The 57,671-nt window shown below is 68.7% G+C and carries 56 protein-coding genes (2 of these 56 running past the window's edge); 35 read left to right on the forward strand and 21 right to left on the reverse strand.

All coding sequences use genetic code 11. The features are described 5' to 3' along the window. Positions 1-564, reverse strand: the 5' portion of a protein-coding gene (locus tag O6P37_RS15225; RefSeq protein ID WP_269894877.1) for a TetR/AcrR family transcriptional regulator. It extends 93 nt beyond the left edge of the window; 564 of the gene's 657 nt are visible here — the first part of the coding sequence; it begins with the start codon at positions 562-564; the stop codon falls past the left edge of the window. 24 nt (positions 565-588) lie between these two features. On the opposite strand from O6P37_RS15225, the gene O6P37_RS15230 reads away from it, so the two are divergent. The 8 genes from O6P37_RS15230 (at position 589) to O6P37_RS15265 (ending at position 9,766) form a co-directional block, all read left to right on the forward strand. Then, entirely contained in the window at positions 589-1,212 is a 624-nt protein-coding gene (locus tag O6P37_RS15230; protein ID WP_269894878.1) for an FMN-dependent NADH-azoreductase, read from the forward strand. Further along, positions 1,209-1,529, forward strand: coding sequence for a DMT family transporter (locus tag O6P37_RS15235; protein ID WP_269894879.1), 321 nt, complete (start codon positions 1,209-1,211; stop codon positions 1,527-1,529). Before O6P37_RS15230 ends, O6P37_RS15235 begins: the two co-directional genes overlap by 4 nt. A gap of 74 nt (positions 1,530-1,603) precedes the next feature. Further along, a complete protein-coding gene (locus O6P37_RS15240) occupies positions 1,604-2,536 on the forward strand; it encodes a serine hydrolase (RefSeq protein WP_269894880.1) in 933 nt (310 codons plus the stop codon). Positions 2,537-2,662: 126 nt separating this feature from the next. Further along, the gene (locus O6P37_RS15245) at positions 2,663-2,944 is read left to right on the forward strand and encodes a hypothetical protein (RefSeq protein WP_269894881.1); all 282 of its coding nucleotides are present in this window, start codon (positions 2,663-2,665) and stop codon (positions 2,942-2,944) included. 163 nt (positions 2,945-3,107) lie between these two features. Continuing rightward, complete coding sequence (locus O6P37_RS15250; protein ID WP_269894882.1) at positions 3,108-5,141, forward strand: toprim domain-containing protein; 2,034 nt, start codon at positions 3,108-3,110, stop codon at positions 5,139-5,141. A 9-nt stretch (positions 5,142-5,150) separates the two neighbouring features. Continuing rightward, positions 5,151-7,280 carry a DNA gyrase subunit A gene (locus O6P37_RS15255; protein ID WP_269894883.1) on the forward strand — a complete coding sequence of 710 codons (2,130 nt, stop codon included), beginning with the start codon at positions 5,151-5,153 and terminating at the stop codon, positions 7,278-7,280. Between the two features lie 67 nt (positions 7,281-7,347). Continuing rightward, positions 7,348-8,859 carry a serine hydrolase domain-containing protein gene (locus O6P37_RS15260; protein WP_269894884.1) on the forward strand — a complete coding sequence of 504 codons (1,512 nt, stop codon included), beginning with the start codon at positions 7,348-7,350 and terminating at the stop codon, positions 8,857-8,859. A 145-nt stretch (positions 8,860-9,004) separates the two neighbouring features. Further along, positions 9,005-9,766: a DUF1906 domain-containing protein gene (locus tag O6P37_RS15265; protein WP_269894989.1), complete on the forward strand. Its 762-nt coding sequence runs from the start codon at positions 9,005-9,007 to the stop codon at positions 9,764-9,766. Between the two features lie 3 nt (positions 9,767-9,769). On the opposite strand, the gene O6P37_RS15270 is transcribed toward O6P37_RS15265, so the two are convergent. The 4 genes from O6P37_RS15270 to O6P37_RS15285 form a co-directional block, all read right to left on the reverse strand. Then, positions 9,770-10,861: a coiled-coil domain-containing protein gene (locus tag O6P37_RS15270; protein WP_269894990.1), complete on the reverse strand. Its 1,092-nt coding sequence runs from the start codon at positions 10,859-10,861 to the stop codon at positions 9,770-9,772. Between the two features lie 140 nt (positions 10,862-11,001). Further along, the gene (locus O6P37_RS15275; protein WP_269894885.1) at positions 11,002-11,664 is read right to left on the reverse strand and encodes a DAK2 domain-containing protein; all 663 of its coding nucleotides are present in this window, start codon (positions 11,662-11,664) and stop codon (positions 11,002-11,004) included. Then, a complete protein-coding gene (locus O6P37_RS15280) occupies positions 11,661-12,707 on the reverse strand; it encodes a dihydroxyacetone kinase subunit DhaK (protein ID WP_269894886.1) in 1,047 nt (348 codons plus the stop codon). Before O6P37_RS15280 ends, O6P37_RS15275 begins: the two co-directional genes overlap by 4 nt. A gap of 70 nt (positions 12,708-12,777) precedes the next feature. Further along, a complete protein-coding gene (locus O6P37_RS15285; RefSeq protein WP_269894887.1) occupies positions 12,778-12,927 on the reverse strand; it encodes a hypothetical protein in 150 nt (49 codons plus the stop codon). A 146-nt stretch (positions 12,928-13,073) separates the two neighbouring features. On the opposite strand from O6P37_RS15285, the gene O6P37_RS15290 reads away from it, so the two are divergent. Further along, positions 13,074-13,544, forward strand: a complete 471-nt coding sequence (locus tag O6P37_RS15290; protein WP_269894888.1) for a DUF4174 domain-containing protein — start codon at positions 13,074-13,076, stop codon at positions 13,542-13,544. Between the two features lie 64 nt (positions 13,545-13,608). Here the strand turns inward: O6P37_RS15290 and O6P37_RS15295 are convergent, their stop codons facing one another. Further along, entirely contained in the window at positions 13,609-14,226 is a 618-nt protein-coding gene (locus O6P37_RS15295; protein WP_269894889.1) for a molybdopterin-dependent oxidoreductase, read from the reverse strand. Positions 14,227-14,352: 126 nt separating this feature from the next. Between O6P37_RS15295 and O6P37_RS15300 the strand changes: the two genes are divergently transcribed. From O6P37_RS15300 to O6P37_RS15320, 5 genes are all read left to right on the forward strand, one after another. Further along, positions 14,353-14,907: a TetR/AcrR family transcriptional regulator gene (locus O6P37_RS15300; protein ID WP_269894890.1), complete on the forward strand. Its 555-nt coding sequence runs from the start codon at positions 14,353-14,355 to the stop codon at positions 14,905-14,907. Positions 14,908-15,301: 394 nt separating this feature from the next. After that, positions 15,302-16,240, forward strand: coding sequence for an alpha/beta fold hydrolase (locus O6P37_RS15305; RefSeq protein WP_269894891.1), 939 nt, complete (start codon positions 15,302-15,304; stop codon positions 16,238-16,240). Between the two features lie 13 nt (positions 16,241-16,253). Beyond that, a complete protein-coding gene (locus O6P37_RS15310; protein ID WP_269894892.1) occupies positions 16,254-16,721 on the forward strand; it encodes a DUF4174 domain-containing protein in 468 nt (155 codons plus the stop codon). 53 nt (positions 16,722-16,774) lie between these two features. After that, entirely contained in the window at positions 16,775-17,377 is a 603-nt protein-coding gene (locus tag O6P37_RS15315) for a CIA30 family protein (RefSeq protein ID WP_269894893.1), read from the forward strand. A gap of 158 nt (positions 17,378-17,535) precedes the next feature. Then, on the forward strand, positions 17,536-17,925 hold the full coding sequence (locus O6P37_RS15320) for a hypothetical protein (RefSeq protein ID WP_269894894.1): 390 nt from the start codon (positions 17,536-17,538) through the stop codon (positions 17,923-17,925). Positions 17,926-18,064: 139 nt separating this feature from the next. Here the strand turns inward: O6P37_RS15320 and O6P37_RS15325 are convergent, their stop codons facing one another. The 5 genes from O6P37_RS15325 to rpsF all read right to left on the reverse strand — a co-directional run bounded on the left by O6P37_RS15325 (position 18,065) and on the right by rpsF (position 23,366). After that, positions 18,065-21,151, reverse strand: coding sequence for a replicative DNA helicase (locus tag O6P37_RS15325; RefSeq protein WP_269894895.1), 3,087 nt, complete (start codon positions 21,149-21,151; stop codon positions 18,065-18,067). A gap of 482 nt (positions 21,152-21,633) precedes the next feature. Continuing rightward, positions 21,634-22,089 (reverse strand): 50S ribosomal protein L9, encoded by a 456-nt coding sequence (rplI, locus tag O6P37_RS15330; protein ID WP_269894896.1) that lies wholly within the window; start codon positions 22,087-22,089, stop codon positions 21,634-21,636. Positions 22,090-22,120: 31 nt separating this feature from the next. Next, positions 22,121-22,384 carry a 30S ribosomal protein S18 gene (gene rpsR / locus O6P37_RS15335; RefSeq protein ID WP_264012656.1) on the reverse strand — a complete coding sequence of 88 codons (264 nt, stop codon included), beginning with the start codon at positions 22,382-22,384 and terminating at the stop codon, positions 22,121-22,123. A 53-nt stretch (positions 22,385-22,437) separates the two neighbouring features. After that, positions 22,438-22,953 carry a single-stranded DNA-binding protein gene (locus tag O6P37_RS15340; RefSeq protein ID WP_269894897.1) on the reverse strand — a complete coding sequence of 172 codons (516 nt, stop codon included), beginning with the start codon at positions 22,951-22,953 and terminating at the stop codon, positions 22,438-22,440. A 122-nt stretch (positions 22,954-23,075) separates the two neighbouring features. After that, positions 23,076-23,366 (reverse strand): 30S ribosomal protein S6, encoded by a 291-nt coding sequence (gene rpsF / locus O6P37_RS15345; protein ID WP_264012658.1) that lies wholly within the window; start codon positions 23,364-23,366, stop codon positions 23,076-23,078. A 175-nt stretch (positions 23,367-23,541) separates the two neighbouring features. On the opposite strand from rpsF, the gene O6P37_RS15350 reads away from it, so the two are divergent. Next, complete coding sequence (locus O6P37_RS15350; RefSeq protein ID WP_269894898.1) at positions 23,542-24,213, forward strand: hypothetical protein; 672 nt, start codon at positions 23,542-23,544, stop codon at positions 24,211-24,213. An 82-nt stretch (positions 24,214-24,295) separates the two neighbouring features. Here the strand turns inward: O6P37_RS15350 and O6P37_RS15355 are convergent, their stop codons facing one another. From O6P37_RS15355 to O6P37_RS15365, 3 genes are read right to left on the reverse strand one after another with little or no spacing between them, the layout of a single operon-like run. Then, complete coding sequence (locus tag O6P37_RS15355; RefSeq protein ID WP_269894991.1) at positions 24,296-25,921, reverse strand: glycosyltransferase family 87 protein; 1,626 nt, start codon at positions 25,919-25,921, stop codon at positions 24,296-24,298. A 52-nt stretch (positions 25,922-25,973) separates the two neighbouring features. Next, positions 25,974-28,544: a transglycosylase domain-containing protein gene (locus O6P37_RS15360; protein WP_408633178.1), complete on the reverse strand. Its 2,571-nt coding sequence runs from the start codon at positions 28,542-28,544 to the stop codon at positions 25,974-25,976. Next, the gene (locus O6P37_RS15365; RefSeq protein WP_264013468.1) at positions 28,537-28,962 is read right to left on the reverse strand and encodes a DUF5318 domain-containing protein; all 426 of its coding nucleotides are present in this window, start codon (positions 28,960-28,962) and stop codon (positions 28,537-28,539) included. Before O6P37_RS15365 ends, O6P37_RS15360 begins: the two co-directional genes overlap by 8 nt. A gap of 102 nt (positions 28,963-29,064) precedes the next feature. Here O6P37_RS15365 and O6P37_RS15370 point away from each other — a divergent pair, with 102 nt between their 5' ends. The 12 genes from O6P37_RS15370 (at position 29,065) to O6P37_RS15425 (ending at position 41,058) form a co-directional block, all read left to right on the forward strand. Next, the gene (locus tag O6P37_RS15370; protein ID WP_269894900.1) at positions 29,065-29,937 is read left to right on the forward strand and encodes a DUF1707 SHOCT-like domain-containing protein; all 873 of its coding nucleotides are present in this window, start codon (positions 29,065-29,067) and stop codon (positions 29,935-29,937) included. Between the two features lie 135 nt (positions 29,938-30,072). After that, the gene (locus tag O6P37_RS15375) at positions 30,073-30,618 is read left to right on the forward strand and encodes a PadR family transcriptional regulator (RefSeq protein ID WP_264013465.1); all 546 of its coding nucleotides are present in this window, start codon (positions 30,073-30,075) and stop codon (positions 30,616-30,618) included. A 55-nt stretch (positions 30,619-30,673) separates the two neighbouring features. Then, the gene (locus tag O6P37_RS15380; protein WP_269894901.1) at positions 30,674-31,750 is read left to right on the forward strand and encodes an inositol-3-phosphate synthase; all 1,077 of its coding nucleotides are present in this window, start codon (positions 30,674-30,676) and stop codon (positions 31,748-31,750) included. A gap of 77 nt (positions 31,751-31,827) precedes the next feature. After that, on the forward strand, positions 31,828-32,715 hold the full coding sequence (locus O6P37_RS15385; RefSeq protein ID WP_269894902.1) for an alpha/beta fold hydrolase: 888 nt from the start codon (positions 31,828-31,830) through the stop codon (positions 32,713-32,715). Between the two features lie 78 nt (positions 32,716-32,793). Further along, positions 32,794-33,105, forward strand: a complete 312-nt coding sequence (locus tag O6P37_RS15390) for a hypothetical protein (protein ID WP_269894903.1) — start codon at positions 32,794-32,796, stop codon at positions 33,103-33,105. Positions 33,106-33,223: 118 nt separating this feature from the next. Beyond that, on the forward strand, positions 33,224-35,293 hold the full coding sequence (locus O6P37_RS15395) for a PhoX family protein (protein WP_269894904.1): 2,070 nt from the start codon (positions 33,224-33,226) through the stop codon (positions 35,291-35,293). A 24-nt stretch (positions 35,294-35,317) separates the two neighbouring features. Continuing rightward, positions 35,318-36,394, forward strand: coding sequence for a hypothetical protein (locus O6P37_RS15400; RefSeq protein ID WP_269894905.1), 1,077 nt, complete (start codon positions 35,318-35,320; stop codon positions 36,392-36,394). 42 nt (positions 36,395-36,436) lie between these two features. Further along, the gene (locus O6P37_RS15405; RefSeq protein ID WP_269894906.1) at positions 36,437-37,240 is read left to right on the forward strand and encodes an LLM class F420-dependent oxidoreductase; all 804 of its coding nucleotides are present in this window, start codon (positions 36,437-36,439) and stop codon (positions 37,238-37,240) included. Between the two features lie 58 nt (positions 37,241-37,298). Beyond that, positions 37,299-37,964, forward strand: coding sequence for a GntR family transcriptional regulator (locus O6P37_RS15410; protein ID WP_269894907.1), 666 nt, complete (start codon positions 37,299-37,301; stop codon positions 37,962-37,964). Between the two features lie 45 nt (positions 37,965-38,009). Continuing rightward, a complete protein-coding gene (locus O6P37_RS15415; RefSeq protein ID WP_269894908.1) occupies positions 38,010-39,794 on the forward strand; it encodes an ABC transporter substrate-binding protein/permease in 1,785 nt (594 codons plus the stop codon). After that, positions 39,794-40,531 carry an amino acid ABC transporter ATP-binding protein gene (locus tag O6P37_RS15420; protein ID WP_269894909.1) on the forward strand — a complete coding sequence of 246 codons (738 nt, stop codon included), beginning with the start codon at positions 39,794-39,796 and terminating at the stop codon, positions 40,529-40,531. Before O6P37_RS15415 ends, O6P37_RS15420 begins: the two co-directional genes overlap by 1 nt. A 59-nt stretch (positions 40,532-40,590) precedes the next feature. Continuing rightward, entirely contained in the window at positions 40,591-41,058 is a 468-nt protein-coding gene (locus tag O6P37_RS15425) for a MarR family winged helix-turn-helix transcriptional regulator (RefSeq protein ID WP_269894910.1), read from the forward strand. Positions 41,059-41,067: 9 nt separating this feature from the next. Here the strand turns inward: O6P37_RS15425 and ggh are convergent, their stop codons facing one another. Next, positions 41,068-42,408, reverse strand: a complete 1,341-nt coding sequence (gene ggh / locus O6P37_RS15430) for a glucosylglycerate hydrolase (protein ID WP_269894911.1) — start codon at positions 42,406-42,408, stop codon at positions 41,068-41,070. A 54-nt stretch (positions 42,409-42,462) separates the two neighbouring features. On the opposite strand from ggh, the gene O6P37_RS15435 reads away from it, so the two are divergent. Continuing rightward, positions 42,463-43,128, forward strand: coding sequence for an SDR family oxidoreductase (locus O6P37_RS15435; RefSeq protein ID WP_269894912.1), 666 nt, complete (start codon positions 42,463-42,465; stop codon positions 43,126-43,128). 54 nt (positions 43,129-43,182) lie between these two features. Here O6P37_RS15435 and leuS read toward each other — a convergent pair whose 3' ends face one another. After that, positions 43,183-46,041 (reverse strand): leucine--tRNA ligase, encoded by a 2,859-nt coding sequence (gene leuS, locus O6P37_RS15440; RefSeq protein WP_269894992.1) that lies wholly within the window; start codon positions 46,039-46,041, stop codon positions 43,183-43,185. Positions 46,042-46,237: 196 nt separating this feature from the next. Between leuS and O6P37_RS15445 the strand changes: the two genes are divergently transcribed. The 3 genes from O6P37_RS15445 to O6P37_RS15455 all read left to right on the forward strand — a co-directional run bounded on the left by O6P37_RS15445 (position 46,238) and on the right by O6P37_RS15455 (position 49,068). Continuing rightward, a complete protein-coding gene (locus O6P37_RS15445; RefSeq protein ID WP_269894913.1) occupies positions 46,238-47,221 on the forward strand; it encodes an LpqN/LpqT family lipoprotein in 984 nt (327 codons plus the stop codon). A gap of 85 nt (positions 47,222-47,306) precedes the next feature. Continuing rightward, complete coding sequence (locus O6P37_RS15450; protein WP_269894914.1) at positions 47,307-47,660, forward strand: hypothetical protein; 354 nt, start codon at positions 47,307-47,309, stop codon at positions 47,658-47,660. Between the two features lie 46 nt (positions 47,661-47,706). Beyond that, a complete protein-coding gene (locus O6P37_RS15455; RefSeq protein WP_269894915.1) occupies positions 47,707-49,068 on the forward strand; it encodes an NAD(P)/FAD-dependent oxidoreductase in 1,362 nt (453 codons plus the stop codon). Positions 49,069-49,074: 6 nt separating this feature from the next. Here O6P37_RS15455 and O6P37_RS15460 read toward each other — a convergent pair whose 3' ends face one another. After that, a complete protein-coding gene (locus O6P37_RS15460) occupies positions 49,075-49,680 on the reverse strand; it encodes a YqgE/AlgH family protein (protein WP_264012898.1) in 606 nt (201 codons plus the stop codon). A gap of 118 nt (positions 49,681-49,798) precedes the next feature. Between O6P37_RS15460 and O6P37_RS15465 the strand changes: the two genes are divergently transcribed. Together O6P37_RS15465 and O6P37_RS15470 are read left to right on the forward strand one after the other, a co-directional pair. Next, positions 49,799-51,079, forward strand: coding sequence for an MFS transporter (locus O6P37_RS15465; protein WP_269894916.1), 1,281 nt, complete (start codon positions 49,799-49,801; stop codon positions 51,077-51,079). Between the two features lie 10 nt (positions 51,080-51,089). Next, entirely contained in the window at positions 51,090-51,866 is a 777-nt protein-coding gene (locus tag O6P37_RS15470; RefSeq protein ID WP_269894917.1) for a TIGR03084 family metal-binding protein, read from the forward strand. Here O6P37_RS15470 and O6P37_RS15475 read toward each other — a convergent pair. The 4 genes from O6P37_RS15475 to O6P37_RS15490 form a co-directional block, all read right to left on the reverse strand. Then, entirely contained in the window at positions 51,863-53,752 is a 1,890-nt protein-coding gene (locus tag O6P37_RS15475) for a S9 family peptidase (protein ID WP_269894918.1), read from the reverse strand. The two genes, O6P37_RS15470 and O6P37_RS15475, sit on opposite strands and share 4 nt — an antisense overlap. A gap of 93 nt (positions 53,753-53,845) precedes the next feature. Beyond that, positions 53,846-54,454, reverse strand: a complete 609-nt coding sequence (locus O6P37_RS15480) for a TetR/AcrR family transcriptional regulator (RefSeq protein ID WP_456299329.1) — start codon at positions 54,452-54,454, stop codon at positions 53,846-53,848. 78 nt (positions 54,455-54,532) lie between these two features. Continuing rightward, the gene (locus tag O6P37_RS15485; RefSeq protein WP_269894920.1) at positions 54,533-55,030 is read right to left on the reverse strand and encodes a pullulanase; all 498 of its coding nucleotides are present in this window, start codon (positions 55,028-55,030) and stop codon (positions 54,533-54,535) included. 34 nt (positions 55,031-55,064) lie between these two features. Next, positions 55,065-56,516 (reverse strand): CCA tRNA nucleotidyltransferase, encoded by a 1,452-nt coding sequence (locus O6P37_RS15490; protein ID WP_269894921.1) that lies wholly within the window; start codon positions 56,514-56,516, stop codon positions 55,065-55,067. A gap of 86 nt (positions 56,517-56,602) precedes the next feature. Here O6P37_RS15490 and O6P37_RS15495 point away from each other — a divergent pair, with 86 nt between their 5' ends. Beyond that, positions 56,603-57,397, forward strand: coding sequence for an NUDIX hydrolase (locus O6P37_RS15495; RefSeq protein WP_269894922.1), 795 nt, complete (start codon positions 56,603-56,605; stop codon positions 57,395-57,397). Then, positions 57,379-57,671 carry the 5' portion of a DUF6049 family protein gene (locus O6P37_RS15500; protein WP_269894923.1) on the forward strand. 2,164 nt of this gene lie beyond the right edge of the window, so only the first 293 of its 2,457 coding nucleotides appear in the window; it begins with the start codon at positions 57,379-57,381; its stop codon lies off the right edge, out of view. The genes O6P37_RS15495 and O6P37_RS15500 overlap by 19 nt, the downstream gene beginning before the upstream one ends.

Raw genomic sequence — 57,671 nt, forward strand, 5'->3', positions numbered from 1 at the left:
CTGCGGGTCCACCGCTGCCAGCAGCATGTCGGCGTGCCAGCCGGCGTTCGCTGCGTCGAGATCGGTCCGAGCTGCCCGCAGAAGCGTGACGATGTGCAGCCGCCACCCCTGATAGGCGCCCAGCTTCAGCCGCCCCGGCGGGATCGCGTCGGTCACCAGGAGCGCGCCGAGGTTGCGCTCGGTCAGCGACACCAGCGCGTCGAGGAACGCGGTGATCCGGTCGCCGGCAGGGGCGCCGGGGCCGAGAGGCGGAGGCCCGGACAGTATCGCTTCCTGCAAGGTCCGCTCATCACCGCCGACCAACGCGGCCAGTAGCCCGGCCTTGTCACCGAACCTTCGGTACAGCGTTCCGACGCCCACGCCGGCTCGCTGGGCGATCACCCGCATGTCGACGTCGCCGGCGTCGGGCCCGCGCAGCAGTGCACGCGCGGCGTCGAGCACGTTCGCTTCGTTGCGTGCCGCGAGATCACGCTGGGGCTGCCACCCGGTCGACCCTGTTTCCGGCATGTCGTCAGCATATTGCGGAATACCGTTCCGGACCTTCGCGTTGCACTCGCGGAACACAGTTCCGCACATTGAAGGAGTCCGATGAATCGAGTGCTGCTGATCAACGCCTCACCCCGCGGCGAAGACTCTCGTTCATTACGTCTGGCCAACCGGTTCCTCGAGGCCTATCGCAAGAGATGTGCCGACGTCGAGGTGGACCGCCTGAACACGTTCTCCGACCTCGCCCCGTTCGGCCAGCGCCAAGTCGACGCGAAGATGGCGGTGATCGCACGACAGCCGGTTCCGGCGGAAGCGGCCGGCGACTGGGCGGAGGTGCTCGACGTGGCGGCGCGCGTGCAACTCGCCGACACACTGGTCTTCGCGGTGCCGATGTGGAACGGCGCCATCCCATGGTCACTCAAGCTCTTCATCGACACCATCACACAACCCGGCGTCGCCTTCACCTTCGATCCGGCGACCGGCTACCGCGGCCTGCTCGGCGGCAGGCGCGCGGTGACGATGTACACCAGCCGGGTGTACGCACCAGGCCTGACCCCGGCCTTCGGTGTGGATCACCAGTCGACGTACCTACGGTGGTGGCTCGAATACTGCGGCATCACCGACATCCACGAACTGCGAATGCAGACGCTCACACCAGACCAGGACTCGGCGAACCGCGCGGTCCAACTGCTCGCCGAAGCACTCGCACCGCGGCGACCCCGATGACTGCGTGGGGCTGGCTGCTGACCGCGGCGCTGGCGGAAGTGGCGTGGTCGCAGAGCATCAAACCGACCGAAGGTTTCACCAGACCATTTCCCACACTGCTCTGCCTGGCACTCGCCGTCGCGGCCGTCTACCCGCTCACCCTCGCCATGCGCGACATACCGGTGGGCACCGCCTACGCCGTGTTCACCGGCCTCGGAGCCACCGGCGCCGTCACACTCGGCATCCTGATCTACGGCGACCCCATCACAGCGCTGCGACTCACCGGCATCACCCTCGTCGTCAGCGGCGTCGTCATACTGCAGGCCGCGTCGAACTGAGCCGATTCGATTAGCCTGATTAACAGGTGGCGCAGGGGATACCCCCTGGGTCAGGATCGGCTCGGAGGAGATTGATGCGTCAGCGACTGCCTGGATGGGCGATGACGAGATTGGCGATCGTCGGTGTGGCGGCGCTGCTCGTCACCGGCTGTGAGGCCCAGGTGTGGGGTTCGCCGCCGGCTGCGGAAAACACTCCGCAGGCGCCGGTGGCCGCTCCGCAGGCCCCTGTCCCGGCGATGCCCGAGGCGCCACCTGCGCAACCGACGGCCTCCTTCGACGGCCTCGACGCCCGCGTCCGCCAGGCCACGGCCGACGCGGCCGCATCCGGGGCCGACATCGAGACCGTCGTCATGGACCGCAACACCGGTCAGATCGTCTCGAACGGAGACAACAAGCCCTTCCCGATCGCATCGGTGGTCAAGCTGTTCATCGCCGACGACCTGCTGCTGCAGGAGTCCGAGGGCAAGACGCAGCTCTCCGATGCCGACCGCACGTCGCTCGACACGATGCTGCGCGCCTCCGACGACAGCGCCGCCCAGAACTTCTGGGATCGCAGCGGCGGGAACGCCGTCATCGCCCGCATCAAGGCGCGGTACGGATTGTCGGGCACGACGGCGCCCTACAACGGCCACTGGGACGTGACCACCAGCACCGCAAGCGATCTGGTCCGCTACTACGACATGCTGCTGGACGGCACGGGCGGGCTGCCGCCCGAACAGGCGAATGTCATCATCAGCAACCTCGCGCAATCCACACCGACAGGGAACGACGGATATCCGCAACGGTTCGGCATCCCCGAAGGGCTCTACGCCGAGCCGGTCGCGGTCAAGCAGGGCTGGTTCTGCTGCTGGAACGGCGCCAACCAGTTGCACGTGTCCACCGGCGCGATCGGATCCGAACGCCGCTACGTGATGGCCATCGGCTCCCTGGATCCCACCAGCGAGGCCGCGGCGCGCGAGAACATCACTGCGGCCGTCAAGACAATGTTCCCGGGCGGCAAGATCTGACCGTCGAAAACGGTTGACTCGCCGCGGAACCCGACGGCACCACTCGCGGATTGTCGCCGGAATTTGGCGAGTCACACCCGCGATGCACCGGGTTAGGCTGAGAATTCCGGAGGGCGGGACGGGGCGATGCTCAGTAATGCGTGGACTGACTACTGGTGGGTGCTGTTGCCACTGCTGTATCTCGCAGTGCTCATCGTGCTGATTCGCCGCGGTCTGTGGGCGACGGTGGGACAGATGGTCATGTTGGCCTCTCTCTGCGCGCTGATCCTCTACCTACCGTTCAGCCACCCGCCGATGAGCTATGTCCTGGCCGTGCTCACCGTGCTCGACCTCTTGTTGTTCGTGCAAGTCAACCTTCAACCCCTGTCGAGGGGCCGCGGACGTCACAGCCGAGCTGCTGAGGGCTGAGGACGCTTCCGAAGCGTTGATCACGCCCCGCAGTGGCGGCGGAGCTCTTCGTCCGCGGTGTGGTGCCGCAGTCGGCTCTCACACCGCCGCGGCTGCACGGAGTTGTCCGACCGGCCGTTTACGATTCCTGCGGCACACCCGTGGCCGATGAAAGGAACGAGCAGTGAGTTACACCGCCGCCGACATCACCGAGCTCGACGATGTCCAGCACACGCGCCTGCGGCCCGCGGTGAACCTCGGCCTGGACGTGCTCAACACTGCGCTGCGCGAGTTGGTGGACAACGCGATCGAAGAGGTCGCCGACCCCAGCCACGGTGGGGCACGCGTCACCATCACCCTGCATGCCGACGGTTCCGTCAGCGTCGCTGACGACGGCCGCGGTCTGCCCGTCGACTCCGACCCGGTGAACGGGAAGAACGGGATCGTCAAGACACTCGGTACCGCACGGGCGGGTGGCAAGTTCTCCGCGCACACCGACGCTACGAGCACCGGCGCCGGCCTGAACGGAATCGGCGCCGCAGCAGCGGTGTTCATCTCCGCGCGTACCGACGTGACGGTCCACCGCGCGGGCAAGACCTACCTGCAGAGCTTCGGCGGCGGCTATCCCGGCGTGTTCGAGGGCAAGGAGTTCGACCCGGACGCCCCGTTCACCCGTGCCGACACCCAGAAGCTGCGCGGCTCCGGCAACCGCAAGCCCGACGCGCACGGCACCACGGTGCGCATCCTGTTCGACCCTGCCGTGGTGCCGGACTCGAGCGTGGACATCAACGAGGTGCTGCTCCGCGCGCACGCCGCCGCCCGGATGTCGCCGGGAGTGCACCTGACCGTCACCGACGAAGGCTGGCCCGGCGAGGAGGTTCGGCCCGAGCTGACCGAGCCGTTCACCGGCCCGTGGGGCACCGCCACTCTGCTGGACCTCATGTGCACCGCCGCAGGCACGCCCGTACCCGGCGTGCGCGCGGTGGTGGAGGGCCGCGGCGAATACACCACCGGGCGCGGCCCGACCCCCTTCCGCTGGTCTATGACGGCCGGACCCGCCGAGCCCGCCACCGTCGCCGCGTTCTGCAACACCGTGCGAACGCCCGGCGGTGGCTCGCACCTGAACGCTGCGGTGAAGGGGCTGTCCGAAGCACTCGCCGACCGCGCGTCGCGCATGCGCGATCTGGGCCTGGCCAAAGGCGAGGACGGCCCGGAGGCCCAGGACTTCGCCGCGGTGACCGCATTGGCCGTGGACACCCGCGCGCCCGATGTGTCATGGGACTCGCAGGCCAAGACCGCGGTGTCCTCGCGGTCGCTGAACGTCGCGATGGTTCCGGATGTGGCACGCAGCGTGACCATCTGGGCGGCCAACCCCAGCAACGGCGACGCGGTGTCGTTGTGGACCAAAATGGCGCTCGAGGCGGCCCGCGCTCGGCGCAGCGCCGAAGGCGCCAAAGCCCGGTCCCGAGCGGCGTCGAAGGCCAAGGGCCTCGGAACCAACCTGTCGCTGCCGCCCAAGCTCTTACCCAGTCGGGAGACCGGACGTGGGTCAGGAGCCGAATTGTTCCTGTGCGAGGGCGACTCGGCACTGGGCACCATCAAGGCGGCGCGCGACGCCACCTTCCAGGCGGCCTTTCCGCTGAAGGGCAAGCCGCCCAACGTCTACGGCTTCACCCTGAGCAAGGCCAGGGTCAAGGACGAGTTCGACTCCATCGAGCGGATCCTGGGCTGCGGGGTTCGTGACAACTGCGATCCGGAATCGTGCCGCTACGACCGCATCTTGTTCGCCTCGGACGCCGATCCCGACGGCGGCAACATCAACTCGAGCCTCATCTCGATGTTCCTGGATTTCTACCGCCCACTCGTCAAGGCCGGGATGATCTACGTGACATTGCCGCCGCTGTTCGTCGTCAAGGACGGCCAGCAGCGGATCTACTGCCAGGACGAATCCGAACGTGACGCCGCCGTCGCACGGATGAAGGCCACATCCAAACGCAAGGTGGAGGTCCAGCGGAACAAGGGTCTGGGCGAGATGGACGCCGACGACTTCTGGAACACCGTGCTTGATCCGCAGCGGCGCACCGTGATCCGGGTGCACCTCGATGACGGCGACCCGAAGCTGCACCACACTCTGTTCGGCGGACCGCCAGAAGGCCGGCGCACGTGGATGGCCGATGTGGCCTCGCGCATCGACACCGCTGCTCTGGACCTCGAGTAGGAGTACAACGTGACCGCCATCATCGAGCAGAATCCCGACCTGGTGCTCGACCAGAGTGCCGACGACTACTGGAACCACTACCAGCTCACCTTCGCCCTCTACAGCGTCAGTGACCGCGCGATCCCGTCCGCCTTCGACGGTCTCAAGCCGGGGCAGCGCCGTCTGCTGTATCAGATGTACGACTCCAGACTGCTGCCCGGAAACAAGCCGCAGAAGTCCTCCAAGGTGTGCTCGGCCGTCACCGGCAATCTGCACCCACACGGCGGTGCCTCCATGTACGGGGCCGCGGCGCTGATGGCCGCCGAGTTCCAGCGCGTGAAAGTCATCGACGGGCAGGGTGCCTTTCCGCGCATCCAGGGCGACATCCCCGCGGCGGACCGCTACACCGAGATGCGGTTGTCGGCGCCGGGCGCGGCACTGACCGCCGAACTCGCAGACCACGCGGTGCCGATGGTCTCCACGTTCGACGGCGAATGGATCGAGCCGACGGTGTTGCCGGCGCAGTGGCCGGTGCTGCTGTGCAACGGTGCCGTCGGCATCGCCGAGGGTTGGGCCACCAAGGTGCCCGCACACAATCCGCGGGAGATCATGGCGGCCTGCCGAGCGCTGCTGAAAACCCCGAACATGACCGACGACAGGTTGGTCAAACTGATTCCCGGCCCGGACTGGGGCTGCGGCGCGAGCGTGGTCGGCGCCACCGGGCTGCGGGAGTACATCACCACCGGCCGGGGCGCATTCACGGTGCGCGGCAAGGTGTCCGTGGACGGCAAGAACGTCATCGTCACCGAGCTGCCACCCGGTGTCGCGAGCGCGACTGTGCAGGAACGGATCCGGGCTCTGGTCGACTCGGGCGAACTGCCCGGGGTCGCGGACATGTCGGATCTGACCGACCGCCGCAACGGGCTGCGCATCCTCGTCACGGCCAAACGCGGTCACAGTGCCGAAACGATCCGTGAGCAGCTGCTCGCCCTGACACCGCTGGAGTCGACGTTCGCTGCCAGTCTGGTCGCACTCGACGAGAACCGGGTGCCGCGTTGGTGGTCGGTGCGTGAGCTGATTGCGGCATTCCTCTCGTTGCGTGATTCGGTGGTGTTGCACCGCAGCCAGTACCGGCTGGAGAAGGTCACCGCGCGCCGCCACCTGGTCGCGGGCCTGATGAAGATCCATCTCGACATAGATACCGCCGTCGCGATCATTCGTAGCTCCGACACCGTCGACGAGGCCCGGCAGGGACTGCAGGAGCGGTTCGCGATCGACACCGAACAGGCCGATTACGTTCTGGCGCTGCAGCTGCGCCGGCTGACGAAGCTCGACGTCATCGAGTTGCAGGCCGAAGCGGAGAAGCTGGACGCCGAATTCGTCGAACTCACCGAACTGGTGTCGAATCCCGATGCGCGGCGGGTGGTGATCGACCAAGAGCTGGTGGAAACGGCGAAACTGTTCAAGGGGGCTGAATTCGACCGCCGCACCGTGCTCGACGTCGACGCCACACCGACGGTGTCCGGATCCGACGAGGACGGCTCCCGTGAGCGGAAGGTCAACACGGCCTGGCGGCTCGATGACCGCGGCGTGTTCTCCGACCGGCACGGAGAGCTGCTCACCTCGGGTCTGGGCTGGGCGGTGTGGACCGACGGTCGGGTGAAGTTCACCAACGGGAACGGTCTGCCGTTCAAGATCCGCGACATCCCGGTGGCACCGGACATCACCGGGCTGGTGCAGTCAGGGGTCCTCGCACCCGGGTCGCATCTGGCCTTGGTGACGCGACGCGGAAAGGTGCTGCGGATCGATCCCACCGCGGTGAATCCTCAGGGCGCGGCCGGCAACGGCGTGGCCGGAGTGAAGTTGGCCGCGGATGGCGACGAGGTGATCGCCGCGCTGCCGCTCACATGCGAGAACGGCGAGGCGATCCTGTCGATCTCTGAGAAGGGCTGGAAGGTCACCGAAGTCGCCGACATCCCGGTGAAGGGCCGTGGTGGCGCCGGCGTCGGATTCCACCCGTTCGTCGGCGGCGAGACCGCGCTGCTGGCGGCCGCGGTCTCGCCGACCGGGTATGTGCGCGGGAAGCGGGCGGTGCGAGCCGAGAAGCGTGCCAAGGCTTCCGTCAAGGGTTCCGGCAGCGACGTGACGCCTGCGGGGTAAAGCTCGCCGCCAGGCAATCGCGGTCGATCCCGTGCTGTCGGCACTGCGCCCGGCTACCGTCGACCGGGTGACGGTGTCACGCTCGCGCCTTGCCCGGCTCTTCGCGGTTGGAACCGTGGTGTGCACTTTCGCTGCGGCCCCGGCATGCGGACATACTGCGTCTCCACCGCTCGACACCGGCACACCGAGGACGACCGCTCCGACTACCCCGTCGCCGGCACCCGCCGTCGCTGAAGTGACTCCGACCGGAGACTTCTCTTCCGTCTCCCGGCTCATCGAAGACGCCGTCGCGGCGCGGCGGCTACCCGGCGCCGTCGTCCAGGTCGGGCACGAAGGCAAGATCGTCTTCCGCCAGGCCTTCGGCTCGCGCAAGCTTGCCGGCGAACCGGGGCTGGACGGGTCACCCGCCCCGGCAGAGCCGATGACCGAGGACACCATCTTCGACCTGGCCTCGTTGACGAAGAGCCTCGCGACCTCGACCGCCGTCATGCAGCTCCACGAAGATGCCCGGGTTCGGATCGACGAACCGGTGCAGGCGTACCTTCCCGACTTCAACCCGGCCGACGATCCGCGCCGCGCGCAGGTCACTCTGCGCATGTTGCTCACCCATACCTCGGGCATAGCGGGGGACCTGAGCCTGGACGGTCCGTGGGGTCTGGACAAGGCCGACAAGGAGGAGGGCGTTCGCCGTGCGCTCGCCGCGTGGGTGGTCTTCACTCCCGGAGAACGCTTCCACTACTCCGACATCAACTTCATCATCCTGGGCGCGCTGCTGGAGAAGATCACCGGCGAGCCCGAAGATGTCTACATTGAGCACAACGTGTTCGGACCACTGGGGATGTCAGACACCTACTACCTCCCGGCCACCAAAGCGTGCGGCCCACACCGGATCCGGGGAACGGCGATCGCCCTGGATCCCCGGGGACCGACGGTGGGGAGTTGCCCGGCGGATGCGTGGAGCACCGACTTGCTGGGGCGCATCGCACCGACAGCTCTCGACGAGGACACTCCGGGCATCAACCCCGACTACGGTCACCCGCTTCGCGGGACCGTGCACGACCCGACGGCACGCCGCATGGGCGGGGTGGCCGGGAGCGCCGGAGTGTTCACGACGGTGCACGATGTGGGCCTCTACGCGCAGGCGCTTCTCGACCGGCTCGCCAACCGCCCGAGCACCTTTCCGCTGAGGCAGGCGAGCGTGCAGATGATGACGACTCCGCAGCAACCCGGGCACCATGCCGGCCAGGTCCAGGCGGCGAACGAGGCCACCGAAACGGTCTTCACCACAACAGATCAACTGCTGGCTGCGCACTACCCGGCAATACCGGGACATGATCTGCGCGGCTTCGGCTGGGACATCGACACTGCCCACTCCAGACCACGCGGCGCCGTCTTTCCCATCGGTAGCTTCGGCCACACCGGGTTCACCGGAGTCACGTTGTGGATGGATCCGGGATCTGACACCTACGTGATCGTCCTCGCGAATGTGATCCATCAGCGCGGCGGTCCACCGATTGCCAAACTGAGCGGTCACGTGGCCACCGAGACCGCACGTGCCCTCCATCTCTACGGCACCTAGGTCGGACTCCTCGTCGTGTTGTCTTCACATGCTGCTGCGGATGAATCCGTCGGCTCCGCGCGTCCCCTCGGGGCAACGAACTGGCCGCCGCGCCGGTGATGAGCTCAAATCACAGCTGTCACATTGGTAACATCGCCCCGTGTCGATCTCCCGGCGTGACGCACTGCGCTATGCCGCCGCGGCGTCGGCGCTGGCCGGACTCGGTGCGGCAACCGGTGCCGGCGCACCGACGGCAGCGGCCGCCGCTCCGACGCTGATCGACTTCGCGATGCGTCAGATCCCGGCCCGGGACATCAGGGCCGCCGGCCACGCCGGGGTGATCAACTACGTCTCGACCTCGCGGCCGGGCTCGTCGTTCGGCGCCAAGCCGATCACCCTGCCGTATGCGCAGTCGCTGAACGCCGCCGGACTGGTCATCGTCAGCAACTACCAGTACGGCAAGCCCGGCGGGACGGCGCCGTCGGACTTCACCCGCGGGTACGCCGGAGGCGTCGCCGACGCGCGCACTGCGTGGCAGCTCCACACCGCTGCGGGCGGCGGCCGGAGCGCCCCGATTTTCTTCAGCGTCGACGACGACATCGACCGCGAGACATGGAACAGGCTGGCGCTGCCGTGGTTTCGCGGAATCAATTCGGTGATCGGAGAGCTGCGTACCGGGATCTACGCCGGCATCAGACCATGCCAGTGGGCGGCGGCCGACGGTGTGATCGGAAGATCGAAGTCACCCGGCAAAGTGTGGGCGTGGCAGACCCGGTCATGGTCGAACGGTCAGATCTATCCCGGCGCGGTCCTGTACCAGCGCATCATCGACACCGCCTCGAATCCGGGTCCGGTGGTCGGCGGCATCCGTGTCGACGTCAACGACGTACTGGCGCAGGACTGCGGCCAGTGGAATCTGCACCCGTGAGGTCTAGCGGCGTGGCGTCGTGGTGATGTGCACGTGGTCGTAGTGGCCGTAACCCGATGCCTGCGGGCCGGCCGGGGTGTAGTACGTGCCGCGCCAGATCACGTCCTGTAACCCGAACCGGGCGGCATTGCTCATCGCGAAGGCGAGTATCTGGTCGCCGAGCGCGATGCCTTCGGGGCTCTCGGGGTTGGGGATCATGATGTCGATCGCCAGTCCGCTGGGGTGCCACGGCTTCGAGTCCGGCCGAACTCCGTCGATCTCAGCGATCTGGGGGAACTGATGGCTGACGGCCCTGGCGGCCAGGACGGTGTTGGGCTGCAACCCGGCCTCTGACGCGACGCCGACGGGCAGGGCCTCCGGGATCTCCGGGACGCCAGCCGCAGGGGGTGGAGCCACGTCGCCGGGGGGCACGCCGGGCGGCGCGGCGATCGGCGGAGCGGGCGCGGTCGGCGGAGGCGCGCTGTCGACGATCGCTCGCTGCTGCGGTGTCAGCGCCGCGTACTGCGCCTCCGCGGCGGCGATCTGACGCAGCAGTTCGGTCAACTTGGCCTGCAATTCTTTGCGCACCGCGGCGGCCGACTCGGCCGCGGCAGCGGCGTCGGCGGCCGATCGCTGCGACGCCTGGGCAGCGGTGGCCGCGCGCTCACGGGCTGACTGGAACGCCTTCATCTGATCGGCGATGGTCGAGCCGACCGTCCGTTGCAGCGACAACTGGTCGATCAGCTGTTGGGGCGAGGTCGCGGACAGGACCGCCGCCATCTGACCGTCACGCCCACTCATGTAATTCATCGCCGCGATCCGGTCGGCGGCCGACTGGAGGGGCCGCAGCTGGGTGTTCGCGACCTCCAGGGCCGCCAGGTCGGCGCGGTGACGGTCGGTGGCGGCGGCCTGCTCGGCCAGTCTGGCGTCGGCATCCCGCTGGGCCGTCGTGACGGCCTCGCGGGTTTTCAGGGCCTGCTGGGACAACTCGTTGAGCTTGGACAACGCGTCGGCCGCCGGGTCAGCGTTGACGCCCCCCACAGACGCGGCCAGGACCAGGACCGCGGTCGCCACTCCGCACACTGTTCGCCGAAGGAGGTCACGCACCCCGGTCACGCGGATTGTCACGATCCTTTGGTTGAGGACTTGATCTTGGCCTGGCTCTCGCGGGCAAGGGTACGAACTGTCACCGACGATGTCCACCCGTCCGAACGTGCGGACCTATTGGGCGCCGCTGACCGTATCCGGAACCCTCGTCAGCGCCGCCCGAGCGCGAGTTCGTCGAGTCCGCAGTCCAGTGGCGGGGTGACCGATGACCGTGTCAGCACGCTGGCCACCACCCACAGGAACAGGGCGACGCCGGCAGCTCCTGGGTCCGGTTCACCTTTTGCTCGGTCGCCGACGTAGCTGGCCCGGCCCATCCGAGCCCGCATGGACGCGGTCCCCCGTGCCCCCTTCGCCGCAGCTTCGGCGGCTGATGTGAACTCGCCGGTCTTGGAGAGTGCTTCAGCTGCCGGGCTCAGGGCATCGACCATGGTTCGGTCGCCGGTCGCGGCCTCCCCCACCCGCACGATCGCGGACAGCCCGGCGGTGAGGCCGTCGGCCCACGCGTCGGCCGCGCCCGGATCATCGGCGACCGCTACGGCGAGTTCGGTGAAGAGCAGACCGAGCAGCGGGCCGGAGGTACCACCCACTTCGTCGAGGAACACCTCGCCCAGTACGGACAGCGGTGACTCCGACGCGTCTTCGAGTCGCTGCATTGCAACGCCGACCCCGCCTCGCAGATTGTCCCCGAAATCGCCGTCCCCGCTGTGCTGATCGAACCGGGTGAGGCAGTCGTAGGCTGCCGCGACCGCGTCGGCGAACCCGGTCACGATGTCGCGCTCGAGATCCGTTGCGGCGTCGCCAGCGGTGCTCATCGCCGATCTCCTACTGTCGACGTGCTGACCGATCGGTTCGGAAAAGATGGAGTGAAAGCTGGGGCCTCCCAGAGCGACAAGAGCTGATCGTCGATTAGCGTGATCGTGACGGAGAAGCCGCGCATGTCCAGCGCGGGCACATACGTCCCGACCAGATTGCCTGCGATCCGACCGCCACGGGCTTCGACTTCCTGCGCTGCGTACTCGAAGATCACGTTGAGCTCCAAGAGTGTGACCGCGCCCAGTCCGTTCACCATCAGGATCACGTCCCCACCAGGCGGCAACGCATCGAGGATCTGATCGGTCATGCGTCGCACCAACTCTGGCGTTGTCGGCCTGCTCACCGTGGAGGCTGCTCGTTCGCCGTGAATCCCGACGCCGTATTCGAGCTCGTGGGGGTCGATCTCGAACGCCGGATTCCCGCTGTGCGTGGTCTGCGCCCGGGACGCAACGGCGATGCTCCTGCTCGCGGCCGCGACGCGCGCGCCCAATTCCGCGAGATCGTCGATCCCGGCGCCCTCGTCAGCGGCGGCGCCGAGGATCTTCTCGACGGCGACGGTGGCGCCGGTTCCTCGGCGGCCCGTTGCGGTGTCGGTGCTCTCGGTCGCAAGGTCGTCGTCGACGAGGACGCGCTGGACCTCGATGCCTTCGAGCCGGAGGCGTTCGGCGGCGATGCCGAAGTTGATCCGGTCCCCGGTGTAGTTCTTCACGACGTGCAGGACGCCGGCGCTGCCCGCGGCGTGCCGGCTGGCTTCCAGCACCTGCCGGTTGTGCGGTGAGGCGAAGACCTTGCCGGGGGCCACCGCGTCGAGCATGCCCTCGCCGAGGAACCCGGCGTGCAACGGCTCATGCCCCGAACCGCCACCGGATACCAGGCCGACGACGCGTCGGGGGTTGCGATGGCGCGCAGTGAAGAACGCCGGCGACGCGTGGAGTTCGACGAATTGCTGGTGGGCCCGGGCGAAACCGCAAAGCGCGACCGGAACCGGGTCGCCGTCGTCGGGATGGAAGTGGCCCGTCGATGCTGCGGTTGGCGGTGACATCGTCCCGATTCTCCTCTGGCGATGCCGGTCAGTGACCGAACGACACCGCGGCCATGTCGTCGTCTCTACGTCAGTCGGACTCGTTGGCGTCGCCGGGATGGGGAACGTTGTCGTCATCCACATGGGCTTCGTGTTCGGTATCGACACCGTCGTGATCGCGTGGACCTTCGTTCGACCCGTGGGTCTCGATCGCGTCTGCAGCGTCGCTTGGCATTGTCATGTGCTCGTCCTCTCTTCATCCGGCGGGCTCGCCCCGACCAGGTGTAGATCGGTGCAGGAGTGCCCCGTCCGCGCTGTGCTGAACCGCGGTGACGAGTCCTCGGCACCTCGACAACCGAGCGTGCGTCGGTAAGGTCGAGAATCACCATGGCGGTGAAGAGCAGTGCTCGGCGATTGGCGTTCATGCTCGTTGCTCTGGTCGCGAGCGCGACGCTCGGATCAGCTCCTGCCGCGGCTACCGAACTCAGTGACTATCGCTGGGAGCGTCGCCCTTTATTGGTGTTCGCGCCTACGGACAGAGATCCCAGGCTCGTCGAAACGCTGAGCCGGGTCGAGGCGACGCGATGCGACTTCGTCAGCCGTGCCATGGTGCTCGGTCTGGTGGTGTCCGAAGGCAACAGCGCGCTCGATGGTCACGCTGTCGACGCCGGTGAATCAAAGCGACTGGTGAACCAGTTCGCGATCGCTGAGAACGCCTTCACGGTGCTGTTGATCGGAAAAGACGGCGCCGAGAAGCTGCGTGTCAACGAGGCACCGGATCTTCAAGCTGTCTATGCCCTGATCGACGGTATGCCCATGCGAAGCCGCGAAATGAGTGCCGATCCGGGTCGGTGTTGATGTCCACCGGCGCGAATGCGTTGATCTGTCGGGAAATTGCCGACCCCACACGGTCGCCCTCGGTTCACCCCTGGCCACCCCGCGCGCTCAACGCCGCGATCGGCGCGATGAGAAGCCGGTAAACGGGCCGCAGCAGCCAGCCCGGGAGATAGGGGTGACGTTCCTCCTGCCACACCCTCGCCCGCGGATGGCTGATCCGGTGTGCGGCGCCCATGTTCTTCGTCGGCTTGGCGGTACGCACCTCAATGCTGCATAGGTGTTTGGTACTGATGAATCCGTACTGACTCGGGCTGACCAGTCGGACGGGCGCGCCATGGTCGCCGTTGAGTGGACCGCCGTCGAGGCGATCGGCGATGAGTACGTCCTCCGCAAGGATGTCCTCGATCGACGCGACTGAGCGGTAGCCGTCCAGACCACCGAAGACGACATGCGTGATCACAGTGCCCGGCACGACTATCGGCTCGATGATTCTGCGATAGAAGGTTTCGAACGCGACGCCCTCCCAACGCAGATCGGTGGCGGACCATCCGGCAACGCAATGGAAGTCGGCCGTGAGTTGCCGGCGGGGCAGCTTCATGAGCTCGATCACAGGATCGACTGGAACGGCGGGAGGAGGCTGGTGAAGGTGTGCGCCGAAGCGCGGAAAGCCGCCGACGGCGCGTTGGCCTGGAGGAAGCGTCACGACAATCACCTCTCCGCGCCACGTCCGCCCACGGTCGGGCGCCTTACTTTCCTCGATCCATACGGCATCGTATGGATATTAGGTGGGATTCCTTGCGTGCGTCAATACGGTTTCGTATAGATAGACATGGCCAATGTCCGGACTCCACGCAGCGCATGGGTCGATGCCGCACTGGAAGCGCTGTCCGCAGGCGGCCCCGATGCTGTGCGGGTCGAGGCGCTGGCGACGAAGTTGGGCGTGTCCAAAGGAGGCTTCTACTGGCATTTCAGCGATCGCCAGGCACTCCTCGACGAGATGCTCAACAGCTGGGAGACCACGATGGTGGACAACGTCATCGCCCTCATCGAGAGCCAGCCTGCCGATCCCCGAGCCAGGTTGCGGCACCTCTTCGAGCTGGCCTCGTCTGTCGACATCGCTGTAGAGCTGGCCGTCCGAGACTGGTCACGCCGCGATCGCGACGTGGCAAGTCGACTGCGCCGGGTCGACAACCGCCGCATGAATTACTTGCGGTCACTGTTCAAACAGATCTGCGCGGACGACGACGATGCCGACGCCCGCAGCATGCTGACCTTCTCGTTGTTCATCGGAAGCCCGTTCATCGCTGCTCAGCCCGGCGACAGAACGCGGTCACAGATGGTGAAACTCGCGGTCGATCGACTGCTCAGCGAGTCGTGGGCATGACCCGCACACTCCAGGGCCGCGGCGTTCAGCAACCGAGGTACGCCGCGGCCGTGTCGTCGTCTCTGCGTCAGCCGGCCTCGTTGGCGTCGCCGGGATGGGGTGCATTGTCTTCGTCAACGTAGGCCTCGTGATCGGTGTCGACACCTTCGTGGTCACGCGGACCTTCATTGGGTCCGACGTTCCTCCTCGTAGCGCCGCGGCGCTCGTCCCGGCGGAATGCCTGGGGTGCGAGTGCCCCGTCTGCGCTTCGCTCAACCGGGAAGTCGATGACGTTCTGGGTCGGTCATCGGCACCAGGTCCGCGCTGATCGATACAGGCGAGGTGGATGAGCCTCGGCCGCCGATTCGACGCTGCTAAGGTCGCCGCGTGCCACCACATGACCTGATCGCCGGCCATGACAGAACGAGAGTCTGACCGAGCGTCGGAGTTGGTCCCGGCAGGTGAGATACCCCCACTCGATGTCGTCGGCTCCGAGATTCTTCCGCCTGTCGCCGACGACGTCCGCAGGCGGTTCCGCCTGCTCGAGTGGCTCGCACCCCGCTTGGGCTCCCGTTGGGCTGTGGAGTTGTGGTGCACCCCGCCGGTCATGGAATCGGCTCTGCGGTTGCCGCCGGGTGTGCCGCCGGGCAAGCCGCTCTACGCGTACTGGGATGGGCACCGGGTGGTCGGTGAGGAGTGGGGCGAGGGACCGCCGGTCTATCTGGTGCACGGCTGGGGCGGCCGACGACCGCATCTGGCGATGTTCGTCAAGCCGCTGGTGGCAGCCGGGTACCGCGTCATCGCGTTCGACCTGCCCAGTCACAACGAGTCCGACCCGGGCGAGCTCGCGCCGGGGCGGACGACGTCGGTCGAGTGTGCTGAGGCGATCAAGGCCATGATCGAGACCCACGGGCAGGCCCACGCGGTGGTGGCGCACTCGCTCGGCGGGAACGCCACGGTGTGCGCGGCGGCCGAGGGCGCCAGGGTCGGGCGATTGGTTCTTCTCTCGCCGATGGGCGATTTTCCCCTGTATCTGGACCTGTTCGCGGCGCGGCACAATTTCGGCCGCCGGATTCGGGCCGGGCTTCAACGCCGACTGGAGAAACGGATCGGTATGCCACTGCACGAGACGAACATGGACCACGTCGGCCGGCGCGCCGGCTTCCCGCCGCTGCTCGTCATCCACGATCCTGACGACCCAGATGCCCCGTATGCGGCCAGTCAGCGACTCGCGGCGATGTGGCCGGGCGCGCGCCTGCTGACCACGAAGGGCCTCGGCAGGCTGGCTCACTACCGGATCCTGCGCCACCGGCCCGCCATCACCGCCGGGGTCGAATTCGTCGTTGAGCCGTAGAGTCATCATCACTATGTCGGTCAAGCGCAGTGGCGTGCGGTTGGCGCTCGTCCTCGCGGTTTTTCTGTCAGCCAGCGCTCTCGGGTCAGCTACGGCCGGGGCCGTCGGACTCGACGACTATCTCTGGGAACGTCGGCCCCTACTCGTGTTCGCGCCCACGGAAGGCGACCCCCGGCTCCTCGAGACTCTGGCCCGTATCGAGGCCAGTCGATGTGAGTTCGCCGACCGCGACATGGTGCTCGGCCTCGTGGTGACCGAGGGCACGAGCACGCTGGACAGTCAGGTCATCACTGCCGAGGAGTCTCGACGGCTGGCCGACGAGTACGCGGTCGGTGACAACGCCTTCGCGGTGGCGTTGATCGGCAAGGATGGCACCGAGAAACTGCGCGTCGACGACGTGCCCGATCTCCGGAGAATCTATGCCGTCATCGACGGTATGCCCATGCGAGGCCGCGAGACGAGTGCCGCAATTCGGTGTTGATGTCGGGGACGATTCGACGGTGCCTGAGCGGTCTGGTACTCGCATCATCGGCCGTGCTCGCCGTGTCGTGCGGCGCCGCGCCATCGTCCGACGCGAACGGGTCGGAGGCCCCTCTTTCGTCCGCCCCGGCATCGCTGTCTGAAGAAGCCGGCGAGCTTCTCGTCGACCTCGACGATGCCGGCGAGGTGGCCACCTGGACCACGGTCAACGATCCCGTCATGGGCGGGATGTCCACCTCGCGCATCACGTTCGGTGACGACGGCGGCCTCGTGTTCTCCGGCGAGATCTCGCTGGCGAACGAGGGCGGGTTCGCCTCGGCCCGCAGTCCGGAGGACACCGAGATCGGACGACGAGCAACAGGCGCAACGTCGCTTCGCGTACATGCTGTGGGCGACGGCAAGACCTACCTGGTGAAGGTGAGCACCGTTGCACGGCAATGGTCTTACATCCAGCGATTCCGCACAGAGCCCGCAGTTCTGCGGACCTACGAACTGCCCATTGACGGCTTCGAGCCGGTGGGGATGCGCCTCGACCCCGCACCGGACGCGCCTCAGACTCTGGACTCGTCAGGCATCGATCAGGTGTCGGTCTACATTGTCGATAAACAGCAGGGTCCGTTCGAACTCACCGTCACCGCGATCGACGCCACGACCTGAGGACCCGCCCGTCTCGCCGGTCGAGGCCTTATTTGTGTGAAATCGGCGCGTAACTGCCGCGGCCGTGGTGTCTTGGGATCGGTAGACATTCTGCCGCGGTGTACTTCACGGGATGGCGCCGTCACCGAAGCGGTGCGTGGAGGAAGAGGAACACGATCATGCCAATCACACGGATACTCGCCGCGGCGCTGACGTCAGTAGGTCTCGCGGCCGCAGGCCTGAGCATGGGAAGTGGAGCCGCCCAAGCCATTCCCTCGCAGCCACACCAGTGGTGCCCGGGGATGTCCATGCACAATCCGCCTGGGCCCGGTGCCATGTATCAGTGGGACATGAACGTCTGTCACACGTGGCAGTACGTCAAATCGGGCATGGGCAACGTGGCGCATAAGGTCTGGGTCGGCCCGCTGGACCCCGTCACCTATCGGTACTCGGATTCGAAGATCACCGTCGAGGGCAGCAGTGTCTGGGATGGCCCGAACATTCCGCCGGGAGCGGCGGCCGAGTGCACCGGCAGGGACATGTTCACGGGCATTCCCATTCCCTGCTAGTTGTGCGGTGGGGTCGGACAACGGCAGTTGGCACGAGAACCACTGTCCGACAGACCCACTCACGTTCATCTCACGAGCGTCGTGGCGCACCCCGAGTGCCCGTGAAGATGTTTCTGGATCCCTCCGCCCGAGCCGCAAACTACTTCGCCATGTTGGCGAAGCGCGACAAATGCAGTTGGTGCGCAACGGTGATCGTCTTCGTCGGGCCGTTGCGGTGCTTGCCGAGAATCAGGTCCGCCTCGCCAGCGCGCGGGTCGTCGCGCTCGAACGCGTCCGGCCTGTGCAAGAGCAGCACCATATCGGCATCCTGCTCGAGCGAATTGTGAAGCGTAATCCCCTGTGCGACAAAGCAATGTGTGCCGGGCACCGTGCCGTCGTACACGTCCTGCATGCCGATGCTCTCGATCTCGACGATCGAATCCCAGTGCACGTCATTGGTCGCGAGGTCGTGCAGCTCAGCATCCTTGAGTAGCGCCGCCGCTCGGTGCAGACGCTTCCGGCCCGGCGCCGACTTCCACATCGTCGAACCGCAGAACTGCGTGCCCATCGCCGCCGCGAACTCTCGGTGCGTCATCTTCTGCTGCACCAAGACCTGCCGAACCCTGGCCCACACTGCGACCGGCACCGTGTCCGACGTGGCCCGTCGCTCGATCTGCGCCAGCTGCGTCAGCACTTCCCGAGCCGCGAAGAACTTCTCGCCGTGTGCGTCGACGACGTGGAGGAAGCGCACCTGGTTCTCGGCGCCGACGATCTGAAGGTGCCAGCTGTCGCGGTACCCGGCCTTGTGCGCCCGGTAAATACGGCTGAAGACGCCCAGCCGCAGCAGCAACTGCGCCACATCGTCCACGAGTCGACGGCTCGTCGATGCGTAGTAGACCCGCCCCTGCTGAACCTTGTAGTCCCAGCGGATCGAGCCGTCCGTCGACCACAGGTGCTGCAGGAACAACGCCACCTGATCGTTCGGGAGCGCGAAAACCTCGTCAGGTACGAACTTCTCGTGGCTCCGCTTGCCGAACAGCCCCAGCTTGTCCAGCCACGCCGCGATCGGGTTCCGCTTGCCGTGCGTCAGCCGGTACGGCGCCGGCAGTCGCAGTGTCGTCACTCGTGCCGCGGGGTACTCGTCGCGCACCGCCGTCACCCCGAAGTGCTGAGCCGCCTTCGTCACAGCCCGCAGGTTCTGCTCGTCGATGCTCGCGTATCGGATCGGCTGGCGCTTCACGCACGACCCGTCGCCGATCATGTGCGCCAGCATGACGATTTCGTCATCGGCCATCCGCTGCGTCTGCACCGGTTCGGGCACCCGACGCGGCACCGCCACCCGTGCCCCAACCTCAAGCTCACCCAGCGGCGTCCAGCCGTCCAGCGTCATGAACGGGTGGTTCGCCGTCGCCTCCACCTCCCGCCCCGACGCCAGGCGCACCTTGAACACCTCTTTGTGGCCGCTGTAGAACACGTTCGTCATCGGCCGCGCCACCATGCGCTTGCGCTCGTCCATCGACCACACCAGCGGCCGCTCGCCGGTGGCCATCAGTTCACCGAACGTGACCTCTGCGCCGTTGTCCGCCCGCAGGATTCGCGTGTTCGCCGTCAGGCAGCCCGATTCACGAAGGTCAGACACCATGGGCTTCTTGTCGGTGCGCTGCTCCGGCCCGCGGTTCAGCTGGCTGATCGCGATCACCGGCACATGGAGTTCTTTGGCCATCAGCTTCAGGCTTCGCGAGAAGTCCGACACCTCCTGCTGACGGGACTCGTACTTCTTGCCCGACGACATCAGCTGCATGTAGTCGACCACGATCATCCGCAGGCCGACCTTCTGGCTCAGCCGCCGTGCCTTGGCCCGGATCTCCATCATTGTCAGGTTCGGCGAGTCGTCGATGTAGAGCGGAGCCTCGCTGATCTCACTCATCCGCCGCGCCAGCCGCGTCCAGTCGTCGTCGCTCATCCGGCCCGAACGCATGTCGGCCAGCTTGATCTTCGCCTCGGCGGACAGCAGCCGCATCACGATCTCGGACTTGCTCATCTCCAGCGAAAAGATGACGCTCGGCAGCTGGTGCTTGATCGAGCAAGACCGCATGAAGTCCAGCCCGAGCGTCGAGTTGTGCGTCGGCACCATGCCGTGGCCGGCGAGATATAGGTGGCCCGGGTTGTCGACCTCCACGCACCGCACCGGGACTGTATCCACTCGCCGCACGGCGTCGATCTGCAGCACCGGCGCCATCAGGGCCGTTCCTCGCCGCCCGGCATAGGGCGCCATCGACCCCGCCGCGGCAACGGTGTCCACCCCGCTGCGCAACTCGACCGTCGTGCGCACCCCGTATCCCGTCGGCCACTGGTGCTGCCCATCGGCGACGATCACCGTTCCGTCGGAGAACTCGACCTCGTAGCAAGGCCTTGCCAGCATCACCTCGGTGGCCGCGACCACCCGCGTCGGCTCACCGTCGGCGCCCAGCAGCTCGTCGCCCACCGCCACGTCGCCCATGGTCGTCCATCCCGACGGCGTCGGCAGCGGTGTGTCGAGGGCCAGCGCCTTCCCCACGCCCGGACGCGCCGCGATGATGATCATCTGCCCGGAGTGCAGCCCGTTGGTCACCTCGTCGAGTTCGGTGAAGCCCGTCGGAACACCGCGCGCAATACCGCCCTGCGAGGCGATCGCGTCGATCTCGTCCATCGTCGGCTGCAGCAGTTCCTCGAGGACGACGAAGTCCTCGGAGGCGCGCCGCTCGGTGACGTCGTAGATCTCGGCCTGCGCGCGGTCCACTACGTCGCTCACGTCGGCGCCGTCCGCGCCGGCGTAGCCGTACTGCACCACCCGGGTGCCCGCCTCCACCAGGCGGCGCAGCAACGCCTTCTCCGCCACGATGCCGGCGTAGTACCCGGCGTTCGCGGCCGTCGGAACCGTGGAGATCAGCGTGTGCAGGTACGGCGCACCACCGATGCGCCGCAGCAGGCTCCGGCGGTCCAGCTCTGCGGCGACGGTGACCGCGTCGGCGGGCTCGCCGCGGCCGTAGAGATCGAGGATCGCGTCATAGACGTTCTGGTGCGCCGGCCGGTAGAAGTCGCCGGGCCGCAGCTTCTCGAGCACGTCGGCGATCGCGTCCTTGCTCAGCAGCATTCCGCCCAGTACTGCCTGCTCAGCGGCGGCGTCCTGCGGCGGTTGGCGGCCGAAGTCCTCGCTGGGCGGGGCGCCATCCATGCCCGAATGCCCGAGGTCGTCGACCACAGCCACGGCGCCACCCTCCCCCAGATCGGCTCGAACGCAGGTTCGATCGTTGTCTATCGCGACTGTAAGGTCGCCCCCCGACAACTCACGTCGGCGAACCCCCGAACCGCTCCGCGCACGATCACGTTAGGCGTTGCTGGGGGCACCCGATACCCGCCCTGTGCATAGACCTGTGGATGGTGTGTGGATATCGCTGGACGGCCATGTTGAGTCGCTGGGGACAACCTGTGGAATCTCGTTCGTTATCCGGATAAATCCGCAGATAAGCGCATCACAGGGGACGTGCAGTGTTGTGGATGGAAAGTTCTTCGGCGTGTCGTGCCGGGTTGCCGACTCGGGCGTGTTGTGTTTCGCCCCAGCGCCACCGAGGTTAACGGCCGGTTATCTTCGCTGTGCGCGACCAATAGCACATTGTTCGCCAGCGCGCACAGCTACGCCCGGGCCGGGACCTCGAGGGTCCCAACCCGGGCGTATTGTCGCGTGCGTTATTACTGGGCGACGACGTTGAGCGTGACGGTGGCCTGGACGTCGGGGTGCAGACGCACGGTCACCGGGTGCTCGCCGAGCGCCTTGATGTGGGCCTTGGGCAGCGACACGGTCCGCTTGTCGAGGTTCGGGCCGCCGGCCTTCTTGATCGCCGCCACGACGGACGTCGCGGTGACCGAACCGAACAGCTTGCCGGTCTCGGCCGAGGCGTTGACGGGCAGATCCACCGTGTCGAGGCCCTCGAGCGCGATCTTGAGCTCGTTGGCGTGCTCCAGACCGCGAACCGTCTTCAGCTCGCGGGCCCGGCGGATCTCGTCGGCCTGTCGTTCGGCGCCGCGCGACGCGGCGATGGCCAGACCACGGGGCAGCAGGAAGTTGCGGCCGTAGCCGTCCTTGACCTCGACGGTGTCCCCGGGCACGCCCAGGTTGTCGACGTCAGCAGTGAGAATGAGCTTCATCTCTTCAGTCTTTCGTTCTATCGGGCCGGGACTACCGCGTCGACGCGCTGAACGGCAGCAGCGCGACCTCGCGGGCGTTCTTGACCGCGATCGCGATGTCGCGCTGGTGCTGGACGCAGTTGCCGGTCACGCGGCGGGCACGGATCTTGCCGCGCTCACTGATGTAGGTACGCAGCAGCTGCGTGTCCTTGTAGTCGATGATCTGGTTCTTGCCCTTCTTGGAGCAGAACACGCACTTGCGGGTCTTGACCGGCTTCTCGGGTGCCGGCCGCCGCTTGGTGGAGGACTTGGCCATGTGTCTTTCTCTTTCTCAAAGTTCGCGGATCGCAGTCCGCTGATATGTGTTGTCTAGAAGGGCGGTTCGTCGTCCGCGCCGGAGAATGAACCCGACGCAGGCGCGCTGCCCCACGGATCGTCTTTGGGCTCGGCCGGGCGCGAGTTGCCGCCACCGCCACTGCCGCCGCTGGAACCGAAGCCGCCGCCACCACCGCCGCCGCTGCGGCTGGCCTTGTTGACCTTGGCGGTCGCGTAGCGCAGCGACGGGCCGATCTCGTCGACCTCGAGCTCCACCACGGTGCGCTTCTCACCCTCGCGCGTCTCGAACGAGCGCTGCTTGAGCCGGCCCTGCACGATCACCCGCGAACCGCGGGTGAGGCTCTCGGCCACGTTCTCCGCGGCCTCGCGCCAGATGTTGCAGCGCAGGAACAACGCCTCGCCGTCTTTCCATTCGTTGGTCTGACGGTCGAACATGCGCGGGGTCGACGCGACCGTGAAGTTCGCGACGGCCGCGCCCGACGGGGTGAACCGCAGTTCGGGGTCGGCGGTCAGGTTTCCGATGACCGTGATGACGGTGTCACCAGCCACGAAGTCCTCCTGTTGGTTGTCAGCTCTTCGCGCAAGCGCTCATCGCGGGCGGTGTACGCGTTGGACAGCAGTCGCAGGCGAGCCTACGGAACTGCCCCGACGCGCACAGGCCGTCAAGCGACTTAGTGCTTGTCGGTCCGCATCACCTTGGTCCGCAGCACGGACTCGTTCAGGTTGAGCTGGCGATCCAGCTCGGACACCGTGGCCGGCTCGGCCTTCACGTCGACGATGGCGTAGATGCCCTCGGCGTGCTTGGCGATCTCGTAGGCCAGGCGGCGCCGGCCCCAGATGTCGACCTTGTCGACCGTGCCGCCGTCCTTGCGGATGACGTTCAGGAACGTCTCCAGCGAGGGGGACACTGTCCGCTCATCGAGCGTGGGGTCGAGGATGACCATGATTTCGTATGGACGCATAAGGAACCCATCACCTCCTATGGTCGTGTGCGGCCACGGACTGTCCGTGGCAGGAGGGTCGCCTGCGTCGGCAACCGGCCCAGGCTACAGGACAGCGGCCTGAGCTGCGAAATCCGTGCACGGCCACCCGGTCGACCGCCGATAGGCTGGCCTCACGCGTCGTCGAGGGGGTTGAGTGAACTATCCGTACGGGCCCTACGGTCAGGGAACTCCGGGACAGCCCGGCTACCCGCAGCAGGGCTACCCGCAGCAACCCGGCTATCCGCAGCAGCCCGGCTACCCACAGCAGGGCTATCCGCAGCACGGCTACTCCGGCGGTTATCAGTACCCACCGAGGCGGCCCGCCGGTCCGAGCGGCGGCACGGCGAACGCCGCGGCTGTGCTCGCAGGACTCGGCGCGCTCGCCATGCTCGGCTTCGGCATGCTGGTACTGACGGCGGCCGGCTCGCCCGATCCCCGCCCAACTTTGGGCACCACACCGTCACGCTCCTTCAACGCGGGCGACGTGATCTTCGTCATCGTCGGCGTGGCCGTCATCGTCGCCGGGATCATGCTGGCGGTCGGAGCCCTGACGCTGTTTCAGCGCAAGATGGTGGGCCGATGGCTCGTGGTCGCCGGCTGCGCCATCGCCATCCTCACGAGCGTGCTGTTCGTGATTCTCTTCATGACACTTCTGAGCAAAGCCGACGGTGAAGCCGCCGCAGCCGGAGCCATCGTCGCCATCTACGGCGGCCCCGTCTTCCTCGGAGTCGCGTTTCCGGTCCTGACGCTCGTGCTGGCACTGCGGCCGTCGACCGCCGCGTGGATCCGCGCGAGACCGAATGTGCCTGCGGCCTACCGCGGCTGAGCGGCCGCCCGCCGAGTGTGAATCCCTGGCGAGAAAAGTCCCCGAAAGTCGCCGACGTTTCACACTCGCGGCAGGAAGGCCGTCAGGCGTCGACGGTCGCCCGGTCCGACAGCGGCGGCTGGGACGGCCCGATCCGCGGGTGCGGCCGCAGCCAGTCGGGCAACCAGCGTGGCGGCGCGTCCGGAGCCCCGTCGAACACCCCACCCGCAGGGTCGTCGACCCGTCCGCCGTATCGCACCAGGTCGAGCTGCGGCCGGTAGATCTGCCGGATCACCAACGCGCACAACGCGATCACTGCGATGTCGCGTAGCAGCACCGTCGTGGTGAACCACTGCTCGGGCAGTCCGCGGTTCTGCTCGCCGTAGAGGTACAGCATCCGGGGCACCCACACCAGAGCGTCGATCGTCATCCATGCCAACAGGATTCGCCGGTGCGGTAACGCGAGCACCGCCAGCGGCACCAGCCACAGGGAGAACTGCGGACTCCACACCTTGTTCGTCAGCAGGAACGCCGCGACCACCAGGAACGCCAACTGCGCCACCCGCGGACGCTGCCGCGCCGTCAGCGCGATGTACCCGATCGCGATGCAGCACGACGCGAACAACACGAAGGTGACGGTGTTCAACACCGTCGGCGGTTCCCAGAACCCCAGCCCCTGGTCGAAGCCCCGCCAGTCGGTGAACGACTTCACCACGTTGTACAGCGAATCCATGTCGTCGCCGCGACGGGTGTTGAGCCGGAAGAACTCCGACCAGCCGCGCGGGAACAGCACCATGATCGGGAGGTTGACCAGCAGCCACGTCAGCGCCGCCGTGCCCGCGGTCTTGGCCACCTCCCGCATCCGGCCCGTGCGCAGCGCCAGCAGCACCAGCGCCACCAGCAGCAGCAGCGGATAGAGCTTCGCCGCCACGCCGAGCCCGATCAACACCCCGGCGAGCACCGGTCTTCGGCGCGCCCAGGCCAGCATCGCGCCCACTGCGAACGCCGTGGCCAGCGCGTCGAAGTTGGTGAAGATCTGGAAGATCAGCAGCGGCGACGCCGCCACCAGCGCGGCGTCCCACACCCGGCGGCCCGCCAGCTGCGACGTCGCCCACACCGTCGCCAACCACGCCAGCGCCAGCCCGAACGCGGCGATGTTGAAGAACATCACCACCTCGGCGATCAGCGGCAGCGACACCGTCGCCGACACCGCCGTGTACGTCTTCGCCAGCGCCATCGACAAGTACTGGTAGAGGCCGGTGAGCACCGGATACTCCATGTAGCGCACCGCGATCTCGCCGTTGTACTGGATGCGCGGTTCATCCGACGCGTCGGTCTCGATCCAGCTCGACTTGTACGGGAACTTGCCCTGATTCAGCAGTTCGGCGGTGTAGAGCGGCACCGTGTCGGAGTAACAGAGCTCGTAGTAGGCCCTGTTGTTCTGCCAGTTGGCCACCCGCTGATCGGCGGGCCCGTCGCCGACGGTCTGCAGGCACGCCGCCTTGGTGGTGTAGCCCAACGCCATGAACACCACCGCGATCGCGAGCATCACCCGAAGCGGCGTGAAGAACCGCTGCCGCCCGATCAGCGCGTGCCGGCCCACCGGCCCACCCACGACACCGGACAGCGCCGCGCCGAGAATGTCGTTGCGGCTGGGCAGGTCGCGGTCGTCGGCGCTGCGGCGGTCGTCGGCCAGCGGCGCCGGGGACTCGGCTGAGCCGGCGGACACCGGTCCCTCGGCATCCGTCACCGCGGCGTCGTCCGTCACGGGGCGGCGTCCGTCACGGAGGCGGCGGCTGGCCGGGGAATCCTGGCGCGCCGGGCGGCGGCGGAACGGCCGCACCCGGATCGGGCACCGGGGTCGGCGCACCCGGCACGGGCGGCGCACCCGGCACGGGCGGCGCACCCGGCACAGGCGGACCGATCGGGACGGTGCTGGGCGGGCCGATCGGGATGGTGATGCCCGGCGCGACCTCGAGCGTCGGCTGGATGACGGTCATCGACGGCGTCGGCGGGACGGTCGACGACGGGGGCGGCGGAGCCTGCGGCACGCCGGCGTAGCCGCCGATCTCCTCGGGCTTGGGGAACGACTCCTCTTCGGTGTCCTCCAGCGCGCCGTCCATCGTCTCTTTCCAGATGTCCGACGGCAGACCGGATCCGTAGATCGCCGACCCGCCCGACGTCTGCAGGGGCTTGGTGCCCTCGGTGGTACCGACCCAGACCGCCGTCGACAGCGACGGCGTGAATCCCACCATCCAGGCGTCCCGGTTGTCGCCGGTGTCACCCAGCTGCACGGTGCCCGTCTTCGCCCCCGAGGGTCGGCCGCCGGCCAGGTTGTGGCCGTTGGAGTAACCCGCGATCGGCTGCATCGCCGAGATCGCGTTGTCGGCGACGTTCTTGTCGATGCGCTGCTCGCCGTCGTTGCTCTCCTGCGAGGCGTCGAAGAGCACGTCGCCCTGGGAGTTGACCACCTTCTGCACGAAGTGCGGCTTGCGGTAGACGCCCGACGCCGCGATCGTCGCGTACGCCGACGCCATATCGAGCACCCGGGTCTGGTACTGCCCGAGCACGATGCCGTTGTTCGGCGGGCCGCCCTGGCCGTCCTCGCTCAAGGTGTGCTCGACGCCGGGGAAGCTCTCCGCGACGCCGGCCTGGTGCGCGGCGTCGGCCACGTCCTGCGGGCCGTTCTTCAGCTTCAGCATCAGCCGGTAGTAGCTGGTGTTCAGCGACCGCTTGAGCGCCTCGGCGATGTTGCAGGTGCCGCAGCTGTTGCCCTCGACGTTGCTGATCTCGATGCCGTTGACGCTCACCGGTGAGCTGTCGACCTGATAGCCGAGGCCGATCCCCTGCTGCAGCGCGGCGATCAGCGCGAACACCTTGAACGACGAACCGGTCTGCAGCCCCGCCTGCGCGAAGTCGAAGCCGTTGGCGTCCGAACCGCCGTAGTAGGCCCTGACCCCGCCGGTCTTCGGGTCGATCGACACCACCGCCGAGCGCATGTCCGGATCCTGACCGTCCAGGTTCTCGGTGACCGCCTCCTCGGCGGCCCTCTGCGCCTTCGGGTCGATGGTGGTGGTGATCTGCAGGCCCTCGGTGTTGAGCGTCTGCTCGTTGATGTCGAACAGTTCCAGCAGTTCCTTGGTCACCTGGCGCTCGATCAGACCGTTGGGCCCGGTGGTCTGGTTCTGCGCGCGCGCCTGCTCCGGCGGCACCGTCGGCGGAAACACCTGGGCGGCCCGGTCGGCGGCCGACAGCGCACCGATCTCGACCATGCCGTCGAGCACCCAGTTCCACCGCTCCGCGGCGCCCTCGGGATCGACCGCGGGATCCAGCGTCGACGGCCGTTGGATGAGCGCGGCCAGCAGTGCGCTCTCGGCCACCGTCAGCTGCTCGACGGGCTTGCCGAAGTAGGCGGTGGACGCGGCCGCCACGCCGTAGGCGCCCCGGCCGAAGTAGATGATGTTCAGGTAGGACTGCAGCACCTGGTCCTTGGACCACTCACTCGACATCTTCGTCGAGATGACCAGTTCCTTGGCCTTGCGCGTGACACCGCCCAGCCCGGAGCGCTCCGAACCGACGAGCGCGTTCTTCACGTACTGCTGGGTGATCGTCGAGCCGCCCTGCACGTCGCCGCCGAAGATGTTGTTCTTGAAGGCGCGCAGGAACCCGGTGAAGGAGAAGCCGGGATTGGAGTAGAAGTCGCGGTCCTCGGCGGCCATCACGGCGTCGCGCATCGAGACCGGGATCTGGTCGATGGTGACGTCGACACGGTTGCCCTCCGGCGGCACGATCTTGGCGAGTTCGCTGCCGTCGCTGGCCAGGATCGTCGACACCTGATTCGTCCGGATGTCGCCGGGTTTGGGCACGTCGACGATCATGTAGGCCATGCCGAACGTGATCAGCGGCAGCAGGATCAGCACCGCGGCGGCCACGATCAGCCCGCGCCGCACCCACCTCCAGTTGATCTGCTCACGCCAGCTCGGCGTCCCGCCGGGAGGCGGGTCCGACGGCCCGTCACCACTGCCGCGGCCCCGGCGGCGCGGCGGCGGTGGCGGAGGCGTGCCGTCTAGGGCGGCCTTCACCACGTCGATGGGATCGCGCGTCGGCGGCGCACCGGCGTGGACGACCGGCAGCACCGCCGTCATCCCGTCGTCGGCGGGCGCCCCTGAACGCGGGCGGCGCGGACGGTCGGGCGGACCGGGCCGGCGGGCCGGGCCCTGACCGGGCCGCGGGGAACGCCCCCACGGCGGCGGACCACTCGGAGAACCAGGTGTAGGCGCACCGCCGCGCTCAGCCGCCTGCCCCTTGCGGGGATCGCTGGCTGACCGGTCGTGGCGCCCTTCGCTATTCACTGGCCGTGCGCGCACGACTGCGCGCCGTTCGGGTGCCGCGCGACTTCTTCGGGGGCGGAATCGCGCCGAGCACATATGACTTCACCAGGTGATTCCACTCGCAGGTCCGGCATACCTCCACCACGTGTACCGAGAATTCGTCGAATCGGGTCGCCAGCAGCACGAGCTCCTCGGCGGTACGCGCCGACCCCGACACCGCGCCGAGGTGATCGCCGAACACCCACGACACCAGGGTCAGCTGCTCCTTGCGACAGATCGGGCACATCACCGAGCTCTGCTTGCCATGGAACTTCGCGGCCCGCAGCAGATAAGGATTGGCGTCGCAGACCTCCGAGACACCGGTGCGGCCCGAGTACACCTCGGCCAGCAGAGACCGCCGCCGAAGGGCGTAGTCCACCACCTGTCGCTGCAGTCGCACGGAGACCAGAGTACGTCGGGGCCACGACCACCGAAGGCCGACTGCATCGGCACGTCCGGGTTGACCCGTCTGGACTGCGCCGATGGCCCTACGATCATCGTCGTGGCGACAGCGGGATCGGGGCGGCGGACGTCTGGCACCCGAGCGAGGGACACCGACCGGAACGACACGTGCAAGGTGCTCGACACCGCGCTGGCCGAAGGACAGCTGTCGATGACCGAGCACGGCGAACGGGTGAAGGCCGCCACCAATGCCGCCACCCTCGGCGACCTGCAGGCGTTGATGAGCGATCTGCAGACCGCCGCACCGGCGCAGATGCGCGATCTCAAGGAGCCCCGCAAGCTGCCCCAGCCCGGCACCGGCGCCGGCTGGGGCCTGCGCCTCGCCACCGCCGCGGTGCTGGTGGTCTTCGGCATCGCCGTCGGCTGGGGGCTGTACGGCAACACCAGTTCGCCACTGAGCTTCGAGACCGATCCTGGCGCGAAGGCCGACGGCATACCGGCGCGTGTGCTCACCCCGCCGCGGCAGCTGCTGTCACTCGGCGGCATCAACGGCCTCTTCGAGCAGATGCGCAAGAAGTTCGGCAACACCGAGGGCTTCGACCTCGACATCCGGCCCGACCAGGCCTATCTGCGGATCCCCGACCCCCGCGACGCCCGCCGCACGCTGCAGTACACCTACAGCGGCGGCTGGAGTGACGATCCGTCGGAGACCAACACCGCCGACGCCGCCCGCCCGATCGACCTGGCCAGGTTCAACGTCGAGGCGGTGCTCGGGGCGATGCGCGGCGGACCGCAGACGGTCGGCCTGCCGGCCAACGATCCGGCCGAACTGCGGCTGGACATCAGTCCCTCCAACGATCCGCTCACGCCCGGCGACGTCAAGCTCATGGTCTACGTGGACGGCGAGTTCAAAGACGGGCACTTCACGCTCACCCCCGACGGCGAACTCAAGGACGTCTACCCAGCTTCCTGACGCCCGTGCGGGTGAACCGCGGGTGAACGAATGTGCGCGCTGATGTAGCGGTATATATATCGGCGCGATACAGTTGGCCGAGGTGTTGAAGCGTCGTAACGGCGCGAGCAAATTTCTGCCGAAGGGGGTGAATCGATGCTGGAGCTCGCCATTCTGGGCCTTCTGCTCGAGTCGCCCATGCACGGCTACGAGTTGCGCAAACGCCTGACCGGTTTACTCGGCGCTTTCCGGGCGTTCTCCTACGGTTCGCTCTACCCGGCGCTGCGGCGCATGCAGGCCGACGGCCTCATCGCCGAGGACGCCGCGCCCGAGGGCACGCTCACGCGCCGCCGCGCACGGCGGGTCTACCGGCTCACCGACACCGGTAAGGCGCGGTTCACCGAACTCGTCGCCGACACCGGTCCCCAGAACTACTCCGACGACGGATTCGGAGTGCACCTGGCCTTCTTCAACCGCACCCCGGCCGAGGCCCGGATGCGGATCCTCGAGGGGCGCCGTCGTCAGGTGGAGGAACGCCGGGAAGGCCTGCGTGAAGCAGTTGCACGGGCCAGCAGCTCATTCGATCGCTATACCCGCCAGCTGCATCAGCTCGGGCTGGAGTCCAGCGAACGAGAAGTGAAGTGGCTCAACGAGCTGATCGCGGCAGAACGTCAGGGCCAGGGGCGCGCTGACAACGCGTGAGAAACCAATACAGCTGAGCAGTACCGAATTCAGTATCGAGAGGGAGAACGTCGTCATGACTGAGAACACCGAAGTCAGGGTCGCCATCGTCGGTGTGGGCAATTGCGCGTCCTCATTGGTGCAGGGCGTGCAGTACTACCACGATGCCGATGAGACGGCCACCGTGCCCGGTCTGATGCACGTCAAACTCGGCCAGTACCACGTGCGCGACGTCAAGTTCGTCGCCGCATTCGACGTCGACGCCAAGAAGGTCGGGTTCGACCTGTCCGAGGCGATCTTCGCGTCGGAGAACAACACGATCAAGATCGCCGACGTGCCGCCGACCAACGTGACGGTGCAGCGCGGCCCGACGCTCGACGGGATCGGCAAGTACTACGCCGAGACCATCGAGGTGTCCGACACCGAGGCCGTCGACGTCGTCAAGGCGCTCAAAGACGCCCGCGTCGACGTGCTGGTGTCCTACCTGCCGGTGGGCTCCGAAGAGGCCGACAAGTTCTACGCCCAGTGCGCGATCGACGCCGGCGTGGCATTCGTCAACGCGCTGCCGGTGTTCATCGCCAGCGACCCGGTGTGGGCGAAGAAGTTCGAGGACGCCGGTGTGCCGATCGTCGGCGACGACATCAAGAGCCAGGTCGGCGCCACCATCACCCACCGCGTGATGGCCAAGCTGTTCGAGGACCGCGGCGTGCAGCTCGACCGCACGATGCAGCTCAACGTCGGCGGCAACATGGACTTCCTCAACATGCTCGAGCGTTCGCGGCTGGAGTCCAAGAAGATCTCCAAGACCCAGGCCGTCACCTCCAACCTGCAGCGCGAGTTCAACACCAAGGATGTCCACATCGGACCGTCCGACCACGTCGGCTGGCTCGACGACCGCAAGTGGGCCTACGTGCGCCTCGAGGGCCGCGCCTTCGGTGACGTGCCGCTGAACCTGGAGTACAAGCTCGAGGTGTGGGACTCGCCGAACTCCGCCGGCGTCATCATCGACGCGGTGCGCGCCGCCAAGATCGCCAAGGACCGCGGCATCGGCGGCCCCGTCGTCGCCGCCTCGGCGTACCTGATGAAGAGCCCGCCGCAGCAGCTGCCGGACGACATCGCCCGCACGCAGCTCGAGAGCTTCATCGAAGGCTGAATTCTTTCGCGATTTGTGGAGTCCCGCCCGCGCTCAGCGCGGCTGGGGCTCCACATTTCGCGTTATAGGGTCGTGGCGTGATCACCGACGATCAACTGCCGACGCTCGACGAGTTCGCGCTGCTGCCCGAGAACGCCGAGCAGGCGGGCGTCTCCGAGATTCCTCCGGCGCAGCGCGTCGACCGCGGCGGGATCAGCGCGCTGAAGTTCGGCGACGCACCGCCGCGCGTGGTGTTCCTGCACGGCGGCGGGCAGAACGCGCACACCTGGGACACCGTGATCCTGGGACTGGGGCAACCCGCCCTGGCAATCGACCTGCCCGGCCACGGCCGGTCCGCGTGGCGCGAGGACGGCGACTACGGCCCGCGGGAGAACGCCGTCGCGATCGCGCCGGTGCTGCGTGAGCTCGCGGCGTCGGCCGACCTGATCGTCGGGATGTCGCTCGGCGGCCTCACCGCCATCCGGCTGGCCGCCGCCGAACCCGACCTCGTGCCCCGGCTGGTGCTGGTCGACGTCACGCCGTCGGCGCCCGAGCGGCACACCGAGATGACCGATGCGCAGAAGGGCACCGTCGCGCTGGTCCAGGGTGACCGCACCTTCCCGAGCTTCAAGGCGATGCTCGACGTCACCGTCGCCGCGGCCCCGCATCGCGACCCGAAATCGTTGCGGCGCGGCGTGTTCCACAACACGAAGCAGCTCGACGACGGCACCTGGACGTGGCGGTACGACTCCTTCCGCACCGGCGACGGCTTCGAGGGGCTGTGGGACGACGTCCCCGCCCTGACCATGCCCACCACGCTGGTGCGCGGCGCGAACTCGCACTTCGTCAACGACGAGGACGCCGAGGCGTTCAGCCGCAACGCACCCGGCTTCCTACGCACCGTCGTCGTCGCCGATTCCGGGCACTCGGTGCAGGGCGACCAGCCGCTCCGACTGATCGAGATCCTGCGCGAAGAGCTCGCGTAGTCCACTACTCACGTCGTGCGGGTGCCGCCGTGTGATCGTCGGGAGACGATCGACGGGAGCGAACATGACCGCCAGTGGATGCGCGCAGTGACCGCCATGGAGGGCCGCTGGCGCCACTCCTTCGAAGAGGACCACGAAGGCATCCGGGTGTACCGACCCGACGACTACGACTTCCCGCCGTCCCGCCGCCGCGGCGGCGTCGAGTTCGGCGCCGACGGCACCTTCCTCGACTGGGGTCCGTCGACGCCCGACGTCAACGGCAGGCCCGGCTCGTGGACCGTCGACGCGGCGATGCGGCAACTCGAGCTGACCATCGGCGACTGGCACCGTGTCATCGAGGTGGTCTGCCTACGGGCCGACCGGCTCGAGCTCCGCATCCGCACGCCGTGAGGGCCACACGTCGCCTGCTGTTCACCCAATGCTTCCCGGACGTCGACCCGCCTGCCGTAGGTTTCGGCTGGTCCCGACCGCCCAGCCCGCGGCCGGTGAGTGGAAGGAAACTGCCCCCATGGCGCTTGTGCCACTGAACCTGTTCGTCTCCCACGACGGCCGGTCCTCGCGACAACACATCACCTGCCGCTACAAGTGCGGTGACGCCTGCTCCAAGCCTGCGCCGAACACCAGCGACAACGAGTACTTCGGCGACATCGTCAAGGCGGTCTCCCGCCGCTCGATGATCCGGGCCACCGGCGTGACCGTGCTGGCCGTCGGCGCGGGATCCGTGCTCGCGGCCTGCGGCACCGAGGATGCGCCCCAGGGCTCCCCCACCACGTCCGCTCCACCCGAGACGCCGCCGGGGATGAAGTTCAGCGCCGTCGCCCCCAACAGCGAGGACGCCGTCGTCGTGCCCGAGGGCTATCAGCAGGGCGTCGTGATCAGCTGGGGCGACCCGGTGCTGCCCGGTGCGCCGAAGTTCGACGTCACCAAGCAGACCGCCGCCGCCCAGCGCGGACAGTTCGGCTTCAACAACGACTTCGCCGCGCTGCTCCCGGTTGACGGCACACCCGGCCACTTCCTGCTGGTCACCAACTTCGAGTACGTCACGCCGCAGTTCATGTTCCCCGGCTACAAAGCCGACGCCCCGACGCGCGAGCAGTTCGACATCGAGATCGCCGCGATCGGCATGGGCGTCGTCGAGGTCGAGCGGGCGCCCGGCGGCGGCCTGCGCCCGGTGATGGGCCGCTACAACCGCCGCATCACCGCCGACACCCCATTCACGCTGACCGGCCCCGCCGCGGGCACCGACTTCGTCAAGACGGCGGCCGACCCGACCGGCCGGACCGTGCTCGGCACGTTCGCCAACTGTGCCGGCGGCGTCACCCCGTGGGGCACCGTGCTGTCCGGCGAGGAGAACTTCCACTCCTACTTCGGGGCGGCGGAGGGTTCACCGAAGCCCAGCCCGGTGGACGCCGACCGCCAGGACCGCTACGGCGTCGCGCTCGAGCCGTCCGAACTGCTGTGGGAGACCTTCGATCCGCGCTTCGACGTGGCCAGGACGCCCAACGAGGTGAACCGCTTCGGCTACGTCGTCGAACTCAATCCGTGGGACCCGGCGTCCACGCCGGTGAAGCACTCCGCGATGGGCCGGCTCAAGCACGAGGGCGCCAACATCTACGTCACCGGCGACGGTTCCGTGGTCGCCTACACCGGCGACGACGAACGCTTCGACTACATGTACAAGTTCGTCTCGAGCCGCAAGATCCAGCCCGGTCGCGAGCCGGCCGCCATGGCCAACAACATGGCCATCCTCGACGAGGGCACGCTGTACGTCGCCAAGTTGACCAGCGACATCCCGGCCGGCGAGATCGACGGGTCGGGCAAGCTGCCGGCCAAGGGTTCGTTCAGCGGCACCGGCACGTGGCTGCCGCTGCTGCGCTCGGGCCCCAACGGGCAGGCCGAGTCGCTGGTGCCCGGGATCACCGCGCAGGAGGCGGCGGTGTTCACCCGGATGGCCGCCGACAAGGCCGGCGCCACCAAGATGGACCGCCCGGAGGACTTCGAGGCCGACCCGAAGACGGGCAAGGTCTACGTCGCGCTGACCAACAACGACGAGCGCGGCGCGCCGGGTGAGGCGCCGGTCGATGCGGCCAATCCGCGCAACGACAACAAGAGCGGGCAGGTCCTCGAGATCACCGACAACCACACCGGCACCGACTTCACCTGGGACTTGCTCCTGGTGTGCGGTGACCCCGCCGCGGCCGACACCTACTTCGCCGGGTTCGACAAGACGAAGGTCAGCCCGATCTCGTGCCCGGACAACCTGGCGTTCGACAGCCACGGCAACCTGTGGATCTCCACCGACGGCAACGCGCTGGACTCCAACGACGGCCTGTTCGCCGTCGCCCTTGACGGGCCCAACCGCGGGGAGACCAAGCAGTTCCTCACCGTGCCGCTCGGCGCGGAGACCTGCGGCCCGGTGATCACCGACGACCTCGTCACCGTCAGCGTTCAGCATCCCGGCGAGTTCGACGACAACAGCATCGACAACCCGAAGTCCCGTTGGCCGGAGGGCGGCAACGGCACGGCGCGGCCGTCGGTGGTCGCGGTGTGGAAGGCCGACGGCCAAATCGGCGTGTGAGCGGCGGGCCGCTAGCATCGGCGGATGTCACCGGCAGGGCTCGTCAGCATCGATCTCGCCCATGAGGGCAATGAGGCGTCGGACCTCGTGCACGTCGACAACGACGCGCTGCTGGACGCACACGGCTGGGACCTCGGCTTCTGGACCGTGCTCGACGAAGGTGCGGCCGAGGACTGCATTGCCGTGCTCGGCCACGCCCGCGGCGCGGCGCCGGACAGCGGCTGGGACATCCACCCGCTGCCTGCCGTCGCCGGCCGGGAGAAGGGGCGCACCGAGGACGCCGAAGCGGTCGCGCGGCACGCCGGCTGGGTCTACGTGGTGGGGTCGCACTACGGGTCCAAGGGCGGACCACTGCAGGCCAAGCGCGCCTTCATCGCCCGCTTCGACGAACAGTCGATCGACCGCACAGTGCCCGAAGCCGAGTTGCCCCTTGACATCCGGCGCAACAAGTTCGGGCTGCACCGGCTGATCAACGATGCGCTCGACGCGTCCCACGTCGTCGCGATCACCCCGGGCGACACCGTGCGCACCCGCTTCATCGCCAGCACCATCGAACGCGGCACCCAGCGCGACAAGAGCTGGGTCGACCGGTTGACCGAGCGCGACGTGCCGATCAACATCGAGGGCGCCGCCTTCCGCCCGAACGGCAATCTCTTGCTGGCACTGCGCTTCCCGTCGACCGCGGAAGGAGAGCCGATCCTCGTCGAGCTGTCCGGCGTGCCCGCCATGTTCGACGGTGAGGCCGACGCGCCGACCGTCGTCCGGGTCTGGGAACTGGCCGGGGTGTCCCCACCGGGCGCGCTCGTCGGCTTCCGTGCCCTGTCCCGGTCGGGCGACGACGTCTACGACGCGATCGTCGGCTCGATCGACGCGACCGGCAAGGGCTCGGTGCTGCTCGAAGATCACCCCGAGGGCGCCGACGCCCACTGTTCGCACTGGCGCTTCACCCTGCCCGGTGACGACCAGCCCGCAGGCGCCGTGCACGCCGAGCTGGTTCGCGACTTCCCCGACCTCCGCAACGTCGAAGGCCTCGCCGTCGAAGGCGGACAGACCTACTACGTCACCGACGAAGACCATCGAATCCAGCTGCGATTCGGCTGAACGTCGCGGCGCCCGCTGTCCGGCAGCGGTTACCGTGGCGAGGTGACCTCAGCCTCAACCCGCCCCGTGCGCATCGGCGTTCAGCTCCAGCCCCAGCACTCCCCCGAATACCGCCACATCCGCGACGCCGTCCGGCGCTGCGAGGACATCGGCGTCGACGTCGCCTTCAACTGGGACCACTTCTTCCCCCTCTACGGCGACCCCGAGGGCGCGCACTACGAATGCTGGACCATGCTCGCCGCGTGGGCCGAGCAGACCTCGCGCATCGAGATCGGCGCGCTGGTGAGCTGCAACTCCTACCGCAACCCGGAACTGCTCGCCGACATGGCGCGCACCGTCGACCACATCTCCGAAGGCCGGCTGATCCTCGGCATCGGTTCGGGCTGGAAGCAGAAGGACTACGACGAGTACGGCTACGACTTCGGCACCGCGGGCAGCCGGTTGAACGACCTCGCGGCGGCGCTGCCGCGCATCAAGTCCCGGCTGGCCAAGCTGAACCCCGCGCCCACCCGAGACATCCCGATCCTGATCGGCGGGCAGGGCGAGAAGAAGACGCTGCGCATGGTCGCCGAGTACGCCGACATCTGGCACGGCTTCACCGACCGCAGCACCTACCCCGGCAAGGCCGAGGTGCTCGACCGGCACTGCGCCGACGTCGGCCGCGAACCGTCGACCGTCGAACGCTCCTCCGGTGTGCCCGAACGCGGACACGACGCGATGCTCGCCGAGGCCGACGCGCTCGTCGGGCTGGGCGTCACCCTGCTCACCATCGGCGTCAACGGCCCCGACTACGACCTGTCAGCCGCCGAGGCGCTGTGCCGGTGGCGCGACGAGCGGGCGGCCTGACCTCGGCCGCCTGACCCCGTGAGACACTGAGCGCCAGCCGACTGGGGGGTCAGCGCGAATGCCGAAGAAGTACGGGGTCAAAGAGAAGGACCAGGTTGTCGCGCACGTCATCAACCTGGTGATGACGGGCAAGCTGCGCGGCGGTGACCGCATCGACCGCAACGAGATCGCCAAGGACCTCGGCCTGAGCCGGGTGCCGATCCAGGAGGCGATGGTGCAACTCGAGCACGACGGCATCGTGTCGACCAGGTACCACCGCGGCGCGTTCGTCGAGCCGTTCGACGAGGCCGCATTGCGCGAACACCACGAGCTCTACGGGATCCTCAACGGCCTCGCCGCCGCGCGTGCCGCGACGGACCCCACGCCGCGGGTGCTCGCCCGGCTCGACAGCGCGCTGCACACGCTGCGTTCGGCGAAGGATCCGAGGTCGTTCCAGGAAGCCTGCTGGCACTACCGCGACACCGTCAACGACGAGTACGCCGGCCCTCGGCTGCAGGCCGCGATCCGGGCTGCGCAGAGCTTCGCACCGTCGGAGTTCTGGACCACCTACCCGAAGAGCAAGCAGGAATTCCTGCCCGGCTACGAGGACGAGAACCGCGCGATCCGCGACGGCGACCCCGACGCGGCGCGGGCGGTGTGGGCGCACCGGGCGGAGCTGATGGCCACGATCATGATCGCCGAGCTGACCCGCCGCGGCGTCCTGGGCGACTTGCGATCGCATTGAGGCCTACCGGCGCACCCTGAGGCGGGCGGCCGATAGGTTGCCTTCATGAGCGCCCGACGACTTCCCGCGGTGGCCGCGACCGTCCTGATGGTCTGGGCCATGGTCGCCGGCCTCGGGTTCGCCGCACCGGCCGCCGCGCAGACCGATCAGTGCGCGCCACCGGGGGTGCAGAGCGCCAGCGCGCTACCGACCAACCTCGCTGCGGCGGACCAGGGTCCCGGCGCCGACCGGTACACCACACCGAACGTGACACCGCTGGACCGCGTCGACATAGGCGGGCTGAACCTGAGCCGCCCCGGCATGCTGACGGTCGGCACGTTGTCCGACGCGCCGCCGAGCATCTGCATCGACTCCGCCGGACAGTTCACCGGATTCGACAACGAACTGCTGCGCGCGATCGCCGACAAGCTGGGGCTGCGGGTCGAGTTCGTGGGCACCGAGTTCTCCGGGCTGCTCGCCCAGACCGCGGCGCGGCGCTTCGACGTCGGCTCGTCGTCGATCACCACCACCGACGCCCGGCGACAGACCGTCGGGTTCACCAACGGCTACGACTTCGGCTACTTCTCGCTGGTGGTGCCGAGCGGATCGGCGATCACCGGCTTCTCGGACCTGCGGGCGGGTCAGCGGATCGGCGTCGTGCAGGGCACCGTGCAGGAGGAGTACGTCGTCAAGACGCTCGGACTGGACCCGGTGAAGTACCCGGACTACAACACCGTCTACGCCAGCCTCAAGACCCGGCAGATCGACGCGTGGGTGGCGCCCTCGCAGCAGGCGTCCGGCACCGTCCAGGCCGGCGACCCCGCGCAGATCATCGAGAACACCTTCAGCCTGGACAATTTCGTCGCCTGGGCGGTGGCCAAGGAGAACCAGCCGCTGATCGACGCGCTCAACTCGGGGCTCGACGCGATCATCGCCGACGGCACCTGGTCGCGGCTGTACTCCGACTGGGTGCCACGCGCGCTGCCGCCCGGCTGGAAGCCCGGCTCGAAGGCCGCGCCCGCGCCGCAGCTGCCCGACTTCGCGGCCATCGCCGCCCAGCAGGAGCGGCCCGCCGCGGCGCCCGCCGCGCCGAAATCGACTCTGGCACAACTGAAGGACTCGTTCCTCGACTGGGACCTGTACAAGCAGGCGTTCCCCGACCTGCTCAAGACCGGGCTGCCCAACACGCTCATCCTGACGGTCAGCGCCGCCGTCATCGGCCTGGTGCTCGGCATGGCGCTGGCCATCGCAGGCATCTCGCGGTCGCGCCTGCTGCGCTGGCCCGCGCGGGTGTACACCGACATCTTCCGCGGCCTGCCCGAAGTGGTGATCATCCTGCTGATCGGTCTCGGCCTCGGACCGGTGGTCGGCGGGCTGACCGGCAACAACCCGTTCCCGCTCGGCATCGCGGCCCTGGGTCTGATGGCCGCGGCGTACACCGGCGAGATCTTCCGGTCCGGCATCCAGAGCGTCGAGGCGGGGCAGCTCGAGGCGTCGCGGGCGCTGGGGTTCAGCTATTCGACGTCGATGCAGCTGGTGGTGATCCCTCAGGGTGTGCGGCGGGTGCTGCCCGCGCTGATGAACCAGTTCATCTCGCTGCTCAAGGCGTCGTCACTGGTGTACTTCCTCGGACTGGTCGCCAACCAGCGCGAACTGTTCCAGGTCGGGCGGGACCTCAATGCGCAGACCGGCAACCTGTCACCGCTGGTGGCCGCCGGGCTGCTGTACCTGGCGCTGACCATTCCGCTGACCCACCTGGTCAATTACGTCGACAACCGGCTGCGCCGCGGCAGACAGGCACGGGCCGAAGACCCCGAACTGTCTCCGGCGGCGAACCAGGAGATGATCTGATGCCCGACTTCGAACCGGTGTCGCTGGCCTGCAACGACGTTCACCTCGCCTTCGGGCCGAACGCGGTGCTGCGCGGGGTCGACCTCGACGTGCCCGCGGGCAGCACCGCCACGGTGATCGGGCCGTCGGGATCGGGCAAGTCGACGCTGCTGCGCGTGCTGAACCGGCTGTACGAACCCGACAGCGGTGACATCCTGCTCGACGGCCGCTCGGTGCTGAAGGACAACCCCGACCAGCTCCGGCAGCGCATCGGCATGGTGTTCCAGCAGTTCAACCTGTTCCCGCACCGCAGTGTGCTGGACAACGTCACGATGGCGCCGCGCAGGTTGAAGAAACTGCCCGCCGACACCGCCCGCGAACTGGGGCTCGCCCAGCTGGACCGGGTGGGCCTGCGGCACAAGGCCGACGTGCGGCCGGGCACGCTGTCCGGCGGTCAGCAGCAGCGGGTCGCGATCGCGCGGGCGCTGGCGATGGCACCGCAGGTGATGTTCTTCGACGAGGCGACCTCGGCGCTGGACCCCGAGCTCGTCAAGGGGATCCTGGCGCTGATCGCCGACCTGGGCGCCGACGGCATGACCATGGTGGTGGTCACCCACGAGATGGGTTTCGCGAGGTCGACGGCGGATTCGGTGGTGTTCATGGACCACGGGCAGGTGGTCGAGTCGGGTCCGCCCGAGCAGATCTTCGACGCCGCGGAGACCGACCGGCTGCGCCGCTTCCTCTCACAGATTCTCTGACGCGAAAATTTACGTTCCTTCCCATATTGGCAGGGACCGACACGTTAGACTGTCGAACTATGGTCGAGACCGATCCGCAGGTCACCGAACTCGCGGGCGAGCTGCAGCGGGTGCTGTCCCGGGTGTTCTCGATCCTGCGCCGCGGCGACGCCAACCGCGGCACCGCCGGCGACCTCACACTGGCCCAACTCTCGATCCTGCTGACGCTGCTCGACCAGGGGCCCATCCGGATGACCGAGCTGGCCGCGCTCGAGCGGGTCCGCACCCCGACCACCACCGTCGCGATCCGCCGGCTGGAGAAGATCGGCCTGGTCAAGCGCTCCCGCGACCCCTCCGACCTGCGTGCCGTGCTCGTCGACATCACGCCCGAAGGGCTGGCCCAGCACCGTGAGGCGCTCGCCGCCCGCCGGGCCGCGCTGGCCGAGCGGCTGGCCAAGCTCAGCGCCGACGAACTCGAGACACTCACCAAGGCGTTACGTCCGCTGGAACACCTCGCCGACCCAGAGGACGGGACCGACCGGACCTGACCGGTTCGGTCAGCCCAGCCAGTCCAGCACCGCCGCCGCCGTCCACGACTGCTGCATGCTGCCCAGCGGCTCACCGGTGAACGGCTCGTAGTACTCGGCGAAGGTTCCGTCGCTGGCTTGGCGCAATCCCTCGTGGCGCAGCACCCGCGCCCGTTCGGACCAGCCGCGGCGGGCGAAGCACCACGAGAACAGCCACGTCAGCACCGGCCACACCGGGCCGCGCCAGTACTCGCGCGGCCGGAAGTCCCGCGACACCGGAGACGTCGACGGGATGCACGCGTACTTCAGGTCCGGGTGACCGCAGAACCGCGGCCCCTCGAGCAGGCGAAGCAGCGCACGCTCCTTGTCGTGCGGAAGCCCGCCGCACAGCAGCGGCGCGAACTGCACGACGGTCTCGGTGGCGAGCAGGCGCTCCGCGCGGACGTCGTAATCCCTTGCCGCGCCGGTTCGTTCGTCGGTGGTTTCGACGACGCCTGCGCGGAACCGCTCCGCCCAGCCGTAGAGTTCGCGGACGTCGGCGTGCGGGCGCTTGTAGTCCTCGCCGATCTCGGCGAGCACCTGGCAGGCCACCGAGAAGATGGCCGAGACGAACACGTCCTCGACGGCGAAGCTCATCACCTTGGGCAGCAGGCCGTCGTCGTAGCGGACGGACTTCATCTCCTCGAGCAGCCACAGGTAGCGGTCGTACTCGTGGTCGGTCGGCCGCTGGCTGGCGTCGGTGACGATGGTGTTGTCAGCGCGCTGGTATTCGGGCACCGCACCGGGAATCACGTTGGCGTAGGCGCTGTCCCAGCGCGGCGAGTTGTCCATGCCGGACTCCCACCCGTGGTACAGGGTGATCCGGCCGTGCTCGTTCTGGTCGCGGGACTCGGCCAGCCAGCGGTGCCAGCGCACCAGGTCCGGCCACCGGCGGTCCAGGAACGCCTCGGCGACCGCACGGGTCGAACGGCCCCTGGTGCGGGCGTGGTCGAGGATGCGCTGCACCGCGATCGCATGCACGGGTGGCTGGGTGATGCCCGAGGTGTGCCGGTTGCGCGGCGCGTCGGGGGCCAGCGCCGAACACGCCCACCGGGCCGGGCCCGGGAAGTACCCGTCGACGCCGTTGGCGAACACGATGTGCGGGATCATGCCGTTGCGCCACTGCGCCGACAGCAGCGTGTCGAGTTCCACCACCGCCCGCTCGACGCTCAGCGGCGCCAGTCCGATCGCCACGAACGCCGCATCCCAGCTCCACATGTGGGGGTACAGCAGCGGCGCGGCGGTCGTCATGGAGCCCAGGTCGTTACCGCGCAGCAGGTATGCGGCGCGGGCCGCGAGCTGGGTGGGCGCGAAGCTGGGATCGTGGGGCATCGGTTCAATGATGCGTCTCCGAGGGCGAGTCCGCAGGTCGGTAGGGTCGCACCTGTGCCGACCGCAATGATCACCGGCGCAGGAGGCGGGCTCGGCTCGGCCATCGCCGCCGCCCTGGCGCCCACCCACACCCTGTTCTTGGCCGGCCGGCCGTCGGACCGGCTCGACGACGTGGCCGAGCGTCTCGGCGCTACCACCTGGCCGCTTGACCTGCGCGATCTCGACGGGCTCGAGGCGCTCACCGAGCCGATCGTCGAGCTCGACGTGCTGGTGCACAACGCCGGGGTCGCCTATCCGGGCCGGGTCGCCGAGTCCAGCGTCGAGGAGTGGCGTGACACGATGGAGGTCAACGTCGTCGGCGCGGTCGCCCTGACCCTTGCGCTGCTGCCCGCGTTGCGGACCGCCGGCGGTCAGGTGGTGTTCATCAACTCCGGGTCGGGGATCAACGCCTCACCGGGGCTGGCGTCGTACTCGGCGAGCAAGTTCGCGCTGCGGTCGTTCGCCGACTCGCTGCGCGCCGACGAACCCTCGCTTCGCGTGACGTCTGTGCATCCCGGCCGGATCGCCACCGCCATGCAGGAGGACCTCGTCGCCTACGAGGGCCGCGAGTACCGGCCGGAGGATTTCCTGCAGGCCGACACCGTCGCCAAGGTGGTGGCCGACGCGGTGCACACCCCGCCCGACGCTCACGTGCATCAGGTGATCGTCCGCCCCCGCTAGTAGTGATTTCGGCGTGCTCACGTTCGGTGAGCGAACGTTTCCGCGCCGAAATCCCTAAACGACGAGGTTGACCAGGCGGCCGGGGACGACGATCACCTTCTTCGGCGTCGCGCCGTCCAGGAACGTCTGCACCTTCTCGTCGGCCAGCGCCGCCGTCTCCAACGCGTCCTTGGCGGCGTCGGCCGCGACGGTGATCCGGCTGCGCACCTTGCCGTTGACCTGCACCGGGTACTCGACGGTGTCGGTCACCAGGTACTGCGGGTCGGCCACCGGGAACGGCCCGTGCGCCAGCGGGGTGTCGTGGCCGAGGCGGCGCCACAACTCCTCGGCCATGTGCGGCGCCAGCGGGGCGACCATCAGCACCAGCGGCTCGATCGCCGCACGCGCGGTGACGCCCTCCTTGGTGAGGTGGTTGGTGTACTCGATCAGCTTCGCCGCCGCGGTGTTGTTCCGAAGCGCCGCATAGTCTTCCGACACACCGGCGATGGTGCGGTGCAGTACCCGCAGCGTGTCGGTGTCGAGCGCCTCGTGCCCGGCGACACGGTCTTGGCCGGTCTGCTCGTCGATCACCAGCCGCCACACCCGCTGCAGGAAGCGGTGCGCGCCGACGACGTCCTTGGTCGCCCATGGCCGCGACGCCTCCAGCGGGCCCATCGACATCTCGTAGACCCGGAGCGTGTCGGCGCCGTAGTTGTCGCAGATCTCGTCCGGTGACACCGAGTTCTTCAGGCTCTTGCCGATCTTGCCGAACTCCTGGAGGACCTCCGCGCCTTCGTACCAGAACTTTCCGTCCCGTTCGACGACGTCCGCTGCGGGCACGTAGGAGCCGCGGGAGTCGGTGTAGGCGAACGCCTGGATGTAGCCCTGATTGATCAACCGGCGGTACGGCTCCCGCGAACTGACGTGGCCGAGGTCGTGGAGCACCTTGTGCCAGAACCGGGCGTACAGCAGATGCAGCACCGCGTGCTCGACGCCGCCGACGTAGAGGTCGACGCCGCCGGGATCGTCCGGACCATGCTCGGCCGGCCGCGGACCCATCCAGTAGGCCTCGTTCTCCTTGTCCGCCAACGCTTCCTTGTTGTACGGATCGGTGTAGCGCAGCTCGTACCAGGAACTGCCCGCCCACTGCGGCATCACGTTGGTGTCGCGGGTGTAGGACTTCGGACCGTCACCGAGATCGAGTTCGACGTGCACCCAGTCGGCGGCCTTGTTCAGCGGCGGGTTCGGCTCGCTGTCGGCGTCGTCCGGATCGAACTGCACCGGTGCGTAGTCCGGGATGTCCGGGAGTTCCACCGGCAGCGCTGATTCGGGCAACGGGTGCGCCCGCCCGTTCTCGTCGTAGACGATCGGGAACGGTTCACCCCAGTAGCGCTGCCGGGCGAACAGCCAGTCGCGCAGCTTGTACTCCACCCGGGCCCGGCCGCGGCCGTCGGCCTCCAGGCGCTGCGTGATCGCGTGCTTGGCCTCCGAGACGCCGAGGCCGTCCAGATAGTCGGAGTTGACCAGGATGCCGTCGCCGTTGTAGGCACCCTCCGAGATGTCGCCCCCCGCGACCACTTCCACGATCGGCAGGCCGAACTCCGTGGCGAAGTCCCAGTCCCGCTGATCGCCGCCAGGCACGGCCATGATCGCCCCTGTGCCGTAGCCGACCAGCACGTAGTCGGCGATGAAGATCGGAACCCATTGCCCGTTGGCGGGATTGACCGCATGGCTGCCCAGGAACACGCCGGTCTTGGCCTTGTTCTCCTGCCGCTCCAGGTCGGACTTCGCCGCGATGCTCGCGCGGTAGGCCGCGACCGCATCGGCGGGCGTCGCCCCGCCGTAGGTCCAGCGGGGATCGACGGCGTCTGGCCACTGCGCCGCGGTCAACTGCTCGACCAGTGGATGCTCGGGCGCGAGCACCAGGTACGTCGCGCCGAACAGTGTGTCGGGGCGGGTGGTGAACACCTCGACGTCGCCCGCGTCGGTGGAGAACCGGACCTGTGCGCCCGTCGAGCGCCCGATCCAGTTGCGCTGCATCGTCTTGACCTTGTCCGGCCAGTCCAGCGCGTCCAGGTCGTCGAGCAGCCGGTCGGAGTAGGCGGTGATCCGCATCATCCACTGCCGCAGCCGCTTCCGGAACACCGGGAAGTTGCCGCGGTCGCTGCGGCCGTCGGCGGTGACCTCCTCGTTGGCCAGCACCGTGCCCAGGCCCGGGCACCAGTTGACCATCGAGTCGGCGCGGTACACCAGCCGGTGGGAGTCGATGACATCGGCGCGTTGGCCGGCGTCCAGCTCCGCCCACTCTCGGCCGTCGTCGAGTCGACGTGCGCCGGAGTCGAACTCGGCCACCAATTCGTCGATCGGCCGGGCCTTGGCGACCGCCGGATCGAACCAGGCGTTGTAGATCTGCAGGAAGATCCACTGCGTCCACCGGTAGAAGTCCACATCGGTGGTGGAGAAGCTGCGCCGCGAGTCGTGCCCGAGGCCCAGCCGGCCGAGCTGGCGTCGGAAGTTGACGATGTTGGCCTCGGTGCGGGTGCGCGGGTGCGTCCCGGTCTGCACGGCGTACTGCTCGGCGGGCAGCCCGAACGCGTCGAAGCCCAGTGCGTGCAACACATTTCGCCCGGTCATCCGGTAGTACCTGGCGTAGACGTCGGTGGCGATGTAGCCCAGCGGGTGTCCGACGTGCAGGCCCTCACCCGACGGGTACGGGAACATGTCCTGCACGAACATCTTGTCGGCGGGTACGGGCGTGCCGTCGGCCGGCGCCAGCTCCCCGACGGGGTTGGCCACGTTGAAGGTGCCGAGCTCCGCCCAGGTCTGCTGCCACGTGCGCTCGATGTCCCCGGCGAGCTCCGCGGTGTAGCGGTGCTGCGGGGTGTCGGCGGTGTCAGGCGAGTCGGTCACCTCACCAGGGTATAAAGCCCCGATCGCGCACCTCAACGCGCATGTCGGAGGTGATCTGCGCCACCCGCGGGGGCACGGGTTGGTATCGGTTGCGTTGCGGACTTGTCCGTGTTTGATCCCGGCTTGGTTCCAGGCCTACCGGCGCAGCCCGCGCCGTGGATACAGTCGGCGCCTGACCGAGGGCATGACGTGCCCGACTGCTTTCGAAAGGTAGGCGTCGATGATCGGAAACGCCCGCCGCTGGCGGGTTCTGGCAGGAGGCATCGCCGCCGGTGTGGCCGGCGTCGTCGGCATCGCGGGCGCGACCGCGTCGGCACAGCCCACCTATCCGCAACCGTCGGTGCCGATCCCCCCGACGGTCACGCAGACGGTCACCGTCGCGCCTGCCGCCGCTCCGGTGGCGAGCTCGCCCACCGTCGGACAGGCGGGGCTGCTCCCCGGCTCGGCGGCCGTGCCCGGCACCGTGGCACTGCCGGGAACCGCGGCGCTGCCCGGCGCCGCACCGGTCGCGCCGATCGCCCAGGCCGTCGCCCCCGCGGTGCCCGCCATCACGCCCGCCACGTCCGGCACACTGCGCGAGTTCTTCACCGCCAAGAACGTCAAGCTCGAGCCGCAGGTGGCCAACGGGTTCACCGCGCTCAACATTGTGCTGCCGATGCCCGCAGGCTGGTCGCAGGTGCCCGACCCCAACGTGCCCGATGCCTTCGCCGTCATCGCCGACCGCAACAGCGGCGACCTCTACACACCGAACGCACAGGTCGTGGTCTACAAGCTCATCGGGGACTTCGATCCCAAAGAGGCCATCAGCCACGGCCTCGTCGACAGCCAGCAGCTGCCGGGCTGGCGGTCCATCAACGCCTCGCTGGCCGAGTTCAACGGGTTCCCGTCGGCCCTCATCGAGGGCAGCTACCGCTCGACCGAACAAATGCTCAACACCTCCCGGCGGCACGTGCTCGCGGCGTCGGGGCAGGACCGTTACCTGGTGTCGCTGACGGTGACCGCCGGCGCAGGCAACCAGGGCGCCCCGACGGCGGCCGACGCCACCGACGCCATCGTGACCGGCTTCAGGGTCGCCGCGCCGGGCACCGCCGCGTCCCCGGCCGCCGCAGCAGCCGCGTCACCCGCCGCACCGGCGGCCCCGGCGGCCCCGGCGGTTTTACCCGCGCCGCCCAGGACCCCGGCAGTGTCCGCACTGGCGGGCTAAAAGACGACGTCCCCCGGGCGAAGCCTGGCGCCCGGGGGGCGCCCCATCTGAGCGGGCGTTACCCGCGTTTCGTATCGTGTGACCCATGCTGATCACCGCGGTGCTGTGTCTGTGCGCCGCCGTCGCGATCGCGGGCGTCGGCCTCTGGCTGCTCACCCATCCCCGGCCCGCCGACCCCGTGCGGCAGGTGCTGCGGACCGTCGCGCCCACCCAACTCGCCGCCGCGGTCATGCTGGCCGCCGGCGGGACGGTCGCCCTGGCGGCCCAACCGCAGACCGCACTGCTGGTCGTGATCGTCTGCGTGGTCGGCGCCGTCGGCACCGTCGCGGCAGGCTGCTGGCAGAGCGCCAAACTCGCCGCCGCACGCAACGCCGCGACGGCCCAAGGCGGGTCAGGCTGCGCCGGCTCGTGCGCGGCGTGCACGCTTTCCTGCCACTGACCAGGCCCGCGCGTAAGGCGCGAGGCCGCTGGGTACGCCTCCTGCTGTGAGCGAACGCACAAAAGTACTCGTCATCGGTGGTGGTTTCGGCGGCCTGTTCTGCGCGCGCCGGCTCGGCCGCCTGGACGTCGACGTCACCCTGCTCGACCGTGCGGCCTGCCACGTCTTCCAGCCCCTGCTCTACCAGTGCGCGACCGGCACGCTGAGCATCGGGCAGATCAGTCGCTCCCTGCGGGAGGAACTGGAGGAGTACCGCAACGTGCGGGCCCTGCTCGGCGAGGCCGTCGACCTCGACCCGGACGAGCGGCGGGTGACGGCCCGGCGCCCCGACGAATCGATGTTCACCGTCGACTACGACGTGCTGATCCTCGCCGCCGGGATGCAGCAGTCCTATTTCGGCAAGCCGGAGTTCGCCCAGTTCGCGCCCGGGATGAAGACCCTCGACGACGCGCTGAGCATCCGCAGGCGGCTGTTCTGCGCCTTCGAGATCGCCGAGACGCTTCCGCCGGGACCCGAGCGTGACAGCTGGCTCACCTTCGTGGTCGCCGGCGGCGGACCCACCGGCGTCGAGCTGGCCGGTCAGATCCGCGAGATCACCACCCGGGCCCTGGCCAACCAGTTCCACAGCATCGAACCGACCGAGGCCCGCGTCCTGCTCTTCGACGGCGGTGAGCGCGTGCTCGCGAGCTTCTCGGAGGGGCTGGCCGTCAAGGCGACCAGGACGCTCGAGGACCTCGGTGTCGAGCTGCACATGGGGGTGCACGTCACCGATGTGCTCAGCGACAAGGTCACCGTCTCGCCCAAGGACGGCGGCCCCGACGAGGACTACGCCGCGCGGACCGTGCTGTGGACGGCGGGCGTCGAGGCGGTGCCGTTCGCCCGACGCTTCGCCGAGGTGCTGGACGTCGACACCGACCGTGCCGGACGCATGGCGGTGGAGCCCGACCTCTCCGTGCCCGGCCATCCGGAGATCTTCGTCATCGGCGACCTCGTCGGCCGTGACAAGCTGCCGGGCGTCGCCGAGAACGCCATGCAGGGCGGGATGCACGCCGCGGCGTGCGTGCGGCGCGACCTCCAGGGCAAGAAGCGCAAGCCCTACCGCTACCGCGATCTCGGTTCGGCCGCCTACATCAGCCGCGGGCACGCACTGCTCGAGGCGGGACCGATCCAGCTCGCGGGTTTCCTGGGCTGGGTGGGCTGGGGCGTGATCCACATCGCGTTCCTCACCGGCGTGCAGAACCGTGTCAGCACGCTGGCGACGTGGCTGATGACCATCGCCAGGGCCAGCCGCACGGACCGCACCTTCCTGCTGGGCAGCCCGATACCGCCGGAAGATCCCTACACCTGGCCGACGGAAGCCTCTGCGCCACGGCATGCCGTGCCCAAGGCCGACGGCGTCGCCTCCTGACCGGCGTCAGTTGCGGCTGATGTCGATCGGGTGGGTCGCCAGCAGCGACAACGGCAGCGGTTGACGCCGCAGCACGCGGGACCACAGGTCCACCCGCGGCTCGACCAGGACGTCGGTCGGCAACGCCGACAACACGATCCAGTCGTCCCGCTCGATCTCGCCCTCGAGCTGGCCGATGGTCCAGCCGCTGTACCCGGCGAAGATCCGCACCCCCTCGATCAGCGGCGCCACCGAATCCGGGTCGGCGTCGAGGTCCACCATCGCCATCCGGCCCTGCACGTGCCGCAGCCCAGGCGTGCCGTTGGCCTCGACCCCCACCCGCAGCGTCGCCAGGCACAGCGCGGCGTCCCGCTTCACCGGGCCGCCGATGAACATCGTCTTCGGCTTGGTCGCGAGCTTCGCCCACTGCGGCAGGATGTTGTAGACGGCGGTCTCACTCGGCCGGTTCAGCACGACACCGAGGGTGCCGCCGTCGTTGTGCTCGACGACGTAGATGACACTGCGGCGGAACGTCGGTTCGAGCAGATCGGTGTTCGCCAGCAGCAGCGTTCCCGCGCGCACCCGGTGGGCAGCGGGGGCGATGAAATCCTCCGGATCCTCTGACTGCGCCACCACTCCATCATGGCATCAGCCGCTGGCCGACGTGGCCAACAACCGCCTCGCGGGCGAAGATTTGTACGCTGGACCGGGTTGCCGCTCCCCCATTGTTTGTAGAGGACGTGATCTCGCCGTGGTCGACTCGCGTCCGGCCCGGATGGTGTGGCGGTCGGTGCGGGCACTGCCGGAGTTCCGGCGGTTGCTGGAGCTCCGCGCCGTCAGCCAGTTCGGCGACGGGCTGTTCGCCGCAGGGCTCGCCGGCGCCCTGTTGTTCAACCCCGAGCGAGCCGCCACTCCGTGGGAGATCGCGGGCGCGTTCGCCGTGCTGTACCTGCCGTACTCGCTGCTGGGTCCGTTCGCCGGCGCGCTGCTCGACCGCTGGGACCGGCGCGTCGTCCTCATCGGCGCCAACGTCGGCAGACTGCTGCTGGTACTCGGCGTCGGCGCAATGCTCGCCGCGGGAGTCGGTGACCTGCCGATCCTGTTCGGCGCGCTGATCGCAAACGGGTTCACCCGGTTCGTCTCATCGGGCATGTCGGCGGCGCTGCCCGACGTGGTGCCGCGCGATCGGGTGGTGGGGATGAACTCGGTGGCGACGGCCGTCGGCGGGATCGCCGCCTTCGCCGGCGCCGTCTTCATGCTGCTGCTGCGCTGGCTGTTCGGAGACGACGACACCGGCGCATCGACGATCATCTTTTTGGTCGCCGCGCCCGTGGCATTCGCACTGCTGCTCTCGGTGCGCTTTTCGCCCAACGTGCTCGGCCCCCACGAGAGCGTGCGGTCGATCCACGGGTCGGCGCTCTACGCCGTCGCGACCGGCTGGGTGCACGGCATCCGTACGGTGGTCGGCGTCCGTACGGTGGCCGCGACGCTCGCCGGGCTCGCCGCGCACCGGATGGCGATCGGCATCAACACTCTGCTGGTGCTGGTGATCGTGCGGCACAGCGACACCCAGGCCGTCGCCGGGCTCGGCTCGGCGGTCGGCTTCCTCTCCGCCGGCGCCGTCGGGCAGTTCCTGGCCAACTTCCTCACCCCACCCGCCGTCGGCCGGTGGGGCCGCTACGCCACCGCCAACGGCGCGCTCGCGTTCGCGGTGGTGGTCCAGCTCGCCGGCGCCGGTCTGCAGCTGCCGATGATGGTGGCGTGCGGGTTCCTGCTCGGCATCGCCGGTCAGGTCGTCAAGCTGTGTGCCGACAGCGCCATGCAGATCGACGTCGACGACGCGCTGCGCGGCCACGTGTTCACCGTGCAGGACTCGCTGTTCTGGGTGGCGTTCATCGGGGCGATCACGGTGGCGGCCTTCTTCATCCCGCCCGGCGGGCACGCGCCGGCGCTTGCCGTGGCGGGGTCGGTGGTCTACCTGCTCGGCCTGGCCGCGCACGCCGCCGTCGGGCGCCGCACGCCGGCTGGTTAACCTGACCGGCATGGCGGCAGCAGCGGCGGTGGTGGCCGATCTCCGCGCCGAGAGCGACGACCTCGACGCGCTGATCGCCGGCCTGCCTGGCGAGCAGTGGACCCGGATGACGCCCGCACCGGGCTGGACCATCGCCCATCAGATCGCCCACCTGCTGTGGACCGACCGGGTCGCGCTGCTCTCGGTCACCGACGAGGCCGCCTTCACCGAGGTGCTGGGCGCCGCCGCGACCAATCCGACCGGCTTCGTCGACGAGGGCGCCGCCGAGCTGGCCACGACCGCGCCCGCCGAGCTGCTGGCCGACTGGCGGCACACCCGGGCCCGGCTGCACGACGAACTCCTCGGCGTCGCCGACGGCCGCAAGCTGCCGTGGTTCGGCCCGCCGATGAGCGCCGCGTCGATGGCGACCGCACGCCTGATGGAAACCTGGGCGCACGGCCTGGACGTCGCCGACGCGCTCGGTGTGACGCGCCCGGCGACGGCGCGGCTGCGGTCGATTGCCCACATCGGCGTGCGGACCCGGGACTTCGCGTTCGCCGTGCACGGACTGCCCGTTCCTGCGGCACCGTTTCACGTGGAACTACGCGCACCCGACGGGTCGTCGTGGACCTGGGGCCCGCCCGACGCCGAGCAGCGCGTCACCGGTTCGGCCGAGGACTTCTGCTACCTCGTGACGCAGCGCCGCCCGCGCGCCGAGCTCGACGTGCGGGCCGACGGCGCCGACGCCGAGACGTGGCTGACCATCGCGCAGGCCTTCGCCGGCCCGCCGGGCGCGGGTCGCGACTAGACCGTCGGCGTCCTCCCGCCGAGGTGCCGGGCGAGGAAGCGTTCGACCGCGTGGTGCAGGTCGATCTGGTTCTCCGGGTTGAGGAAGCCGTGGCCCTCGTCGTCCTTGACCATGTACTCGACCTCGACGCCGCGCGCCCGTAGCGCCTCGACGATGTTGTCGGACTCGGCCTTGACGACGCGGACGTCGTTGGCGCCCTGCACCACGAGCAGCGGGGTGCGGATGCGGTCCACCCGGCTGATCGGCGAGCGGGCGAGCATGTCGGCCTCCTGCTCGGGATCGTCGGGATCGCCGACATAGCGGTGCCAGTTCGCGGCCAGGTGCGGCCGCGCGCCCGGAGGCAGGGTCCGCATGAAGTTGGCGAGGTTGGAGATTCCGACGTAGTCGATCGCGGCGGCGAACACGTCGGGGGTGAACGTGACGCCGACCAGCGCGGCGTATCCGCCGTACGAGCCGCCGAAGATCGCCACCCGGTCCGGGTCGGCGTAGCCCTCCTTGACGGCCCACTCGACGGCGTCGACGAGGTCGTCGTGCATGCCGCCGGCGAACTCGCCGACCGCGGCCTGCATGTGCGCCTTGCCGAAGCCCGTCGAGCCGCGGAAGTTGACCTGCAGCACCGCATATCCGCGGTTGGCCAGCAGCTGCACCGTCGGGTCGAAGCCCCAGCTGTCCCTGGCCCACGGACCACCGTGCACGACCAACACCATGGGCAGCCCGGCCGGTTCGACACCGACCGGCAGTGTCAGGTACGACGGCAGCGCCAAGCCGTCTCGCGCCGTGACGGTCACCGGTGTCATCGGCGCCAGCGTGGCCGCGTCGAGGTGGGGCAGCGGCCGGAACAGCAGCCGGCTCTCACCGCTGCCGTGGTCGTAGTAGTAGGTGAAGCCCGGCTCGCGGTCGTGGAAGTAGGTGACCACCCAGTGCTGGCCGCTGTCGTCGGAAGACGTCAGGGCCAGGTCGCCGTTCGACAGCTTCATCAGGTTCTCCAGCACGGCGGCGAAGCCGGGGTTCAGCGCCCGGACGACCCGCCGCTCACCCTGGTAGCGCACCCCGATCAACTCGCCGGTCCGGCGGTCCTGGATCAGCGGCGACGGCAACAACGGCACGACCAGCCCGGTGGTGTCCAGGTCGAGGACGGGATCGCTGTCGACCTCGGTCTCCTCGCCGGTGGCGAGGTCGAGGTGGGCCAGGCGGGTGCGGTCGGTGCCGCGGTTGGACCCGAACCAGACGCCGGTGCCGTCGGGGGTGATGTCGAACGGGAAGATCCCGAGCGGGTGGTCGGCCCCGTCGAACACCGCGACCCGACGCAATCCCGCTGCCGCACCCTCCCACTGCTGGATCTCGATGTCGCCGTTGGGCAGCGTCGCCATGGCCAGGACGGTGCCTGCACCGCCGACCACCCACGCGGCGACGTTGCCGGGGTTCTCGGCGAGCATCGTCAACTCGCCGGTGGCGATGTCGAGTTCGTAGACGTCGATCAGTTCGACAGTGCGCTTGTTCATCTGGACTATCGCGGTGCCGGGCCGTCCGGGGAGCAGCTGATAGAACGCCCGCACCCCCGGGAAGGGCGTGAGATCGACCGCGGGCGAATCGGTTTCATCGGGATCGGCCCGGAAGACGTGCCAGTTCTCGTCGCCGTTGGTGTCCTGCAGGTAGAGCAGCCAACGGGAATCGCCGGTCCAGTCGGAGCCCATGACGCTGCGGTTCGCGTCCGCGGTCACGCAGCGCCCGCTGTCGGTGGCGTCGGTGCGCTGCACCCACACGTTGAGCCGGTTCTGCCAGGGCGCGAGGTAGGAGATCCTGGTGCCGTCCGGGGAGATCGTCGCGCGGGCGCGCACAGGAGGGCTGAAGAGCTCCTCGACGGTGATCGGTGGTGGCAGTGGCATGTCGGTCCTTTCTGTTGACGGCGGCGCGCGCCATCGACCGCCCCGGCGGTGAGACCGGGCGGAGTGCGGAATTAGGTTGTAGCGGTTGAAGACTCAGGTGGTCACGGGACCACCGAGCCTGCCGTTGGTGGCATCGTTGATCGCCCGGTCCATCAGTGCCAGCGCCTCGGCCTGGGTGACCTTGCGGTTGTCCACGATGATCGCCCTGCTGACGTCCTCGTCGATGACGCGGAACGCGCCGGTGACGGCGGCGGCGCAGAGGCGCACCGTGAGATCGTCCGGCGCGACGCGCAACCGCTCGGCGGCCACCGGGATCAGACCCCGTTCGAGCCGGTCGTGGACCATCAGGTAGGCCGTGCGCAGTGCCGGTTCGGACTCGGTCATGGTGCTGATGCGCATACCGCTCCACTCGTCCTCGATGCCCTGCTCGTCGAGTGGATGTCGGGCGGTGTCCAGGGCGAGGTGCTCGCCGAGGGACAGTTCGAGCGGCCAGCGGTGCAGGATCTCGAGGAACCGGTCGGCCGAGCGCGCCAGCAGCGGCTCCACACAGCTCTCCTTGGTGCGGAAGTAGCGCCAGATCGTCCGGGTGGACAGCCCTGCGGCCGCGGCGATGTCGTCTCCGCTGGTGGCGGACACTCCCTTCTCCCAGAACAGCGCCGCCGCGTGCCGCGAGACGGTCAGCCGCTTGGCGTCGGTGTCCACGCAGTCGCCTCCCGTCTCGGTGTCACTTAGTGACATCTCGACTGTGTCACTAAGTGACAAGCTCGTCAAGGCGGCGGCTCAGAGCTCGGTGGCGGCGTCGGCCTTCCCGTCCCCGTCGGTGTCGGTGAGCCTGACGTCCCAGCGGCCGTCGGCATCGGTGTCCACCAGCGCGACACCCTCGGAGAACGCCCGGTCCGCCAGGCCGTTCCCGTCGCTGTCCGCCAGCCGGTCGTCGGCCTCGCCGTCGGCGTCGACGTCGACCAGCGGACCGCCGACCTGCTCGGCGCCGTCCAGCCCGAACCAGCGCACCTGGCCGGCCCGGTCGACGCTGAGCAGCCAGGTCCCCGAGCCGTCGTCGGTGAAGTGGGCCTCGGCGCGGTCGTCGTCGTCGAGGTCGAGGGCGGCCTGCTCGGCGAGGCCGTTCCCGTCGAGGTCGGCCATCACGTCGTCGAGGCGGCCGTCGCCGTCGAAGTCCAGGCCGACCGCGTCCGGCCGGCCGTCACCGTCGAGGTCGACGTCGGGCTCCGCGGTCCACATGGTGGCCGACCCGTCACCGTCGCCGAGGCAGTACTCCATGTGGGTCAGACGCCGTGCCGCGGCGGGTGGTTCCCTACGTGTTCTGGCGGGCGTTCCACCAGGCGAGCAGTTCGTCGACGGCCTCGTCGTGGTCGAGCGGCCCGCGGTCCAGCCGCAGCTCCTTGAGATACCGCCATGCCTCGCCGACCTCGGGACCCGCCGGGATGTCCAGCAGCCGCATGATCTCGTTGCCGTCCAGGTCGGGCCGGACGCGCTGCAGATCCTCCCTGGCGGCCAGCTCGGCGATCCGGCGCTCCAGGTCGTCGTAGTTCGCCTGCAGCCGCGCCGCGCGCCGCTTGTTGCGGGTGGTGCAGTCGGCCCGCACCAGTTTGTGCAGCTGCGACAGCAGCGGTCCGGCGTCGGCGACGTAGCGGCGGACCGCCGAGTCGGTCCAGCGGCCGGTCCCGCTGCCGTCGGCGTAGCCGTGGAACCGCAAGTGCAGGTACACCAGCTGCGAGACGTCGTCGACCATCTGCTTGGAGTACTTGAGCGCGCGCATCCGCTTGCGGCTCATCTTCGCGCCGACCACCTCGTGGTGGTGGAAGCTCACCCCGCCGTCGGGTTCGTGGCGGCGGGTGGACGGCTTGCCGATGTCGTGCAGCAGCGCCGCCCAGCGCAGCACCAGATCCGGGGACTCCTCCAGGTCGATCGCCTGCTTGAGCACCGTCAGCGAATGCCAGTACACGTCCTTGTGCTGGTGGTGCTCGTCGATCGCCATCCGCATCGCGCCCACCTCGGGCAGCACCACGTCACCGAGCCCGGTCTGCACCATCAGGTCGATGCCCGCCACCGGGTCGTCGCCCAGCAGCAGCTTGTCCAGTTCGGCGGCCACCCGCTCGGCGGTGATCCGGCCCAGCTGCGGGGCCATCTCGGTGAGCGCGGTGAGCACCCGCGGCGCGACCCCGAACCCCAGCTGCGACACGAACCGCGCGGCCCGCAGCATCCGCAGCGGGTCGTCGCCGAACGACACCTCCGGCGCCGACGGCGTGTCGAGCACCCGCGACCGCAGGGCGGCCAGGCCGTTCAGCGGGTCGTGCAGCTCGCCGATGCCGTCGGCGGTGATGCGTACCGCCATCGCGTTGACCGTGAAGTCCCGGCGCACCAGGTCGCCCTCGAGCGTGTCGCCGAACTGCACCTCGGGATTGCGTGACACCTGGTCGTAGCTATCGGCGCGGTAGGTGGTGATCTCCAGCCGGTGACCGTCCTTGCCGACGCCGAGGGTGCCGAACTCGATGCCGGTGTCCCACAACGCATCCGCCCACCCGCGCAGCAGCTTCTGCATCTGCGCCGGCCGCGCGTCGGTGGTGAAGTCCAGGTCGGTGCCGAGCCTGCCGAGCAGCGCGTCGCGCACACTGCCGCCGACCAGGTACAGATCGTGACCCGCATCGGCGAACACCGCGCCGAGCTCGCGCAGCAGCGAATCGTGCCGGCGGAGCGCGGCGACCGCACCGGCCAGCAGTTCGAGGTCAGCAGCGGAGTCGGACACGTTCGATGAGCCTAGACGGTAACGGTCCTGCACCGACCGGTGAGTGCGGCCGGGACGTATACCAGGTGGCAGCTACTATCGCTTGGGTGTCGGAAGGCGAACAGGCCAAACCACGACGGCGCCGCGGGCGCCGCCGCGGCCGACGCGCGGCAGGCCCGCCCGAGGCCGGTCAGCAGGATGGTCAGCAAGTCGTGGGCCCGCACAACCATTCGGCGGCGCCCACCCCGCCCCGCACCCCCGCCGAACACGCCAAGCAGCAGAAGAACCGGCCGCGCCGCCCGCCGGAGCGGTTGCGCACCGTGCACGAGACGTCCGCGGGCGGCCTCGTCATCGACGGTCTCGACGGACCCAAGGACGGTCAGGTCGCCGCGCTGATCGGTCGCATCGATCGCCGCGGCCGGATGCTGTGGTCACTGCCGAAGGGCCACATCGAACTCGGCGAGACCGCCGAGCAGACCGCGATCCGCGAGGTCGCCGAGGAGACCGGTATCCAGGGCAGCGTGCTCGCCGCGCTCGGCAGCATCGACTACTGGTTCGTCACCGAGGGCCGCCGCGTCCACAAGACCGTGCACCACTACCTGATGCGGTTCCTCGGCGGTGAGCTGTCCGACGAGGACGTCGAGGTGACCGAGGTGGCGTGGGTGCCGCTGAAGGAGCTGCCGTCGCGGCTCGCCTACGCCGACGAGCGGCGCCTCGCCGAGGTGGCCGGCGAGCTGATCGACAAACTGCACACCGACGGCGCCGCCTCGCTGCCCCCACTGCCGCACAGCTCGCCGCGGCGGCGCCCGCAGACCCACTCCCACACCCGCAACCGTCGTCGCGACGAGTCGAGCCCACCCACAACAGGCCGGCGGACGAACGGATGCGGACAGGGGCCGTGACCGCCCGGCGCCGCCCGGCCGTGCTGCCGCGGCTCTTCGCCGCCGTGGCGCTGCTCGTACTCTTCGCCGTCCCCGCCGCGCTGCCACAGGCCGCCGCGGGTGAACCGGGCGCCACCCCGTTCCTGCAGCTGCGGATCGACCGGGTCACCCCCGACGTCGTCACCACCACCAGCGAACCCGTCGTCACGGTGTCCGGCGTGGTGCTCAACGTCGGTGACCGCCCGGTGCGCGACGTGATGGTGCGCCTCGAACACGCCGCGGCGGTGGACTCCTC

The sequence above is a fragment of the Mycobacterium hippophais genome, from assembly GCF_027529605.1.
Lineage (GTDB): Bacteria > Actinomycetota > Actinomycetes > Mycobacteriales > Mycobacteriaceae > Mycobacterium > Mycobacterium arseniciresistens.

Excerpts from the sequence above, each read along its gene's own strand:
- O6P37_RS15230 (WP_269894878.1), top strand. The coding sequence starts at position 589 with ATGAATCGAGTGCTGCTGATCAACGCCTCACCCCGCGGCGAAGACTCT.
- O6P37_RS15235 (WP_269894879.1), top strand. The coding sequence starts at position 1,209 with ATGACTGCGTGGGGCTGGCTGCTGACCGCGGCGCTGGCGGAAGTGGCG.
- O6P37_RS15240 (WP_269894880.1), top strand. The coding sequence starts at position 1,604 with ATGCGTCAGCGACTGCCTGGATGGGCGATGACGAGATTGGCGATCGTC.
- O6P37_RS15245 (WP_269894881.1), top strand. The coding sequence starts at position 2,663 with ATGCTCAGTAATGCGTGGACTGACTACTGGTGGGTGCTGTTGCCACTG.
- O6P37_RS15275 (WP_269894885.1), bottom strand. The coding sequence starts at position 11,664 with ATGAGCACCGCTGGCGACGCCGCAACGGATCTCGAGCGCGACATCGTG.
- O6P37_RS15280 (WP_269894886.1), bottom strand. The coding sequence starts at position 12,707 with ATGTCACCGCCAACCGCAGCATCGACGGGCCACTTCCATCCCGACGAC.
- O6P37_RS15285 (WP_269894887.1), bottom strand. The coding sequence starts at position 12,927 with ATGACAATGCCAAGCGACGCTGCAGACGCGATCGAGACCCACGGGTCG.
- O6P37_RS15290 (WP_269894888.1), top strand. The coding sequence starts at position 13,074 with ATGGCGGTGAAGAGCAGTGCTCGGCGATTGGCGTTCATGCTCGTTGCT.
- O6P37_RS15300 (WP_269894890.1), top strand. The coding sequence starts at position 14,353 with ATGGCCAATGTCCGGACTCCACGCAGCGCATGGGTCGATGCCGCACTG.
- O6P37_RS15305 (WP_269894891.1), top strand. The coding sequence starts at position 15,302 with ATGACAGAACGAGAGTCTGACCGAGCGTCGGAGTTGGTCCCGGCAGGT.
- O6P37_RS15310 (WP_269894892.1), top strand. The coding sequence starts at position 16,254 with ATGTCGGTCAAGCGCAGTGGCGTGCGGTTGGCGCTCGTCCTCGCGGTT.
- O6P37_RS15320 (WP_269894894.1), top strand. The coding sequence starts at position 17,536 with ATGCCAATCACACGGATACTCGCCGCGGCGCTGACGTCAGTAGGTCTC.
- rplI (WP_269894896.1), bottom strand. The coding sequence starts at position 22,089 with ATGAAGCTCATTCTCACTGCTGACGTCGACAACCTGGGCGTGCCCGGG.
- rpsR (WP_264012656.1), bottom strand. The coding sequence starts at position 22,384 with ATGGCCAAGTCCTCCACCAAGCGGCGGCCGGCACCCGAGAAGCCGGTC.
- rpsF (WP_264012658.1), bottom strand. The coding sequence starts at position 23,366 with ATGCGTCCATACGAAATCATGGTCATCCTCGACCCCACGCTCGATGAG.
- O6P37_RS15375 (WP_264013465.1), top strand. The coding sequence starts at position 30,073 with ATGCTGGAGCTCGCCATTCTGGGCCTTCTGCTCGAGTCGCCCATGCAC.
- O6P37_RS15380 (WP_269894901.1), top strand. The coding sequence starts at position 30,674 with ATGACTGAGAACACCGAAGTCAGGGTCGCCATCGTCGGTGTGGGCAAT.
- O6P37_RS15390 (WP_269894903.1), top strand. The coding sequence starts at position 32,794 with ATGCGCGCAGTGACCGCCATGGAGGGCCGCTGGCGCCACTCCTTCGAA.
- O6P37_RS15395 (WP_269894904.1), top strand. The coding sequence starts at position 33,224 with ATGGCGCTTGTGCCACTGAACCTGTTCGTCTCCCACGACGGCCGGTCC.
- O6P37_RS15400 (WP_269894905.1), top strand. The coding sequence starts at position 35,318 with ATGTCACCGGCAGGGCTCGTCAGCATCGATCTCGCCCATGAGGGCAAT.
- O6P37_RS15410 (WP_269894907.1), top strand. The coding sequence starts at position 37,299 with ATGCCGAAGAAGTACGGGGTCAAAGAGAAGGACCAGGTTGTCGCGCAC.
- O6P37_RS15415 (WP_269894908.1), top strand. The coding sequence starts at position 38,010 with ATGAGCGCCCGACGACTTCCCGCGGTGGCCGCGACCGTCCTGATGGTC.
- O6P37_RS15420 (WP_269894909.1), top strand. The coding sequence starts at position 39,794 with ATGCCCGACTTCGAACCGGTGTCGCTGGCCTGCAACGACGTTCACCTC.
- O6P37_RS15425 (WP_269894910.1), top strand. The coding sequence starts at position 40,591 with ATGGTCGAGACCGATCCGCAGGTCACCGAACTCGCGGGCGAGCTGCAG.
- ggh (WP_269894911.1), bottom strand. The coding sequence starts at position 42,408 with ATGCCCCACGATCCCAGCTTCGCGCCCACCCAGCTCGCGGCCCGCGCC.
- O6P37_RS15445 (WP_269894913.1), top strand. The coding sequence starts at position 46,238 with ATGATCGGAAACGCCCGCCGCTGGCGGGTTCTGGCAGGAGGCATCGCC.
- O6P37_RS15450 (WP_269894914.1), top strand. The coding sequence starts at position 47,307 with ATGCTGATCACCGCGGTGCTGTGTCTGTGCGCCGCCGTCGCGATCGCG.
- O6P37_RS15470 (WP_269894917.1), top strand. The coding sequence starts at position 51,090 with ATGGCGGCAGCAGCGGCGGTGGTGGCCGATCTCCGCGCCGAGAGCGAC.
- O6P37_RS15475 (WP_269894918.1), bottom strand. The coding sequence starts at position 53,752 with ATGCCACTGCCACCACCGATCACCGTCGAGGAGCTCTTCAGCCCTCCT.
- O6P37_RS15485 (WP_269894920.1), bottom strand. The coding sequence starts at position 55,030 with ATGGAGTACTGCCTCGGCGACGGTGACGGGTCGGCCACCATGTGGACC.